This is a genomic window from Jiangella sp. DSM 45060, assembly GCF_900105175.1.
In the GTDB taxonomy this organism is placed as follows: domain Bacteria; phylum Actinomycetota; class Actinomycetes; order Jiangellales; family Jiangellaceae; genus Jiangella.
Genome location: NZ_LT629771.1, coordinates 452,938 through 510,608 on the forward strand (window position 1 = coordinate 452,938; position 57,671 = coordinate 510,608).

At 71.8% G+C, this 57,671-nt stretch carries 35 protein-coding genes (2 of these 35 only partly in view); 20 read left to right on the plus strand and 15 right to left on the minus strand.

Annotated elements, in window-relative coordinates; genetic code table 11:
• A protein-coding gene (locus BLU82_RS02130; RefSeq protein ID WP_157740475.1) for an FG-GAP-like repeat-containing protein crosses the window boundary here: on the minus strand, nt 1–1,420 show its 5' portion. 725 nt of this gene lie to the left of the window's left edge; the window shows 1,420 of its 2,145 coding nt (coding positions 1–1,420); its start codon is at nt 1,418–1,420; its stop codon lies off the left edge, out of view.
• A 72-nt stretch (nt 1,421–1,492) separates the two neighbouring features.
• The gene (gene rfbB, locus BLU82_RS02140) at nt 1,493–2,467 is read right to left on the minus strand and encodes a dTDP-glucose 4,6-dehydratase (RefSeq protein WP_092614978.1); all 975 of its coding nucleotides are present in this window, start codon (nt 2,465–2,467) and stop codon (nt 1,493–1,495) included.
• Nucleotides 2,468–2,515: 48 nt separating this feature from the next.
• Between rfbB and rfbA the strand changes: the two genes are divergently transcribed.
• From rfbA to BLU82_RS02160, 4 genes are read left to right on the plus strand one after another with little or no spacing between them, the layout of a single operon-like run.
• A complete protein-coding gene (gene rfbA, locus BLU82_RS02145) occupies nt 2,516–3,388 on the plus strand; it encodes a glucose-1-phosphate thymidylyltransferase RfbA (RefSeq protein ID WP_092614981.1) in 873 nt (290 codons plus the stop codon).
• The gene (gene rfbC / locus BLU82_RS02150) at nt 3,385–4,014 is read left to right on the plus strand and encodes a dTDP-4-dehydrorhamnose 3,5-epimerase (protein WP_231947685.1); all 630 of its coding nucleotides are present in this window, start codon (nt 3,385–3,387) and stop codon (nt 4,012–4,014) included. The genes rfbA and rfbC overlap by 4 nt, the downstream gene beginning before the upstream one ends.
• Nucleotides 4,015–4,048: 34 nt before the next feature.
• A complete protein-coding gene (locus BLU82_RS02155; protein WP_092614984.1) occupies nt 4,049–6,334 on the plus strand; it encodes a CehA/McbA family metallohydrolase in 2,286 nt (761 codons plus the stop codon).
• The gene (locus BLU82_RS02160) at nt 6,334–6,711 is read left to right on the plus strand and encodes a hypothetical protein (protein WP_092614987.1); all 378 of its coding nucleotides are present in this window, start codon (nt 6,334–6,336) and stop codon (nt 6,709–6,711) included. The genes BLU82_RS02155 and BLU82_RS02160 overlap by 1 nt, the downstream gene beginning before the upstream one ends.
• 222 nt (nt 6,712–6,933) lie before the next feature.
• Here BLU82_RS02160 and rfbD read toward each other — a convergent pair whose 3' ends face one another.
• Entirely contained in the window at nt 6,934–7,752 is an 819-nt protein-coding gene (gene rfbD / locus BLU82_RS02165; RefSeq protein WP_370246360.1) for a dTDP-4-dehydrorhamnose reductase, read from the minus strand.
• A gap of 150 nt (nt 7,753–7,902) precedes the next feature.
• On the opposite strand from rfbD, the gene BLU82_RS02170 reads away from it, so the two are divergent.
• A complete protein-coding gene (locus BLU82_RS02170; RefSeq protein WP_172885507.1) occupies nt 7,903–11,046 on the plus strand; it encodes a glycosyltransferase in 3,144 nt (1,047 codons plus the stop codon).
• Nucleotides 11,047–11,324: 278 nt separating this feature from the next.
• On the opposite strand, the gene BLU82_RS02175 is transcribed toward BLU82_RS02170, so the two are convergent.
• Nucleotides 11,325–12,494, minus strand: a complete 1,170-nt coding sequence (locus tag BLU82_RS02175; protein WP_157740476.1) for a hypothetical protein — start codon at nt 12,492–12,494, stop codon at nt 11,325–11,327.
• A 79-nt stretch (nt 12,495–12,573) separates the two neighbouring features.
• Between BLU82_RS02175 and BLU82_RS02180 the strand changes: the two genes are divergently transcribed.
• Nucleotides 12,574–13,989, plus strand: coding sequence for a glycosyltransferase family 2 protein (locus BLU82_RS02180; RefSeq protein WP_157740477.1), 1,416 nt, complete (start codon nt 12,574–12,576; stop codon nt 13,987–13,989).
• A gap of 27 nt (nt 13,990–14,016) precedes the next feature.
• On the opposite strand, the gene BLU82_RS02185 is transcribed toward BLU82_RS02180, so the two are convergent.
• The 5 genes from BLU82_RS02185 to BLU82_RS02205 all read right to left on the minus strand — a co-directional run bounded on the left by BLU82_RS02185 (nt 14,017) and on the right by BLU82_RS02205 (nt 28,535).
• Nucleotides 14,017–15,063, minus strand: coding sequence for a class I SAM-dependent methyltransferase (locus BLU82_RS02185; RefSeq protein WP_092615000.1), 1,047 nt, complete (start codon nt 15,061–15,063; stop codon nt 14,017–14,019).
• Nucleotides 15,064–15,117: 54 nt separating this feature from the next.
• Nucleotides 15,118–16,203: a glycosyltransferase gene (locus BLU82_RS02190; RefSeq protein WP_092615004.1), complete on the minus strand. Its 1,086-nt coding sequence runs from the start codon at nt 16,201–16,203 to the stop codon at nt 15,118–15,120.
• A gap of 492 nt (nt 16,204–16,695) precedes the next feature.
• A complete protein-coding gene (locus BLU82_RS02195) occupies nt 16,696–17,172 on the minus strand; it encodes a DUF4265 domain-containing protein (protein ID WP_092615007.1) in 477 nt (158 codons plus the stop codon).
• Between the two features lie 4 nt (nt 17,173–17,176).
• Complete coding sequence (locus BLU82_RS02200; protein ID WP_092615011.1) at nt 17,177–26,434, minus strand: LamG-like jellyroll fold domain-containing protein; 9,258 nt, start codon at nt 26,432–26,434, stop codon at nt 17,177–17,179.
• Between the two features lie 316 nt (nt 26,435–26,750).
• Nucleotides 26,751–28,535 carry a glycosyltransferase family 4 protein gene (locus BLU82_RS02205; protein WP_092615014.1) on the minus strand — a complete coding sequence of 595 codons (1,785 nt, stop codon included), beginning with the start codon at nt 28,533–28,535 and terminating at the stop codon, nt 26,751–26,753.
• Between the two features lie 164 nt (nt 28,536–28,699).
• Between BLU82_RS02205 and wecB the strand changes: the two genes are divergently transcribed.
• From wecB to BLU82_RS02250, 9 genes are all read left to right on the plus strand, one after another.
• Nucleotides 28,700–29,788 carry a non-hydrolyzing UDP-N-acetylglucosamine 2-epimerase gene (wecB, locus tag BLU82_RS02210; protein WP_092615017.1) on the plus strand — a complete coding sequence of 363 codons (1,089 nt, stop codon included), beginning with the start codon at nt 28,700–28,702 and terminating at the stop codon, nt 29,786–29,788.
• Nucleotides 29,785–30,471, plus strand: a complete 687-nt coding sequence (locus tag BLU82_RS02215) for a bifunctional 2-polyprenyl-6-hydroxyphenol methylase/3-demethylubiquinol 3-O-methyltransferase UbiG (RefSeq protein WP_092615020.1) — start codon at nt 29,785–29,787, stop codon at nt 30,469–30,471. Before wecB ends, BLU82_RS02215 begins: the two co-directional genes overlap by 4 nt.
• Nucleotides 30,449–32,791 (plus strand): hypothetical protein, encoded by a 2,343-nt coding sequence (locus BLU82_RS02220; RefSeq protein ID WP_157740478.1) that lies wholly within the window; start codon nt 30,449–30,451, stop codon nt 32,789–32,791. The genes BLU82_RS02215 and BLU82_RS02220 overlap by 23 nt, the downstream gene beginning before the upstream one ends.
• Nucleotides 32,791–35,004, plus strand: coding sequence for a glycosyltransferase family 4 protein (locus tag BLU82_RS02225; RefSeq protein WP_157740479.1), 2,214 nt, complete (start codon nt 32,791–32,793; stop codon nt 35,002–35,004). Before BLU82_RS02220 ends, BLU82_RS02225 begins: the two co-directional genes overlap by 1 nt.
• The gene (locus BLU82_RS02230) at nt 35,001–36,773 is read left to right on the plus strand and encodes a glycosyltransferase (RefSeq protein WP_092615029.1); all 1,773 of its coding nucleotides are present in this window, start codon (nt 35,001–35,003) and stop codon (nt 36,771–36,773) included. Before BLU82_RS02225 ends, BLU82_RS02230 begins: the two co-directional genes overlap by 4 nt.
• 158 nt (nt 36,774–36,931) lie before the next feature.
• A complete protein-coding gene (locus BLU82_RS02235) occupies nt 36,932–39,010 on the plus strand; it encodes an acyltransferase family protein (protein ID WP_092615032.1) in 2,079 nt (692 codons plus the stop codon).
• Nucleotides 39,011–39,108: 98 nt separating this feature from the next.
• A complete protein-coding gene (locus tag BLU82_RS02240; protein ID WP_157740481.1) occupies nt 39,109–40,839 on the plus strand; it encodes a glycosyltransferase in 1,731 nt (576 codons plus the stop codon).
• A 13-nt stretch (nt 40,840–40,852) separates the two neighbouring features.
• A complete protein-coding gene (locus tag BLU82_RS02245) occupies nt 40,853–43,489 on the plus strand; it encodes a heparinase II/III family protein (RefSeq protein ID WP_172885508.1) in 2,637 nt (878 codons plus the stop codon).
• Nucleotides 43,490–43,541: 52 nt separating this feature from the next.
• Entirely contained in the window at nt 43,542–45,056 is a 1,515-nt protein-coding gene (locus BLU82_RS02250; RefSeq protein ID WP_092615041.1) for an alginate lyase family protein, read from the plus strand.
• Nucleotides 45,057–45,170: 114 nt separating this feature from the next.
• On the opposite strand, the gene BLU82_RS34625 is transcribed toward BLU82_RS02250, so the two are convergent.
• Nucleotides 45,171–45,671 carry a hypothetical protein gene (locus BLU82_RS34625; protein WP_172885509.1) on the minus strand — a complete coding sequence of 167 codons (501 nt, stop codon included), beginning with the start codon at nt 45,669–45,671 and terminating at the stop codon, nt 45,171–45,173.
• On the opposite strand from BLU82_RS34625, the gene BLU82_RS02255 reads away from it, so the two are divergent.
• From BLU82_RS02255 to BLU82_RS02265, 3 genes are all read left to right on the plus strand, one after another.
• Entirely contained in the window at nt 45,660–47,318 is a 1,659-nt protein-coding gene (locus tag BLU82_RS02255; RefSeq protein WP_172885510.1) for a glycosyltransferase family 4 protein, read from the plus strand. The two genes, BLU82_RS34625 and BLU82_RS02255, sit on opposite strands and share 12 nt — an antisense overlap.
• Nucleotides 47,319–47,392: 74 nt before the next feature.
• Nucleotides 47,393–48,163, plus strand: coding sequence for an aquaporin (locus BLU82_RS02260; RefSeq protein WP_092615047.1), 771 nt, complete (start codon nt 47,393–47,395; stop codon nt 48,161–48,163).
• A 33-nt stretch (nt 48,164–48,196) separates the two neighbouring features.
• Complete coding sequence (locus BLU82_RS02265; RefSeq protein ID WP_172885511.1) at nt 48,197–50,284, plus strand: acyltransferase family protein; 2,088 nt, start codon at nt 48,197–48,199, stop codon at nt 50,282–50,284.
• A gap of 10 nt (nt 50,285–50,294) precedes the next feature.
• Here BLU82_RS02265 and BLU82_RS02270 read toward each other — a convergent pair whose 3' ends face one another.
• Together BLU82_RS02270 and BLU82_RS36100 are read right to left on the minus strand one after the other, a co-directional pair.
• Nucleotides 50,295–50,846 carry a hypothetical protein gene (locus tag BLU82_RS02270; protein ID WP_092615053.1) on the minus strand — a complete coding sequence of 184 codons (552 nt, stop codon included), beginning with the start codon at nt 50,844–50,846 and terminating at the stop codon, nt 50,295–50,297.
• A 2-nt stretch (nt 50,847–50,848) separates the two neighbouring features.
• Nucleotides 50,849–53,035: a glycosyltransferase gene (locus BLU82_RS36100; RefSeq protein WP_197682683.1), complete on the minus strand. Its 2,187-nt coding sequence runs from the start codon at nt 53,033–53,035 to the stop codon at nt 50,849–50,851.
• 140 nt (nt 53,036–53,175) lie between these two features.
• On the opposite strand from BLU82_RS36100, the gene BLU82_RS02280 reads away from it, so the two are divergent.
• Nucleotides 53,176–53,784, plus strand: a complete 609-nt coding sequence (locus BLU82_RS02280; RefSeq protein ID WP_092615056.1) for a hypothetical protein — start codon at nt 53,176–53,178, stop codon at nt 53,782–53,784.
• 243 nt (nt 53,785–54,027) lie between these two features.
• Here BLU82_RS02280 and BLU82_RS02285 read toward each other — a convergent pair whose 3' ends face one another.
• On the minus strand, nt 54,028–54,780 hold the full coding sequence (locus BLU82_RS02285) for a TIGR03089 family protein (protein ID WP_092615059.1): 753 nt from the start codon (nt 54,778–54,780) through the stop codon (nt 54,028–54,030).
• A 103-nt stretch (nt 54,781–54,883) separates the two neighbouring features.
• Between BLU82_RS02285 and BLU82_RS02290 the strand changes: the two genes are divergently transcribed.
• Nucleotides 54,884–55,786: a DNA-3-methyladenine glycosylase gene (locus BLU82_RS02290; RefSeq protein ID WP_370246361.1), complete on the plus strand. Its 903-nt coding sequence runs from the start codon at nt 54,884–54,886 to the stop codon at nt 55,784–55,786.
• A gap of 1 nt (nt 55,787) precedes the next feature.
• On the opposite strand, the gene BLU82_RS02295 is transcribed toward BLU82_RS02290, so the two are convergent.
• Nucleotides 55,788–57,008 carry a coenzyme F420-0:L-glutamate ligase gene (locus BLU82_RS02295; protein WP_197682684.1) on the minus strand — a complete coding sequence of 407 codons (1,221 nt, stop codon included), beginning with the start codon at nt 57,006–57,008 and terminating at the stop codon, nt 55,788–55,790.
• A protein-coding gene (gene cofD, locus BLU82_RS02300) for a 2-phospho-L-lactate transferase (protein ID WP_092625322.1) crosses the window boundary here: on the minus strand, nt 57,005–57,671 show its 3' portion. Its footprint extends 293 nt past the window's final position; the window shows 667 of its 960 coding nt (coding positions 294–960); the start codon falls outside the window, past its right edge; its stop codon occupies nt 57,005–57,007. Before cofD ends, BLU82_RS02295 begins: the two co-directional genes overlap by 4 nt.

The window sequence follows — 57,671 nt, forward strand, 5'->3', positions numbered from 1 at the left end:
CCTGGATCTCGACGCCGTTGCCGGCGCTCAGGTGCGCCCGCCAGTACGGGTCCGCGCCGTCGTCGCGGACGAGCTGGACGAAGTCCTCGCGGTCGTCGCCGTCGAAGTCGCCGCGCAGCACCCCGGCGAACGGTTCCTCCCACTCGGGCGCGGCCCCGCACTCGCTGGTGCGGACGTCGCCGAGGTGCGAGATCAGCGCCGCCTGGCTGTTGCCCTGGACGCAGAACTCGGCGGCGCGGTCGGTGGAGACGGAGATCAGCCCACCGTCGACGAACGCGTTGCCGCCGATGAACACGTCGCTCTCGGGCGCGCCCTGCTGGCCGAGGATCTCCGCGTCGCGCCAGTACGTGACACCGCAGTAGTGCCGGCAGCCGGTCGCGCCGCGCATGTCGATGGTGTTGTCGCGCAGCGACACCCGGCGGAACACCTCGGGCATGTTCGAGCTGGCGTAGACGTAGCTGAGGATGCCCGACGAGCGCAGCCGGTTGCCGACGACGAAGGTGTCGGTCTGGTTGCGCAGTTTCATCGAGCCGCCGGCGGGCGACGCGTCCCAGCCGTCTGCGCGGTTGCCGACGATCGACAGCCGCCGGCTGCCCCACGCGTACAGGCCGTGGTCCTGGCAGAACTTGCAGCCGGCCGGCGCGCCGATGCCGGGGGTGCGCCGCCACACGTTGCCGTCGACGACGACCTCGTCATTGCCCTGGCCGTTGGCGAGGTCGTGGCCCCAGAAGTTGATCGCGGTGCGGAACCAGCCGTCCGGCACCGACGGGTCGAGGTCGGCGGTGGTGCCGAACCAGGAGTCCTTGACGACGGTGAGCCGGGTGCTGTCGGAGACGACGCCGCGGCCGGGGTGGGCGCTGTCGCGGAGGAACTCGCAGCCCTCGACGGTGACCCCGACGGTGTGCCGCAGCAGCACGTACGCGACGCCCCACTCGCTGCCCACGGCCCCGTTGCGGAACGTGCAGTCGCGCAGGGTGACGTCGGTGACGGAGGTGTGGTCGTCGGATCCGTCCAGCTCGAGGCGGACGTTGTCGAACTCCAGCCCGCTGATGGTGACGTCGCTCAGGTCGTCGTGGGCGAGCGTGACGCCGTCCTCGCCGGAGCCGCGCAGCACCACGCGGGCGCCGTCGGCGGCGGTGTAGTCGCGTCCGGACCGGAATCGGATGGGCCGCTCCAACTGGTAGACGCCGGCGGGGAAGACGACGGTCTGGCCGGGGTCGGCGGCGTCGATGGCGGCCTGGACGGCCTCGGCGTCACCCTGCGCGGAGGCGAAGAAGACGCCGACATCGACGGTCTTGGACGGCGGCTGGCGGGCGTCACGTGGCGCGGACGGGTCGCCGCCGGGCCAGCCGGGCGCCCAGCCGGTGAGGAGGGTCGCCGCCAGCACCGCCGCCAGGATGACGCCGAGCGCACGCCGCAAGTCCTCGCTACCTCCCGATCGACCACAGGTCGTCTTCGAGTATGCCCCGGGCCGCCGCGGACGAACCCCCGATCAGCGGTTCTTCAGCGGCTCCCACCACGACCGCTGGTCGCGGTACCAGCCGACCGTGCCGGCCAGCCCGGCGGCGAAGTCCTGCCGCGGCACGTAGCCCAGCTCGGCGCGGATCTTGCCGTCGTCGACGGAGTAGCGGCGGTCGTGCGCGAGGCGGTCCTCGACGTGGTCGACGCGGTCCCAGCCGGCGCCGCAGGCGTCCAGCAGCAGGCCGGTGAGCTCCTTGTTCGTCAGTTCGCGGCCGCCGCCGATGTTGTAGATCTCGCCAGACCGGCCGCCCGAGCGGACCAGCTCGATGCCCTGGCAGTGGTCGTCGACGTGCAGCCAGTCGCGCACGTTGAGGCCGTCGCCGTACAACGGCACGTTGAGGCCGTCGAGCAGGTTGGTCACGAACAGCGGGATGACCTTCTCGGGGTACTGGTACGGACCGTAGTTGTTCGAGCAGCGGGTGACCGACACCGGGACGCCGTGGGTGCGGTGGTAGGCGAGCGCGACGAGGTCGCTGCTCGCCTTGCTGGCGCTGTACGGCGAGTTCGGCTCCAGGATGTGGTCCTCGGTCCACGAGCCGGACTCGATGGAGCCGTACACCTCGTCGGTGGAGACGTGCACGAAGCGGTCGACGCCGTGGCGCCGGGCGGCGTCGAGCAGCGTCTGGGTGCCGACGACGTTGGTCTCGACGAACGCGGCCGCGCCCTGGATGGAGCGGTCGACGTGGCTCTCGGCGGCGAAGTGGACCACCTGGTCGGCGGCGGCGACCAGCTCGTCGACCAGCCCGGTGTCGAGGATGTCGCCCTTGACGAAGGAGAACCGCGGGTGGTCGGCGACGGGCTCGAGGTTGGCGGGGTTGCCGGCGTAGGTGAGCTTGTCGAGCACGACGACGTCGGCGCCGTCGAGGCCGGGGTACGCGCCGGACAGCGCCTGGCGGACGTAGTGCGAGCCGATGAAGCCGGCCCCGCCCGTGATCAACAGCCGCATGTCGTCCCCTCCTGGAGCGGTGCCTGTCGCGGGCTATCGTAGGCGCTCATGCGAGGAATCATCCTGGCGGGCGGCTCGGGAACCCGGCTTCATCCGCTCACCATGGCCGTGAGCAAGCAGATGCTGCCGGTCTTCGACAAACCGATGATCTACTACCCGCTGACCACGCTCATGCTGGCCGGCATCCGCGACATCCTCGTCATCACCACGCCGCACGACGCGCGGCAGTTCACGTCGCTGCTGGGCGACGGCTCCGACCTGGGGTTGTCCATCACCTACGCGCAGCAGCCGAGCCCCGACGGGCTGGCCCAGGCATTCGTCATCGGCGCCGAGTTCGTCGGCTCCGAGCACGTCGCGCTGGTCCTCGGCGACAACATCTTCTACGGCGCCGGCCTCGGCACCCAGCTGCGCAAGTACACCGAGATCGACGGGGGGCTCGTTTTCGCTCACCACGTCGCCGACCCCACCGCCTACGGCGTCGTCGAGTTCGACGACGACGGCCGGGCCATCAGCCTGGAGGAGAAGCCGGCGCGGCCGCGCAGCAACTTCGCCGTCCCCGGTCTGTACTTCTACGACAGCGACGTCGTCGAGATCGCCCGCGGCCTGACCCCGTCGGCGCGCGGCGAGCTGGAGATCACCGACGTCAACCGCACCTACCTCGACCGCGGCGCCCTGCACGTCGAGGTGCTGCCGCGCGGCACCGCCTGGCTCGACACCGGCACGTTCGACAACCTCATGGCCGCCGGCGAGTACGTCCGCGTCATCGAGGCGCGGCAGGGCCAGAAGATCGGCTGCCCCGAAGAGGTGGCCTGGCGCATGGGCTTCATCGACGACGACCAGCTGCGGGCCCGCGGCGAGGCGCTGGCGAAGTCGGGCTACGGCGACTACCTCGTCGGGCTGCTCGACGGAGCGCCGGCGTGAGCGGGCCGGCCATCGAGCCGCTGTCCGTGCCCGGCTCGTGGGTCGTCACGCCGCCGCAGTTCGGCGACGACCGCGGCGTGTTCCTCGAGTCGTTCCGCGGCGACCTGCTGGCGCCGCACGTCGGCCACCGCCCCGACATCGTCCAGACCAACCTGTCGGTCTCGGCCGCCGGGGTGCTGCGCGGCCTGCACTTCGCCGACGTCCCGCCCAGCCAGGCCAAGTACGTCACGTGCGTGGCCGGCGCCGTGCTGGACGTGGTCGTCGACCTCCGGGTCGGGTCGCCGACGTTCGGCGCCTGGGACTCCGTGCTGCTCGACGACGCCGACCGGCGGGCCGTGTACGTCGCGGAGGGGCTCGGCCACGCGTTCCTGTCGCTGGCCGACGCCTCGGCCGTCATGTACCTGTGCACGGCGCCGTACGCGCCCGGCCGCGAGCACGGCGTCGACCCGCTCGACCCCGAGCTGGGCATCGACTGGCCCACGACGGACCGCGCGGGCCGGCCGATCACCCCGATCCTGTCCGAGAAGGACCGTTCCGCGCCGTCGCTGGCCGAGGCGCGGGAGTCCGGGCTGCTGCCGGACTACGCGGCCGTAAAGGAGTTCTACGCGGGGCTCGCCGCACAGTAACGTCGGCGGGAATCCCCCGTCGACAGGAGTACCGGTGCCCGAGCCCGCTGCCCAGCCCCTGCTCGCCTCCGCGATCCGCGCCGTGCACCAGCTGCGCGACCTCGGCGACCCGCTGCCGGCGGAGGTCACCGCCCGGCTGGCCGGGCTGACCTCGGCCGCCGAGATCGACGCGCTGCTGCGTCCGCACGTGCTGGTCGAGGTGAGCGTCGACGAGCACGCCGGCACGCTCACCCGGCCCGGCGCCGCGCCGCCGCGACTGGTGCAGCACGGCTGGACCAGCTTCCTGATCCGGGTCGCGAACCCGCACCGCATCGAGGGCCGGCTGAACGGCAGCACGCCTGGGGTCTACGGCGTCATCGACCACCACAGCCACTCCGCCCGCATCGCGCTGCCCGACACCGTCGACAGCGTGCCGCGCATCGAGAAGGCCTGGCTGCAGACGCGGCTGGCGACGTCCGGTGAGCTGTCCGGGCTGGAGGCCGAGTACCACGTCATCAGTGCCTACAGCCGCGACGCGGGCGCCCGCTCCGCCCGGCTGGCGTTCACGCTGGCGGTCGAGGACCGGCCGCCGAGCCTGACGCGCCCGGCCGGGAACCAGGCCGGCGTCCACATGATGATGAGCGCCACGGAGTACGGCGCGACGCTCGAGTTCGACAGCCGGCCGGCGCGAGAGATCCGCCTCGACGTCCGCGAGCCCGACGGCGCCAGCAGCATGGCCGCTGTCACCGTGCGCGACGCCCACGGCCGGTCGTACCCGTCGACGGCGATGCGGCTGGCGCCGGACATGTTCTTCCACGAGCACGTGTACCGCGCCACCGGCGAGGTCGTCGTCCTGCCCGACGGCGAGTACGAGATCTCCGTGCGGCGCGGCCCGGAGTACCGCGAGGCCACCCGCGACGTCCGCGTCGAGCCCGGCACCGACGCCGTCGAGCTGCGGCTGGACCGCTGGGTCGACCCCGCCGCGCGCGGCTACTACTCCGGCGACCCGCACATCCACGCCGGCGGCTGCTCGCACTACAACGTGCCGAGCGAGGGCGTCACGCCCGAGACGATGATCCGCCACGTCCGCGGCGAGGGCCTGTGGCTGGGCAGCGTCCTGACCTGGGGCCCCTGCTACTACCACCAGAAGCAGTTCTTCAGCGGCGAGTCGATCAGCCCGCCGGCGCTGCTGGAGAACGAGGCCATGCAGCAGGCGCAGGGCATGACGTGGTCGCCGCGGCCCACCGACCGCGACGACGAGAGCGCGCTGCGCTACGACGTCGAGGTGTCCGGCTTCCCGTCCAGCCACTCCGGGCACGTCATCCTGCTCGGGCTGACCGACCAGGACTACCCGGGCACGCGGCTGATCGAGGACTGGCCGTCGTGGAACCTGCCGATCATGCGGTGGGGGCAGGCCCAGGGCGCGCTGACGGGGTACGCGCACTGCGGGCTCGGGCTCGACGCCGGCACCGACGAGCTGCCGAACCACGTCGTGCCCCGGTTCCAGTCCATCGGGTCCAACGAGATCATCGTCGACGTCCCGCTCGGCTCGGCCGATTTCCAGGCCGGCGCAGAGGTCGCGCCCGCGGCCGAGCTGAACGTCTGGTACCACCTGCTCAACGTCGGCTACCGCACGCTCATGCTGGGCGAGACCGACTACCCGTGCATCTACGACGACGGCCCGGGCGTCGGGCGCACGTACGTCCGGCTGCCGTCGCCGCCGCGGGGGCCGAAGGCGCTGGAGGCGTGGCTGGACGGCCTTCGGGGCGGCGCCTCCTACTTCGGCGACGGCCGCAGCCACGTCTTCGACCTCGCCATAGACCGCGACGACGCGCGGGAGCAGCGGCGGGCGTCGCCGGGACCGGTGCGAGTGACGGCGACCGTCGCCGCCTGGTTGCCCGAGACCCCGCCGCCGCCGCCCGAGCCGGGACGGCCCGCGTACAGCGCGCCGGTCGGCTGGCACCTGGAGCGGGCCCGCGTCGGCGGCGGCCGCGAGGTGCTGCTCGAGCTGGTGGTGAACGGCTACGCCGTGGCGTCGCAGCGGGTGCTCGCCGACGGCGCCGAGCGGGAGGTCGCGTTCGACGTGACGCTGGAGCGCTCGTCGTGGGTGGCGCTGCGCATCCTGCCCAGCGTGCACACCCAGCCGATCTTCGTCGAGGCCGGCGGCCGCCCGATCCGCGCCTCGAAGCGCAGCGCCCAGTGGCTGCACGACTCCGTCGATGCCCTGTGGACGGCGAAGTCCGGGTTCATCCGGCCGGACGAGCGGGACGAGGCGCGGGCGGCGTACGACCAGGCGCAGGCGATCTACCTGGAGCGTCTCGACGAATGCGAGGTGGACTGATGCAGCACTGCTGCGGCCCGGTCGACACCACGGCGCCGATCGCCGTCACCGTCAACCCGGAGGCGCGGGTGAACGTCGCCCGCACCGCCACGCGCCTCGGCGAGCTGGCGCCCGGCCACTGGCACCCGATCGACGTCACCATCGTCAACGACGGCTACGTCACCGGCCCGCTGACCATCGAGAGCGCCCCGGTGCCCGGCGTCGAGCTGGACCTCCCCGTGCACGTGCTCACCGGCGAGCCGCGTCAGGAGGGCGGCATCCGGGTCCGCTTCGACGCCCCCGCCACCGTCGACGTCACGCTGACGTTCCGGGCGCTGGCCGCGCTCGGCGGACTGGCGCAGCACAGCACGATCAGCCTGCTGCTGCGCTCGTCCTGACGCTCGGCTGCTGTCGCCGCCGTTCTTCGCAGGTCAGCGGCAGTCTCCGGTCCCCTTTGCAATGAGCACCCATACGCAACACCCGCGGGTCGGCGCTGGTCGGGCGCGTCCTCCCGCACGGGTGCGCCGGCACGCGCGGCGGCAGACCAATTCAGTGATGCGTATGGGTGCTCATTGCAGGCGTGCTGCACCCCTACCTGGGCAGCGGGCGACCCGCCCGGGTCAGCCGCGGGGGATAACGACGGCGGCGGCTTCCGCCAGCGCCTCGTCCCACGGGCGTGGCGGCGCCAACCCGGCCCTGGCCCAGCCGTCGTGGCCGAGCACGGAGTAGGCCGGCCGCGGCGCCGGGCGCGGGAACTTGTCGGTGGTCGTCGGCCGCACGCGTGACGGGTCGAGGCCGAGGTGCGCGAACACCGCCCTGGCCAGCCCGAACCACGTCGTCTCGCCGCTGTTCGTCGCGTGGTAGACACCGGCCGGCGCGTCGGCGCGGACGAGGCCGGCGATGCTGCGGGCGACGTCCATGGACCACGTGGGCTGCCCGCGCTGGTCGTCGACGACGTCGAGGGTGTCGCGGTCGGCGGCGAGCCGGGCCATCGTCTTGACGAAGTTGCCGCCGTGCTCGCCGTACAGCCACGCGGTGCGCACGACGTACCCGGCGCCGGGCAGCGCCGACAGCACCGCCCGCTCGCCGGCCAGCTTGCTGCGTCCGTACGCCGACCGGGGCGCGGTGGGCGCGTCCTCGGGGTACGGCGACGTGGCGGCGCCGTCGAACACGTAGTCGGTGGAGACGTGCACCAGCCGGGCGCCGTGCCGGGCGCACGCCGCGGCGAGGTTCGCCGGGCCGGCCCCGTTGACCGCCGTGGCCGCCGCCTCGGCCGTCTCGGCGCCGTCGACGTCGGTCCAGGCCGCGGCGTTGACCACGACGTCATGGCCGCGGACGGCGTCGTCGGCCGCGTCGGCGTCGGTGATGTCGAGCTGCGCCCGGCCCAGCGCCGTGACCTCGGCGTCGTCGAGCACCGTCGCGACGTCGCGGCCCAGCATGCCCGCCGCGCCCGTGATCAACCACCGCACTTGGGCACCTCCCGGCCTCGTCGAGCGTCTAAGATACCGAGCGTCTGAACGCGTCCGATGCACTTGGGTCCGAACGGCCTGGGGCACCAGGGTCATGATCGTTCCCGAGGAGTTCTTCGCATGAGACTGCCGGTCGGCAGGGTCCGTCGATTGGTCAAGAAGGTACTGCCGCAGGCGTACCTCGACGACATCGCCCGGCGCCGCCGCATCGCCGCCGCCATCCGCGCCAGCGGGCTGTTCGACGCCGCCTGGTACCGCGAGCAGCTGACCGAGCCGATCCCGTCCGGGGTCGACCCCATCGACCACTACGTCACGGCCGGCTCGTCCACCGACATCTCGCCGAACCCGTGCTTCGTCAGCGAGTGGTACCGCGACCACCCCAAGAGCCCGAAGAAGCTCGACGTCGCGCCGTTCATCCACTACATCAACCGCGGCATCGGCCGCGGGCTGTCGCCGCACCCGCTGTTCGACCCCGAGTTCTACACCGAGCGCCACCCCGGCGCCGCCGCCCACCGCGGCGGCCCGCTCGGCCACTACCTCGAGACCGGCTGGAAGACGGGCGCCCAGCCCAGCGCCGCGTTCGACGTCGAGGTCTACACCGCGAACTTCGGCGACGTGCAGGGCCCGCCGCTGGCCGACTTCGCCCGCCGCACCCGCCGGCTCATGCAGGACACCCACGGCTGGGAGCACCTGCCGCGCACCGCCGACAGCTTCGACCACGAGGCCGCCGAGGCGTTCAAGCGCCGCGTCGTCGCCGACTACGCCGGGCGCGGCGAGGAGCCGCCGCTGGTCACCGTCGTCATCCCGACGAAGGACCGGCGCGCGGGTGTGCTCACCGCCATCGAGTCCGTCGTCGCGCAGACGTACCGGCACTGGCAGCTGATCGTCGTCGACGACGGCAGCACCGACGGCACCGCCGAGGCCATCGAGCCGCTGCTGGCCGACGAACGCATCGAGCTGGTCCGCCGCGAGCGCGCCGGCGGCGTCTCCGTGGCCCGCAACGCCGGCCTGGCGCAGGCCCGCGGCGAGTACGTCGCCTACCTCGACAGCGACAACGTGTGGACGCCCGACTTCCTCGAGGTCATGGTCGCGTTCGTGCGCACCCGGTCGCTGCGGTTCGGCTACGCCGTCTCCGAGCTGGTCGAGGAGAAGAAGAACGGCCGCGTCGGCTACCGGTCGCTGCCGTACAACCGCGCGGCGCTGCTGGAGCGCAACTTCATCGACTGCATCGTCGTCCTGCACGAGCGGTCGCTGCTCGACGAGGTCGGCGCGTTCGACGAGAACCTGCGCCGCAACGTCGACTGGGACCTGTTCATCCGCATGTCCGCGGTCACCGACTTCGAGCTGGCGCCATTCGTCGCCACCGTCTACGACGCGTGGGAGCAGCGCAGCGACCGCATCACCATCAACGAGCTCTTCGGCTACCGCTTCGTCATCCGGGCCAAGCACCTGGTCGACTGGTCCGCCGTCGACGCCGGGCTGCCCGCGCGCCGTCCGGGGTCGGTGTCGGTCGTCATCCACGCCGGCGATGACGCGCAGGCCGTCACCGCCACCGTCGAGCGGCTGCTCGACGGCGCCGGCGACGACCTCGAGGTGGTCATCGTCGACGCGAAGGCGTCCGAGGCCGAGGCCATGCGGCTGCAGTTCCTGCCCATCCGGTTCCCGAACGTGCGGGTGCTGCGGCAGACCCAGCGGCTGTCGACTGAGCTGTCGCGCACCATCGGCGCCGCCGAGTCCACCGGCGAGACCGTCGTCTTCCTCACCCCGTCGACGTGGGTCGAGCCGGGCTGGCTCGAGCCGCTGACCACCGCGCTCGCCGACGGCGCCGCGGCCGCGCAGCCGCTGGTGCTGCTGCGCGACGGCACGGTGTGGTCGGCCGGCGTGGCGTTCGCCCGCGGCGCGCACCCGCACAACCTCTACCGGCGCTTCGCCGGCGACGCGCCCGAGGTGGTGGCGCCGTCCACGCCGGCCGCGCTGACACCCGTCGCGCTCGCCGTCCGGGCCGCCGACTTCGCCGCCGTCCGCGGCTTCGACCCGCTGTTCGTCAACGACATCGACAACCCCGACCTCAGCCTGCGGCTGGCCCGCGAGACCGGCCGCCCGCTGCGCTTCGTGCCCGACGCGCTGGTCGCACTGGCCGAGACGCCGGAGCGGCGCACTACGGCGTCGGCGATCACCACCGCCACCGACAACCAGGAGCTGTTCACCGGCCGCTGGAAAGAGACCGTCGCGCAGGACGACGTCGCGGTGTGGGGTGAGCGCGGCTACGCCATCGTCGGCTACGACGGCGCGGCGCCCACCCACTGGGGCTTCGACCCGATCGTCGTGCACGACCGCCCGGAGCGGCCGCTGCGCTGGGCCATCAAGATCGGCGCGCCCGACGTCGCCCGCCGCACCAACTGGGGCGACTGGCACTACGCCATCGGCCTCAAGGAGGCGCTGGAGCGGCTCGGCCACGAGGCCGTCATCGACTCCAAGCGGGCGTGGTACCGGCCCACCAGCCGCTTCGACGACGTCGCGCTGGTGCTGCGCGGGGTCAGCGTCTACACGGTGAACCCGCAGCAGACGAACCTGTCGTGGGTCATCAGCCACCCCGAGCGGGTCACCCGGCGCGAGCTGGCCTCCTACGACGCCGTCTTCGCCGCGTCCACCGGCCTGGCCCGGCGGATGTCCACCGACCTCGGCGCGCCGGTGCGGCCGCTGCTGCAGGCCACCGACCAGTACCGCTTCCACCCCGTCCCCGCCGATCCTCGCCGCCGCCACGACGTCCTGTTCGTCGGCAACGCGCGCGGCATGCGGGCCTCGGTGGGCGCCGCGCTGTCGGCGGGCATCGTGCCGTCCGTCTACGGCGTGCGCTGGCGCGGTCTGCTGCCCGAGGGTGCCTGGCTGGGCCAGTACATCCCCAACGAGGACCTCCCCGCCGTCTACGCCGGCGCCGGCGTCGTGCTCAACGACCACTGGGACGACATGAAGGCCGAGGGCCTGATCTCCAACCGGCTGTTCGACCTCGCCGCCTGCGGCGCCCGCGTCGTCACCGACGACGTCCCCGGCCTCCACGACGTCTTCGGCGACGTCGTCCTCACCTACTCGACGCCGCAGGAGCTGGCCGCGGCGGTGAACCTGCAGCTCGCCGAGACGCCTGAGCGGGCGGCGGCGCGGGAGAAGCTGTCCGAGCTGGTGCGGCGGGAGCACTCGTTCGACGCCCGGGCCGAGGAGCTGGTCGAGACGGTGCGCAAGCTGCAGGCCGAGCGCGAGTTGGCCTGACGGGTTCGCCGTTGTGCTCCAGTTGGCCGATCACTTTGGTCGTGGCGGGGTGCCACGGCGGACCAGGCGACGGCAGCGTGGGCCCGGGCGTGCCCAGTCCTTCCCCGTCCCCCTGATAGGTGCCCGTTCTTAGGCCGGGCGTGCGCGGGTCAAGCGGTCACCCATCGCGCGAAGCGCCCTTCGGAGTCCGCTTGAGGCGCGTGCGCACGGATAAGAGAATGGGCGCCAGGGGGACGGCCCACTAGCGCCAAACGGCCAACTGCCGCAAAGCGGCGAACTCAAGCCGTCCGGGCGAAGTACGAGGCGTACCCGGCGTCGACCCGGCCGGTGCCGTTGACCTGCCGCCCACCCGCCCGCAGCGCCGCGTCGGTCCCGGCGGCGTCGCGGACCACCCGGCGCACACCGAGGTCGTGGACGGCGTATCCGTCGTCGCCCACCTCGACCGTGGCCAGCGGGTCGTCGAGCTCCGTCAGGTCCAGCGCGAGCACGTCGGCGGGTGAGCCGAGCACCGTCGCCGCCGTCAGCGCGGAGGCCGGCTGCTCCGACCGCGAGCCCGGCGCCCGCACCGTGGTGTCGAGCGCCGGCAGGAACGTGCGCCGTACCCGGACCCCGCTGACCGGACGCTGGCCGTAGCCGCGTCCCAGCACGAGGTCCTCGACGTGTTCGGGGGCGTAGCTCAGCCCCGGCGCCGGCAACGTGACGAGGTCGGTCTCGCAGCTCTCCACCGCCCGCCGCCGCGCCTCGGCGCCGTCCGCGACCACCACCGTCAGCGTCGCCCAGGTCTGCCGCCGCAGGTCGCGCAGCAGCGCCGGCGCGCCGGGCGGCACGACGGCCGTCACCGACGGCAGGGACGACGCGACGCCCGCGGCGGCCGTGGCGGCGCGCAGGGCGGCCCTCCGTGCCGCGACCGACCAGCTCTCGCGGCGCCCGGCGTCGGCCAGCGTCGACGGGGTCAGGGTGGCCACCAGCTCGCCCAGCACCGGGCCGAGCAGCCGGCGGACCACCAGCGGGAGATCGGGTGCGTACACCGGGACGCCGCCGACCAGCAGCTGGCGCAGGAATCCGGCCAGCTCGACCGGACCCGTCGCCGCGCCGAACGGCACCTGGACGCCCGCGTACGGGCGCAGCAGCTCCAGCGCGGCCGCGCCGAGGACCGCGGGCCGGCCGAGGTCGGCCAGCCGGGCGCGCCCCGCGTAGAGCCGCAGCGCGCCGGACGACGTGGTGCGCAGCGCCGCCAGCGGCCGCGGTGGCGCGCCGGGGCCGTCGTCGTCGAACGGGTCGAACCCGGCGGGGGAGACCAGCATGGTGTTGACCGCGGGCAGCGGCGCCGCGACGACGGCGTCGGCGGCCGCGCGCAGGGCGATCGGGTCGAGAGTGGCCAGGCCGGCCCAGTTCGGGACAAACGGCTCGACGATCGGTGCTGGTGGGAGGTCGGTTTTGGTCGGCATCACAGGGCCCGGTAGGTTCTCAGCGTGGCGCCGCCCGGAGGGCGGCGACCCCACACTACCCGGCTCCAGCGGAGGAACGATGTCGCCCACGGCCCGGACACCGGTCGCCGTACCCCGGCAGGATTGGACCACCGTCCAGGCACCCGATCTGGGCGCCTGGACGCCGTCCCTGACGGTGACGGTGGTGCTCCCGGCGAAGGACTGTCAGGACGAGCTCGACCTCACCCTCGCCGCGCTCTCGGCCCAGTCCTACCCGGCCGAGCTGATGGACGTCGTGGTCGTCGACGACGCGTCCGCGGAGCCGCTGCGGCTGCCGGCCGTCCACCCTGAGCGGACCCGCGTGCTGCGGCTGCCGCCCGGCGACGGGCACGGGTCCGGACGGGCGCGGCACGCCGGCGCCGAGGCCGCCACCGGCGACGTCGTGCTGTTCCTCGACGCCGACATCGTCGCCACCCGCACGCACGTCGAGGCGCACGCCCGATGGCACCACGTCCTCGCCGACGCCGTCGTGCTCGGGCACAAGCTGTTCGTCGACTTCGACGACATCACCGCCGCCGACGTCCTCGCCGCCACCCGCGACGACACGTTCGACCAGCTGCTCGACGGCCGCAAGCAGAAGAAGCACACCTGGCACGAGGACTTCATCCGCGAGGCCGCCCGGCTCACCACGTACACCGACGACACCTTCATCGCCGTCGTCGGCGCCAGCGTGTCGGCGCCGCGCGCGCTGTACGCCGAGAGCGGCGGCTTCTCGACGTTCGGGCTGCGCGGCATCGTCGACACCGAGTTCGGCTACCGCATCTTCACCGCCGGCGCCGTGCTCGTCCCGGAGCCCGACGCCCGCAGCTACCACCAGGGCGCGCGCAACTTCGCCACCCGCGGCGACGAGATCAAGCGCGAGCGGTCCGGCCTCGCGGCCAACCACCTGCCCATCCCGCTGTTCCGCCCCTCCGACGTCGGCCGCATGTGGCAGGTGCCGGTCGTGCACGCCATCGTCGACGCCACCAGCGGGACGCCCGAGGAGGTGCAGGTCACCGTCGACTCCATCCTGGCCTCGGCCTACACCGACCTCGTCGTCACGGTGTCGCCGAGCAAGGAACTGCCGCGCTGGATCGAGGACTACTTCGCCGCCGACGCCCGGGTCCGGTTCGCGCCCGAGCCCGTCCGCACCGGCTTCCCGGCGCCGTTCTCGCTGGTCGTGCCCGCCGGGGTGGCCATCGGCCGGTCGGCGGTGGGTTCGCTGCTGGCGCTGTCGTCGTCCGAGCAGGCCGGTCTGGTCCGCGCCACCGTGTCCGACGAGCCCGGCCCGCCGGTCGAGCTGTGGGCCACCCGGGCGCTGCACCGCGCGCGGCGCCACGCCGGCGCCGACGGCCTCGACGAGACCGCGCGGCGGCTGTTCGGGATGCACTGGGTCAGCGGCGCCGAGATCGGCGTCCGTCCCGCCGTCGTCGGGGTGACGAAGCAGGGCATGCTGCACGAGGCCTCGGCCGGCTGATCGGGCGGGCCGCCGCCGCGTCGGGTCCTAGCGCGACGCGGTGAAGAAGCGGGTGCGGCCGACGGTGTCGCCGTCGGCGAGGCGAACGCCGTCGACGGGCTCGGCCAGCCAGTCGGCGGCGATGTCGGCCTCGTCCTGCCGTTGCGCGTCGTCGAGGGCGACCACGGCGCCGTCGTCGAGCGCCGTCGCCAGCAGCGGGAACGCCGGGTAGCGCGACCGCGGCCCGGCGCTGCCGGGCGGGCCGTCGACGAACAGGAGGTCGATGCCGCGCAGGTCGGTCCACTGCGGCGCCGCGTACCAGTCGTGCTTCTCGCCGCCGACGGTGACCGGCTCGAGCGGCGCCTCGCGCACCTCCGCCACGTCGCCCAGGCCGTGCCGGGCCAGCGCCTCGCGGGTGAGCGCGGCGTAGCGTTCGTGGTGCTCCAGCGCGACGACGCGGCCCTTGCCGGCGTGCCGGCAGGCCAGCGCCAGCCAGACCGTCGAGCTGCCGCTGCCGCACTCGACGATCAGCGCGTCGGACGGCAGCCGGCGCACCAGCGACGCCAGCCGGAGCACCGTCCGCGGCGACGCCGCGAAGCCGCCGAACGCGGGGACCTCGTCGTCGGCGCCGAGCATGGCGTACAGGTTGGCCAGCGCGGACAGCTCGGCCAGCTGCCGCTCGGTCAGCGTGGCGTGGAGGTCGGCGCGCAGCTCCTCGTGCAGCGCGACCAGCTCGTCGTGGCGCACCGCGGCGTCGAGGCGCTGCGCCCCGATGATGGCCGCCAGCGGCCCGCCGGTGGGGTCGGCCTGCCGCTCCGCGACCGACTGGACGGACGTCGCGACGGCCTCGACCGCGCTGGTGAGCGCCTTGAGCTGCTTCTCCGTCCTGCGGGCGCGCTGTTCGGCCTCGCGGGCGGAGGCCCCGACCGCGACCAGCCCGACCAGCGTCAGGCCGGCCAGCAGGGTGAGCGCCGCCACGGCGAGGCTGCCGCCCGTCGCGACCACGATGATCGCCACGACGACGGCGGCGAGGGCGCCGGCCATGCCCAGCAGGGGCCAGCGGGAGCCGAGGAGAGCGCGTACCGCCCGTTGCATCGAATCTCCGTCGTAGGTCTGGTCGGGAAGCAGAAACTGTACCGGCGCCCGGCGTCAGTGGGCCGTGGCGTGTGCCAGCTTTTCCAACGAGTGAACGAACAGGTCGGCGTCGGCGTCCCAGCTGTAGTGCGCGATGACGGCGGCGCGCCCGGCCTCGGCCATGCGGGCCCGCTCCGCGGGGTCGGCCCGCAGCGCACGCACCGCCGCCTCCGCCGCGTCGACGTCGCCGAACGGGACGATCGTGCCGCACCGGTGCCGCCTGATCAGCTCCGCCGACGCCGGGTTCGGCGTGCTGATGACGGGCAGGCCGTGCGCCATGTACTCGACGATCTTCGTGGGCCGGGAGTGCGCGTAGTTGGGCTGCTCGTGCAGCAGGCTGAGCCCCGCCAGCGCACCCGGCAGCATCGTCAGCGCCTCGTCGTTGGGGACGAAGCCGTGCCACGTCACCGCGCCCTCGGCCTGCGCGGCCTCGATGGCCGCCTGACAGTCGGCGTCGGCCGGGCCGACCAGGTGCACCTGGATCTCCGGAGCCAGCCGCCGCCCCAGCTCCACCAGGTCGAGGCCGCCGCGCGCCGCCGTCAACCGGCCCAGGTAGATCACGCGGTCGTCGACCCGCGTGCTGACGTCGTCGGGGATCGCCACGCTGTTCCGGACGATGGTGTGCTGCTTGCGGAAGCGGCCGGCGTACGACTCCTCGGCCAGCAGCAGCGGCATGCGGCGCTCGGCGTGCCGTTCGATGGCCCGGATCAGCGCCGCCCCCGCCGGGCGGCCGGCCCTCGGCAGCCAGGCCTTCATCCGCAGCGCCGCGGCGGTGTCCTCGTGGACGTCCCACACCAGGCCCGGGATGGTCAGGCCGATGCTGGCCAGCACCAGCTCCGGGTCGTGCATCAGGACGATGTCGAAGTCGCGGCCGCGCCGCTTCAGCAGCCGCCGCGCCGTCCGCATGGCCGTCAGCCGGTGCCGTCCGTGCGACCGCGGGATGTCGATGACGCTGAGGTCGCCCGGGATCGGCCGCCCGGTGGCGCTGAACGGCGCCGCCAGCGTCACCTCGTGCCCGGCCTCCCGCAACGCGACGATCTGCCGGTGCCTGATACGTGCGTCTTCCGGGTCGTGGACGACGGTCAGGACGAGGACGCGCATGGCGCTAGCTAGCCCGCCCGTTGACCGTGAGTCGTACTCGCACGTTCGTCCCCGACTTCCCATCGACACAGCCACACCCTGGAGAACGCTCATGCCCACCCGCACGGTTGCACGGTGAACGTTCCGGTTTCGCTGCGCCCCCACCTTGCCGTTCGGCCGCACTGAGGCGGCGCATCACCCGGTGGATCCTACAGCAGCGCCCGGGCTCACCCCAGGCCCGGTTGGATTGTGCTGATACAGCCGCCCGGCCGGACTGCCCAGCGCGCACGTCGTGCGGCGTCCTGTCAGCGCGGTACCGGGATGCGCCCGCGCTCCCGAGGCGTCGCCTCCTTCGGTGTGGTGCGAAGCCCAGCCGATCCTGATCGACCGGTGCGGGGGCCAGGATCGCGGATCCCCATTGCTCGCCCGGTCGCTGGAACGACGGCCAGGTGTTGCTGTGGACCGTGTCTGTGGAACGCTGCGCTGTGGTTGCCGCGTTATCGCCCGACATAGTCAGGTCAGCGGCTCTGAGAACCCTTTCTCGTAGACGAGCTGTCCATGACTGGCGCGTTCGCCCAAGAACTCGGCGATGAAAATGGCATGAGCGGCGTCGGCACTGTCGATTGCGAGGAGCGACGGCGACGACCATTCGAGCAGAGCGCCCGCTTCGGTGAGTTGCTCGTAGATCGCTTGTGCAGGATGGTCGGTATCGCCGAAGTAGGCGCGAAACGTGTACCGGCCCGAATGCCGTGTCGTGCGCAATACTGTGTAGTGATCGGATGGTGATGCCTCGACGATGTCGCCGAGCGCCATGTCATAGACAACGAACGGTATACAGCAGATCTCGAAAAGGGACTCTTCAAGCTGCCGTGCCCACATCTGTTCGAACTTGAATGGCGCATCGGCTGCTGGTAGTCGGACGCGAACAATGAAATCCGCGCGATCCCGCCACGCGGGAGACTGATGAACCACAAATTCTTGGTCACTCATTTCACTAATTCCAATGCGCGGGTGGCCAGGGACCGCTGTATCCGGCCGGTGGGTTGACAGGATGGTCGCGATCCCTCTTCGAGGCGTTGCAATGACTGCAGGCTACCTGCCCGTTGTCCGTGGTGGCGTTCCCTCCTCGCGAGCGCGGCACAGCGTGGTCAGCCTGCGGACGGTCTGTCGACATACGACAGTAGACGCACGTATAGGAGCCGTCGCTGGAATAGCTCCTGTTGTCAGCGAGAATCCTGTCGCGGATGCTACGTGGGAACGGCTCGCCGGCCGTGGCATCGCCCGCGGAACCGGGCTTGATCGGCGGAAATGCTTCACCTGCGGCGCCGCAGCCGTCATTGGTGTTGTGGACGAGGATGTCGTTTTCGCCGACATGGTAGGTGTGGATGTCGGCGATCGTGAGGTTGTAGGCGAGCCCGGCGTAGGCCGACGCCTCGTCGATGCCGCCGACGGTCAGGAGACGGCCGTCGGCGGTGAGAACGGAGTCGCCGGTGTCGATGGCGGCGGCGTCCTGGAACTCCTGCTCGCTGGCGTTCCAGAACGGGTGGTCCTCAGTTGTCGTGATGGTGGTGCCGTTGACCTCGAGGTCGACGAGGCTGTCCTCGTGCATCCACACGTGGGTGACGGCCTTGGCGGCCTGTTCGCCGGTCTCGGGGTCAGTGGCGACGACCTCGTCGCCGACTTCGACGTCTTGGATGGCTTTTCGGGTGCCGTCACCCATGAGTACCAAGGTCGTGCCGGCGAACGACTTCATGCCGCAAGCTCTTGCGGCTGTCGCAAGTTCCTCCGCGACATTGTCGGCAGCGCGCACACCGTCAATCACATGGTTCGTCGTCCGGATTGCGGTGCGCGCGACAGCAGCGCCTGGAATGAAGTTGGAACCGGCCCACAGGCATGCAACCGCATCGCCCTGGAAGCAGTTGACGAAGTCGTCAGCACCGATCAACCATCCGATCGGCCCCAGTGAGTCGAGGAAACCTCCTGTCGGCCTGTGTCTGGCCTGCGCGATTGCTTGCTCAAGCGGTACATACGAGGTTGCGGGAGTGCTTGGTCCGCTATAGACGTGCTTGACTGGCGCGATCCCGTAGCCGCTGGCGGCCGGACCATAGTTCGTGTGTCCGCTTTGCAGGCCTTGCCCAGGCGGTTGTTTGTTGCCGAGGGGGCCTCCGACGGCCGGCGGGTGTTTGGGGATGACGCCGCCGATGGTGGCCGCGCGCGTTCCCATCTGGTTGGACGGGAAGAGGCCGGTGGGGTCGCTGCCCGTGATCGGGCTGTTGTTCGCGTACGCGTACCCGTGCATCTGCTGCGGCATCATGTGGTCGATGACCGGGTCCACCGACAGGAAGCGGCCGATCACGGGGTCGTAGGCGCGGGCGCCCATCTGGATTAGCCCGGTGGCGTCGTCCTCGATGCCGGTGTGGAAGCCGCGGTCCGTCGGGAAGGTGCCGACCGAGCCCGTGGAGCCGCGGTAGTTGCCGAACGGGTCGCGGTCCTTGTTCTTGACCGAGCTGCTGTCGGCGTCGATGGCGGTGTCCGCGCTGCCGTTGTGGTCGGCGTACAGGTCCTGCAGGCCGCCGGAGGGACTGCGGACGGAGATGGTCTGGCCGCCGAAGGAGTAGTACCGCCGGGCCGAGACCGCGTTGGTGGCGCGGTTCAGCTCGAGGTCGTGCCCGGGCAGGTAGATCGTCACCGTGTCGGGGTCGCGGCGGACGAGACGGTCGCCGTCGGCGGTGTAGATGAAGGAGGAGGCGCCGGCGGAGGTGCTGGCGGTCTTGACGCGGCCTTCGACGTCCCAGGTGTAGGACTTACTGCCGGCAGTCAGCGTGTTGCCGGTGTTGTCGTAGGTGTAGGAGGTCGTGGTGGAACCGGCGGTGGACGACGTGAGCGTGTGCGGCTGCGGCGAGCCCGCTGCCGGGTAGGCGTACGTCGTCGTCGCGAGGTTCTCGGTGCCGGCCGACGACAGGCGGGTGCGGACCAGTGAGGTCCGGTTGCCGGTCAGGTCGTAGGTGTACTCGTGGTGATAGTTGTCCGTCCCTCCGCTGGTCGGCGGCAGGTCCGGTGTGTCGCAGCCGGTGTCGGTCGCCGTGAAGGCCTTGGTCAGCCGCCGCAGGTAGTCGTACGAGAAGCACTGGACGTCCGCCGTGCCGCCGGAGGGGAGGTCCGCGATCCTGGTGACGTTGCCGGCCGGGTCGTAGGCGTAGCGCAGGTCGGAATAGACGGACTGATCCTCGCGGTCGATCCGCGACCGGAGCAGTCTCCGGGTGCCGGCCTCGTACTGGTTCGTCTGCCACGACGCGGTGCCGTACTGGCCCTGGCCACGACGCAGGATCTCACCGTAGGGCGACCAGATCGTGTCGACGGCGTACGTGTTGTAGCCGTACATCCAGTCCTCGACGCCCGTTGCCTCGTACCGGTGTTGCAGCGTCTCCTCCGGCAGCCCGCCGATCGCCGGCATCGTCGTCGTCGCGACGGAGCCGTCCGGGTTGTAGGTGTTGGAGAAGACGTACTGGCCGGCCAGCGCGCCCTCGGTCGCCGAGATGCTGACGCGGCTGCCGAGCGGCCGGTAGGCGTCGTCGTACCCGGTGATCGCCGTCGTGTACGTCGACGTGCCCTCGCGCCGGAACGACAGCGTCGGCTGGCCCAGCTCCAGCGTGTCGTACCGCCACTCGGCGATGGCGGTCGTGGTGACCGCGCCCTGGTGCGTCGACGTCTTCCGGCCGAGCGCGTCGTAGGTGTAGGAGAGCGTCCGGTTCTCGGAATCCGTAGTCGACGTCAGCTGACCGGCGGCGTCGTAGGTCAGCTGCGTCGTCCCGGTGTCGGGGTCGGTCTTCTGGACCTGCCGGCCGCGCAGATCGTACTCGTACGACCAGACGTTGCCGGCGACGTCGGTGACCGTCGCCAGTTGGCCGGCCGGTGTGTACGTGTATCGGGTCGCGTCGTTGGCGCCCGCCGGGGAGCTGCCGTGGTACTGCAGCAGCCGCTGCGCGCGGCCGCGGGCGTCATGGAAGACGGCGGTCGGCGTGTCGCCGGTCGGCGGGTCGACACGGGTGTGGTCGCCGCGATAGTCGGTCGTCGTCCGCCACTTCTCCGTGTTGCTCTCGTAGAAGGCCGAGACGATCTCGCGACCGGCGCCGTCGTACGACGTGCGCGTGCTGGCCGGCACCACGTCGCTCGGCAGGAATCGCGTCGCCGAAGCCGCCTGCGAGTTGTAGTAGGGCCCGTTGACCTCGACCGCGAGCCCGCGCGAGTCGTACGCGGTGTCAACGACGAGGCGGCCGGGCTCGGCCTCGCTCGCCGAGGGAGTCTGTGTCTGCAGGATGCGCCCGAAGCCGTCGAACAGCTCGTAGCCGATCGCCTGGGCTCCCGACGGCAGCAGCGTCTTGGTCGCGACGGTGCTGGCCGCGTCGTTGTCGACGGTGTAGACGTACTCGGTCGTCGGGGTCTGGCTGGTCGTGCGGTCGGTGCCCCACACCTTGAGCAGCCGGCCGAGCGCGTCGTAGCGCAGCGTGGTCGTGCGGTTGTTGGCGTCGACGACGCTGACCGGATTGCCGTGGTAGGTGGTCATCGTCGTGGTCGCGACGTGTCCGGCCGCATTGGTGGTGGCGATCTTCTGGGTCAGCCCGGTGGAGACATTGGTGTAGGCCAGCGTCGTCGTCCGGTTCAGCGCGTCGGTCGACGACGTCGGTCGCCCGTAGCCGTCGTAGGTGGACGTGCCCGCCGTGACGTACACCGGTCCGGAGGCCCACGAGTCCAGTTCCTCGGTCAGCGTCACGTTGCCCCGGCTGGGCGCCGCCCCCACCACGCCACCGTCGTAGCCGAACCGCTGGTCGGTCACCACGTGGCCGGGCCGGGTCGGCGTGGTCGCACACTCGACGGACACCGTCTCGACCCGCGACGGCCGGTCGACGATGTGCGCGGTGGTGTTGCGTGCATAGGTCGTCCGGATACACAGATCGTCCGAGGTGGTCGACGTGTCGCCGCGGTCGTCGGTCTGGGTGCGCATGCCGTACGAGTCGTAGGTGTGGACGACGTCGGTCGTGCGCCAGCCCGCGTTGGGCAGCTTGGCGGTGAACGTACGGGTCCGCCGCAGATCGACGATGTGGGCGGTGTCGGTGCCGTCGGACGCGGTGGCGGCCGAGATCCACGGGTCGTTGATGGCCTTCGAGACGATCTGGTCGCCGTCGTAGGCGATCGTCTCGCGGACGAACCCGGCCAGCCGCTCGTGGTCCGCGATGGCGGCGCCTTCGGAGTCCACGACGTCGACGTTGCGGGTGCCGCTGGGCAGGTGGTCGCCGTCCATGCCGCGCATGTAGAGCGTCGACGTCTTGATCGGCTCCCGGCCCAGCTCGCCGAGGCCGGCGGTGGTGACGACCGTGCCGTAGCCGCGCCACTCGCCCCAGGTGCGCTGGTCCTCCGGGACCAGTTCGCTGTCCTGGTACGCCCACGCCGGTTCGCCCTCGTAGGTGTAGTGCGTCTCCTGGGCGAGACCGCTCTGGAACATGTCGTCGGTCACGACGGAGCTGACCAGGTACTTGTGGAACCAGTGCCGTTCCGGTTCCGCCGCTCCCTCCGGCGTGTAGAAGACCGGGAAGCAGTTCATCGTGTTCGACTGGGGTGCACTCGGCACGTTCGACGAAGTGCACTCGCGGGAGGCGTAGTTGACCGCGATCCGGCCGCCGGTCTCGTTCCGGATGGTCCGCACCCGCCATTTGTTCAGCGGCGGCGCGTTGTCGATGCCGTCGACGCGGTTGGGCAGGTTCTCGCCGTGGAACACCACGCCGGGCAGTTCAAGGCTGCCGCCGGCCAGGCCGGTGTGGGTGATGCGGCCGAGCCAGAGGGCGCGGGCCGACCCGTCGCCGGTGCTGGGGAACTGGTGCCCCAGTGTCCACTGGTCCGCCGCGACGTGGCGGTCGCCGGACAGCACCTGCGTGGTGACGGTGGTCAGCCGCTTGCGGCTGAAGAAGGTCGGCGAGACCCGGGTGGTGCAGGTCGAGGTGGACGTGCAGATCTGGTCGAACGGCACGTCTGGCCAGGCGTGCGCCGTCGACGCCGTCGGGTTCCCGGTGCAGTCGATCGACGACGTCGGATGGCAGCGTTCGGTGACGCCGAAGACGACCTTGGCCGGTGCCTCCGTGGTGTGCGAGGTGCCCACGCGCTCGCCGTACTCGATCATCGAGAGGTAGCCGCCGCGGGTGTAGGCCACCGAGACGTCGTTCAGGTTCTGGCCGTACCGGTTGCTCTCCTTGACGTACGAGTAGGTGATGGCGTTGCCGTCGGTGTCCACGACGTAGTCGAGGTTCCAGCGCCAGGCCTGCTGGCAGAACGAGTCAGCGAACGCGGTCGCCCGACACGGCTCGCCGGCGTGATTGCCGGCCACCGGCACCGTGAACGCCGAGTTGGTCGGTGCCGTGTCGGCGGCGTCGCGTTTGTGCAGGCCGAAGTAGTACTGGGTGCCGTCGGTCGTGGTGACCCGCCAGTGCTCGCCGTCGTTGTCGCCGTTCGCCGCGCCGGTCAGGTGCTCGATGCGTGATCCGTCGTCGTTGAGCGGGCGCCAGGTCTGCCCGTCCGCGTCGAGGATCATCTCGGTCGCCGTGCCGTTGAGCGACAGGAAGACCGAACTGCTCTTCCAGCACAGGTCGCCGGTCTTGCGGGTGTTGTTCGCGCCCGAGCCCATGTCGTCGGCGCAGGCGGCGAAGCGACGTTCGATGTACCCGGGATCGAGGGAGTGCCCCTCACCGATCCAGGACGTCTGGTTGTTCGTGGAGCTCACCCGGCCGTCGACCGAGGCCGAGGAGTAGTCGATGCTCAATGACGGGTTCAGCCCACCGGCGGTCGGCGGGACCCGCAGCGGATAGCTCCAGGTGAAGGCGCCTGACGAGCCGCCGCCGGACCAGTTCGACGACGGTGCGAGCGACGTCGCCTTGTAGTCGCCCTGTGGGCCGGACGGCGCCGACGCCACGGCGAACCAGCCTCCGCCGTCGGTGGCGACGTCGGCGGCGACGGTCCTCGCCGCGAGATCGTTGTCTGACACGAGGGGCGTCAGCTCGCAGATCGTGATCGGGTCGGCCGCGGAATCGCATGGCGTGATCTGGTAGAGCACCAGTCGTGAGCCGTAGGCCGCGCCATAGGTCGTGAACTGCGAGTAGTTCACCGAGATCCGGACGTCGCCGGTGAGCGTGGTGCCGGCGGTCGCGGGCGCGACCTGCAGCATCATGCCGGGTAGCTCGGCGGCCTCGACCACGGTCTGGTCCACCTTGCGCACCTGCAGGTCGGTGCCCGGTGCCACCGCGCCGGGAGCCTGGGAGGCCGCGAGGGTCACGGGCAGCCCGGCCGCGGTGGCCGGCTCCGTCGCCAGCCGGACGGTGGACTGCGTGGCGGCCGGCCACGCGGCAGCGGCCGGATACGGGAACACCGGCTCGCTCGGTGGGTTGACGACGACCGGCGGGAGGGCACCGGCGATGGAGGCCGTCCTCTGGAAGGCCGGTGCGGTCACGTCCTCCGGGACGTCGGGGACCGACTGGGAGTCGTTCATGACCCGCTGGACGCTCTGCGCGTCGAGCGGTGCGGGATAGATGCGGACGTCGTCGATGCTGCCCCGCCAGCCCTCGACGCCGGAGCCGCCCACCTGGCCTCCGCCGATCCGCATCGGAGCGGAGAATGGGTGGGTCTGAGTGACGTTCGTGGCCTGGGCGGCCTGGTCGCCGTTGACGAACAGGGTGAACGTCTTGGCGGTGGCGTCGTAAACGGCTGCGAGATGGGTCCAGGTATTCGTGGCGACGGCCGGCGAGCTCGCCGACACGATGGTGAGCGGCGGTGACGACGCCGTGTCGGAGCGAGCGGCGATCGCGGCCCACTTGCCGCCCGAGTAGCCGAGCCGGAACCCGGAGACGTACTGACCGTCCTGGCTCACCGCGGTCCGGTTCGAGGCGGTGTCCGTGAGCTTGACCCACGCGGTCGCGGTGTAGCCGACGAGATCGTCGTTGAGCACTGGAGCCGCGGTGACGCCGACGCCTGCGGTCGCGGTGAAGTCGAGTGAACCGCTAGCCGGGTTCGCGGCGCCGCGCCAGTCAGCGCCCCAGTCCGGGGTCGCTCGGGTCAGCGTGTGTCCGCTGCCGGTCTGGTCGGCCACCGTGGCGCCGCTACCCTCGTTCATCAGCCAGACGGCGATCGGGTCGCTGCCGCCGACCATGAACACGTAGGTGGCGTGATCGCTGACATTGCCGGCGCGGTCGACGCTCTGGACGTAGAGGGTGTTGACGCCGAACTGAGTCGGTGCGAGGTTGACGCTCGCCGGACCGCCCAGCGTGGCGTTGTCCACCGACTTGTTCAGGGCGTCGCTGTTGAGCGAGTAGTTGTACCGGTCGACGTCGGACACCCCATTGGCGCCGAACGTGAACGTCCCGGACTGGCCGATGCCGCCGGCCCACTGCTCCTCCGGGTACTGCGACGACGTGATGGTCGGCGGCTGGCTCGGCCTGACAGTGTCGACCGTGAGCTCGCAGCTCTGGCTCCACCCGCTCCAGGCGCTGTCGTCGGTCGCCTTCACCCGCCACTGATAGGTGCCGTCGCCCAGCGTGGGGAGTTGGATGCTCATCCGGCCCTGTGCCCGCAGCGATGTGGAGAGCGCCCACCACGCACTCGTCGTGGGTGCGGTGCGGCGATACTCCAGCCACATCCGGACGTTCTGCGGATCCGGGTCGGTCACGTTCGCCCAGGCGATCGGGGTGTTGTCCGGGACGAAGGGCCGCGCGGAACCAGCGACGCAGTCGGTCTCGGGGGAGCTGGTCTCGAGGCCGGTGGGCAGTCTGGGGTAGGTGTTGTACTCCACCGTGAGGACGGGGTACATGGTGCGCGCGGGGTCGGTGACGTTCTCGAACCGGCGCCAACCGTCCCGGTCGCCCTCGTCAGCCGAGCGCAGCCCCAGGGTGAACGCGGCCCAGCCCTCTGCGGCGGCCGTCGTGGCGATGGACGTGGCGTTCCACTCGGTGCGGACCGGGTTGCTGCAGACGTCCTCGTGACCGTGCGCGCGAGTCGCGGTCGCTACGTGCGTGCGCATCATCGGACCCGGCCAGCCGTTCTCAGGACGGATGCCGTCGGTGAACCACAGTTGGACGCCCGGACCGTACGAGGGGAGGTCGCAGTCCCAGTTCGGCGAATGGACCTGCCGGTGGGCGAAGGTCGCGGAGAGAATCTGCTTGCCGGCCAGGCCGCGGTAGTCGACGGCGTAGAAGACCCGGGACACCTTGTTCTGCGAGGTCCAGCCGTCGTAGCCGACGCGGGCTTCCTCGGTCGCGCTGTTGTAGAACTTGTAGCCGTTGGACCAGACCATGTGCCAGTACTGGTGGTAGCGCGACGCCGAGGGGTCGATGACCACCGGGAACACCGTCTCGGGGTCGGTGAGCAGGGTCTGGTCCGGCGTGATGGTCAGCGTGTCGCCCTGGACCTCGATCGGCATGACGGCGGAGTCCTCGCCCTCGCCGCGCCCGACCACGTCGGCCGACGGCGGCTCGGGGGCCGGCACCGCGTCGACGGAACCGTCCGTCGACCGCATCAGCTGACCTGCCATCGCCGCCGGCTCGGGAGCGGACTCCCACATCCGCGGCACCGGAACGGTGAACGCCGGCTTGCCGTCACCGCGGTTGATCATCAGCCCGCCTGCGTCGTCCGGCGTGGGCTGCAGGCCCGTGCTGGTCTGCATCGGGAAGCTGAGCTCGGCCAGCTCCGGGTTGGCCGCCGCCTCCGGGGTCTTGACGACGAGGTACTGGCTGAAGCCGCTCAATCCGGCTTCGACCACCAGGTCCACGCCAGGGAGCACTTCGGGATAGGTGGCCGTGGCGCCGTCGAGCACCGGCTCAGGCAGCGGCCCCGTCCAGCCCAGCGACATCCACTCGCTGCCCTCGGCGATGCGGACCAGCGGGGCGCCCGCGCCACCGCCGGAGAGCACGACCTCGGTCGGGGTCGCGACGGTGGCGACGGTGCCGTCGGGCTGCTCGACCAGCGTGGGGTCGACGCCCTGCCAGTCGCCGGCGGCGTCGCGGACTCGGACCGGAACCGGCGACAGCTCGGCCGTCTGCGTCCCGTCCGGATTGACGAAGTAGGTGTTCCGGTCGGTACGGGCCTCCTCGACCTCGACCCGCTCACCCGACTCGGCGGCCTCCGCCAGCGCGATCTCGGTCGCCGCGCCGATCCGCAGCCCCAGATTCGGCCCGGTCTTCGGCCCCGGATCGGCCGGTTCGGCCTCTGGTCCGAGCACCGGTTCCGGTGGCGCGGAGGCTTCCACCGCGGCGGCCGGGTCCGGCCCCGGGAAACCACCGACAACCAGTGCGCTCAGCGCCGCGACTACGGCTGCATTGACACCAAGGACCCGAGCAGACAGCAACGAACGCCCCACCCTGCGCACCCCGCCCCATACATAACGACGATCCGCCCAAAACGCCGGTTATGGAGGCAAATCGTGTCTGGCGGGGGTGCTCGGCGTCAAGAGTTCTACGTAGGCAACAGGTGCAAAAGCGGGAAATTCTCATGGAACCGAGACCCGCCGTCCGCATCGAGGAGCGGGCGAGTGCCGATCAGCGACCCGCGAGAATCGTGGCGTAGATGGCTTCGTAGCGGGCGGCGTTCGCCGACCACTGGTGCTCCGCCACGACCCAGTCGCGCCCTCGCTTCGCGAGGTCACGTCGCGTGTCGGGGTCGTCGTTCAGCTCGGTGAGGACGTCGGCCAGCGCGCTGGAGTCGCCGGGCGGGAACGACCGGCCGCGCTCGCCGCCCCCGATGATCTCGAGGAGCGGATCCAGCGCGGAGACCACAAGTGGAACGCCGGCCGCCATTGCCTCGAACGGCTTCAGCGGCGTGACGAGTCGCGCCGCTCGCTCGTCGGCCCGCGGCACGACGAACACGTCGAGCAGCCGGTAGTAGTCCAGCACCTCGTCGTGCGGAACCCGCCCGGTGAACAGCACGGAGTTCCCGGCCTGCTCGTCGGCCGCCAGCTTCTCCAGCTCAGCGCGCCGGTCGCCGTCGCCCACGATGAGCGCGACGGCCGGTACACCCCGGGCGCGCAGCTCGGCGGCTGCGCGGATCAGTGTCTCGTGCCCTTCGCGTCGGTGGTCGAGGTTGCTGACGTAGCCGAACACCAGCTTGCCCTCCAGTCCCAGGCGCTCGATCAGCCGGGTCGGACGAGGGCCGGGGGAGAACGCCTTCGCATCGACCCCGTTGGGCGCCACGTGAACCTTCTCGGGTGCGATGCCGCGGGCGATGATCTGGGCCCGCATCGACTCGCTCAGTGTGACGACGGCGTCGGCGGCGGCCATGCAGCGTGCCTCCGTCGCCATTCGCCGCTGGTACAGCTCACCGGTTTCGTTCCATGGTCGTTCCCGGCTCCACAGCGACTCGAAGAAGCCGCGGACCTCGTAGACCAGCGGCAGCTGGAAGGCCTTCGCGAGGGCGACCCCGACCAGGGCCGCCTCGTAGCCCCGGTGGCCGGAGTGGACGTGGATGAGTGACGGCGCGATCTCCGGGACCCGCCGGGCGGCAGCCGAGGCATAGGCGTCGAGGTAGCGATCCACCGGTCCTTTGAGCACGGACGCCGGCGGCTGCTCGAGGTAGTGGTGGACGACGCCGTTGATCACCTCGGTGGCGGGCGGGTGCTCGAGTCCCGCCTCGCGCGGGAACCCGGCGGCCGTGATCACGACCGGGTCGAGTCCGGCCGCGCGCTGGGCGTCGATGATGTAGCGACTGCGCATCGTGTAGCCGGTCTGCCGGTAGGGCATCGCGGATTTCAGCAGGTGCAGGACGCGCAGATCCGTCCGTTCCACGCGGGCGGCCGGCGGGACGTGGGGCAGCCACCCCGGCTCGGTCTCGCGGATGCGGCCGAGGACCCTGCGTTCCTGCGACTCGCGTGACGGGGTGTTCTCCAGCTCCCGCAGCGCGGACGTCGCCCGGAGTTGCAGGCTCAGCGCTCCCGCGCGGGCGAAGGCGTTACGCGCGAGGTCGAGGAACTCCGTGTCGGCGGTCTTCGCCGGGAGGAGCGCGGCGGCCAGCGCGATGGCTTCGTCGTGCCGCGCGGCGTCCATCAGCGCGCGTACGGCGTCGACGTCGGACTGGGGGCTCGGCGGACTGTCGGGGACGCGCATCCCGCGCCGGAAGTCGCTCGGGTAGCGGTGCAGCCGCCAGCCGTTGCGGCGTGCACGCCGCAGCCCGAGCATCAGACGGCTGGGTCGCGGCCGGGGCGCCTGCTCCGCTGCCAGTTCCACGATGCGCAGGTGCTGTGCCAGCAGGTGTGCCAGAGCGCCGTCGGCGATCTGCAACTTCGCCGCTTCATGGATGGCTCCGTCGACGGAGTCCCGGTCCGAGACCATGGTGCCGGAGGATACCTTGTGTCACTCTGTCCAGCGGAAGCAGTGGCAGCGGGATTGTCGATCTTGGTCGTCCGTCGCGGTCGTGTGGCGGGCGTCGAGGCGTCTGGCATGATGTCCCGGTGCCGCGCCGTGGCGGCGGTTCATTTCATGAACAGAAGGTTCGAATGTCTGAGTTGATCATCCATATCACTGGTGCGCGGCCGAATTTCCCCAAGGCGGCTCCGGTGATCGCCGCATTGCGTGAGCATGACGTCGCCCAGGAATTGGTACACACCGGTCAGCACTATGACGACAAGATGTCGGCGGTGTTCTTCCGGCAGTTGGGTCTCCCCGAGCCGGACGTGAACCTGGGCGTGGGTTCGGGATCCCATGCTGCGCAGACGGCGGCCACCATGGTCAGCCTGGAGCAGCTGTTCCTGGACCGTGATCCTGCCCTTGTCGTCGTGTACGGGGACGTCAACTCGACGCTCGCGGCCACCCTCGTAGCGGCGAAACTCCAGATCCGAATCGCTCACGTTGAAGCCGGCTTGCGCAGTTTCGACCCGACGATGCCTGAAGAGGTCAACCGTGTCGTGACAGACCGGCTCGCCGATCTCCTCTTCGCCACGAGCCCGGACGCCGTCGCACACCTCGGCAATGAGGGCGTGGACCCGAATCGGATCCATCTGGTCGGAAATCCGATGATCGACACGTTGCTGGCGAACCTCGACCGTTTCGACGCCGGTGTGGCCCGCCGTGAATTCGGTATGGAGGGCGATTACGCCGTCGCCACCTTGCACCGTCCCGCCAACGTCGATGATCCCTCCGACGCTGCGGCGCTCGTGCGTGCGATGCATGGCATGGCCGACCACGTCGCGGTCGTACTGCCGCTGCATCCGCGTGGGCGCGGCTCGCTGGAGGCCGCGGGTCTGTTCACGCACCCGAACATCTCGGTCGTCGACCCGCTCGGATACGTCGAGTTCCTCGGGCTGGTGCGCGGCGCCCGCCTGGTCGTGACCGACTCCGGTGGCGTCCAGGAGGAGACGACGATGCTCGGCGTCCCCTGCCTGACGCTGCGACCGAACACCGAGCGGCCCGTCACCATCACCCACGGCACGAATCAACTGGTGGTCCGCGACGACCTGCCCGGGCGGGTGAAGGCGATCCTCTCGTCCCCACGTGCTGAGACCTGGCCGACACCGCCCCTGTGGGACGGCCGGGCCGGTGAACGGATCGCGGACGTCATCGTGCGGGACGTCCGCCGGCAGCCATGATGGCGGGGCAACGTCCGATCTCCGCGCCGGTGCCGGCCGGTGGGGGACTGCTGGGGCAGCAGGAGGCCCGTCGGTTCTGGGATCGTCGGCACGCGGCGGAGTCGCTGCTGCGCTCGGGCGGCGACATCGGCCTGACGGAGGCCGACAACGTCATCTTCTACCAGATCCGCCTGGGCCTGGTGCTGAGCGCGATCGCCGGCCGCTCTCCGCTGCCTCCGCAGTATCGGGTGCTCGACGCCGGATGCGGGAAGGGCTGGTTCAGTCGCCAGCTCGCCGCCTGCGGCATCACCGTGCACGGCATCGACACCTCACCATCGGCCATCGAACAGGCCGAGGCCGCCGGTGGCGGGCCGACGTATGAGGTCGCCGCACTCGCCGAGGTCCGGCCACGCCGCGCCTTCGACGCCGTCATCTGTGTGGACGTGTTCTTCCACATCCTCGATGACGACGAGTGGCGCGAGTCCGTCCTCAACCTCGCCAGCGTGGTGCAGCGCGGCGGCCGGCTCGTCGTGGCTGACACCACGGCCGGCGAGCGCAAGCGACTGGGTTCGTACATCGTGCACCGGTCCGGCTCCGAGTATCAGGAGTTACTGAGCGATCGCGGGTTCGAGGACCGGGGCGTGCTCCCCTACCATTTTCGGAACAATCCCCTGGGACTGCATGTCTACGAACGAATACGGTGATCTTGCTATGCGGCTTGCCGATCTCGCACACCCGCTGGTGACGACGCCAGTCGAGCACATCGTCGAGTTCGACGCGATGGGCCTGCGGCTCAGCAGGTACCTCGGCATCGATGCCGCCGTGCACGACGGTCGCGGCGAGGTCCCGGCGATCGGCCCGTCGACGCTCGTCCTGGCCACGGTCCGTGGCGGCCGACGGCTCGACGGCGACCTGCGCGTGCTCGGTGACGCGTTGGCCGGTGCGGCCGGCAACGTGCTCGTGCTGGTCTGCTTCGAGGACGACTACGAGAACCTCCCGCTGCCGCGGATCGCCCGCTTCCTCGACGAGAACGGGCTCGAGGCGGCGAATCTGTCGCACACCCCGTATTCGCGGGTGCGGATCGCGATCGCGGGTCTCGTGCGCCGGGTGGAGGACGACGAGCGCGCGGAGTTCGCGGCCGTGCTCCGGATGCGCAATGACCTCGTCCTCGGCGACTTCGAGTTGCGCCGGCTGAACGCTCGCATCGATGAGCTCGTCGCCCGGACTCCGGCGACGGTCACGCTCACGACACCGGCTGAGCCGCGCCAGCAGGGCGTCGACGAAGAGCTCCTGCGGCTCCAGGCTCGGGTCCAGGAGCTCACCGAGCAGGTGCACCGGCTACGCGAGCAGCGTGATCACGCGGTCGCGCGCAACCGCGCCACCAACGCGAAGCTCCGCGGTGTCCGCGAGTCGGCGACCTTCCGCGTCGGCAAGTCGATCGTCCAGGCGCCACGGCACCCCGGCCAGCTCGCGAAACTGCCCGCTGATCTCCTGCGGTCCTACCGCAACCGGCGCAATGCGCCTCGGCCGGAGCCGAAGGTCACGCCGCCCGCCGCTGTGCCGCGCGGGCTGCCAGGACGGCGCACCAGCGAGCCGCCGCCGGTGCGGCCGGCGGCCACCGCCACACCCGTCGTCCTGCCTCCTGGCGTCGGCGCATCGGTCTCGATGGCCGGCCTGCGTCTGCGGGCCGCCGTCATCGGCCGCCCGGCGCTGATCCACCGGGTCAGTGGCGGAGCCGATGTCGTCGCCGTCCAAGGCGGGTCCTGGCGGCCGTCCGGATCGGCGCTGCCGCCGGTCGACGTCCTGCTGGTCGACGTGAACGCCGGCCGGGCGCAGGGCACGTGGGCCGGGCTGGGGGAGCCCGGCGAGGTCGATCGGCTGCGTGATCTCGCTCGACTGCTCGATGAGGCGGCGGGGCGCAACGTCCCGTCCGTCCTGCTCGTCGACGGCTTGGGCATCCCGGCAGGGCTGCGCGGCATCGAGTCCAAGGCGTCGACGGTCGTCGCCTGGACCTGCGACCCCACCTCCGGCTGGGACCCGGGCGTGGCGCTCGGACAGGTGCCGTGGCCATCGGCGCGGCCGCGGACGGCACCCGTCCTGCGAGTAGCGGCACACCCGGCGGCGCCGAGCCACGGCGCGGAGCAGCGCTGGTTGTCGGCCCTGCCGCTGCGTGACGTCGAGCACTGGCTGGTCGGGCTGCGCTCCAGGCGGCTTGTCGACCCGCTGCTCGGCATCGATGCCACGGGCCACGCCGCGCTGCCGCTGCCGGCCCTGGCGACGCGACCCACCGTCCTCGTCAGCAGCGCGCTGGATGCGTGGATCGCGCACGCGGCCGTTGCCTCGGGCTGCCACGTGCTCTCGCGGGTGCCGCTCGACGGCATCGCACCCTCGCCGTCGTTCACCGTCGCCGACGATCCGCGCCGGGCTCGATCGCTGCTGGAGGCGGGGCTCGGCCAGCCGGCCGTCGAAGACGTGCTCGAGCTCCTCGTGGGCCTGTTGCGCCGCGGCGGTGCGCACGAGCGGATGGCCGCCCTGGCCGATCTCGCGGGGCTACCCGTGGCCGGCGCGCTCCACCGCCAGGTAGGCGTCAGCGCCGTCGCCGTGGTCACGACCGAGGATGAGGGCCGCCGGTTCGCCTCGGAGCTGGCCACACAGGTCAGGCTTCCCGAGGATCTGGTCGTCGTCGATCTCACCGAGCCCGCCGGAGCCGGATGGCTCAGCGAGGTCCGTGCGACGGGCGTCGTGACCACGGTCGTGCGCCATCCCATGGTGACCTGGAATGACCTCGCGGCCCAGACGATGCGCGATCGCGTCATCGTGTGGACGCCACAGCAGCCCTGGTCGGCGCGGACGGTGGCCGAGCTCGAGCTATTCGCGCATCGCGATGGCGAGGTGCTGCCCTCCGGCGGCCCGGCCGGCGCGGTGATCGACCGTCGCGAGCTGCTGACTCGGATCGAGCCGGTGACCCACCGGCTGCCCCAGACGAACGCCGCGGCCGCCGCCGTGGGCAACGGAGCCGCGTGATGACCGCACGACATGTCCTGCTCTACGCCGACGTCGACCTCAACGTCATCGACGGGTCGTCGATCTGGGTCGCCTCGGTCGCCGACGCGCTGCATCGCGCCGGCGCCCGAGTGGACGTGCTCGCGCGGTCCGCCGTCACCGACTTCCGGGTTACCGCACCGCTGGTGGGCCGCGATGGCATCACCATCGTCGACCCAGGGCAGGAATCGTTGGTCGTCCGCGGGCGGCGGATGGATCCTGCTGCCGCCGCTGCCGCCGTCGACCGGCTGGATCAGGCTGCCCGCTACGACGCGGTCATCGTTCGCGGCCGTGAGGTGTGCCGCACCATCGCGGCGGAGCAGGTGGCGTCGGGAAAGCTCTGGTCGTACCTGACGGACATCCCGCAGTCGGCGCTCGGACTCGGTGCGAAGGACGCCGCAGACCTCACCGCCATCGCGGAGTGGTCGGTGCGGATTCTGTGCCAGACCGAGCAGCTCAAAGGCTTCCTCGAGCGCATCGTGCCCGCGGTGGCGGGGAAGACCGTGCTGCTGCCGCCGATCGTGCCCGCCGAGGCGTTCACGACGAACCGCCCGAGCACACGTGGCGATACGCTCCAACTCGTCTACAGCGGGAAGTACGCGCCGCGCTGGCGGACCCTGGAGATGTGCTCGATTCCCGGCGACCTCCAGGCCGCTGGACTCGATGCACGGCTGACGATGATCGGCGACAAGATCCATTCCAGCCCGACCGATCCCGAATACAAGGACCGCATGCGCAAGGCGCTCGAGAGTTCACCGGGCGTGGTCTGGGCGGGCGGGGTGGCGCGGTCGGAGGCACTGGCCGCCATGGGCGCGGCGGACATCGCGCTCGCCTGGCGTGACCCTGACCTCGACAGCAGCCTCGAGCTCTCGACGAAGCTGCTCGAGTTCGGCGCGCTCGGGGTGCCCACCGTCCTCAACCGCACACCGATGCACGAGGAGCTCGTCGGCACTGACTACCCGTTGTTCGTGGACACCTACGAGTCCGTACTCGAGGCGCTCACGATCGGCGGACGCGACGACGAGTCTCTGCAGACGGCGTCGAAGCGGCTGTCACAGGTGGCCGCGAACTTCTCCGCCGACGAGGCGGCGAAGCGGCTGGCGGCCGTGCTCGACGAGATCGGGCTGCGACGATCCAGGACCCTCGGCCGGACGGAGAGCCCGGAGACGACCGTGCTGGTCGCCGGGCACGACCTGAAGTTCTTCAAGTCGATCATGAGTGTCCTCGGTGATCTCGGCGACGTGACCCTCACCGTCGACCGGTGGAAGGGCGTCGACCGCCACGACGCGGCGCTCAGCGCGGAACGGCTGCGCGACGCGGATGTCGTCGTGTGCGAGTGGACGCTCGGCAACGCCGTCTGGTACAGCCACAACAAGCGGCCCGGCCAGCGGCTGGTGGCCCGGCTGCACCGAATCGAGATCGAGACCACGTACCCGAGCGACATCGACGCCGATGCCGTCGACGCGATCGTCTGCGTCGGCCCGCACATGGCAGGTCTTGTGTCCGAGCGGTTCGGGTTGCCCGCCGAGAAGATCGTCGTCGTGCCGAACGCCATCGATCACGCCTCCTTCGTGCGCCCCAAACGACCCGGCGCCGAGTTCGTCCTCGGCATGGTGGGTGTGTTGCCCGCGCTCAAGCGCCTCGACCTCGCGTTCGATCTGGTCAAGGCTCTGCGTACGTACGACAGCCGGTTCATGCTGCGGGTCAAGAGCACCCCGCCGTGGGGCGTTCCGTGGGTGTGGAAGCGGGAATCGGAGCGCGACTACTTCGCCGCCACGATGCGGCGGTTGAGCGCAGACTCCGACCTCGCCGAAGCCGTCGTGTTCGACCCGCCGGGTGCCGATGTCGCCGAGTGGTTCCGAGGGGTCGGCTGGATCACGTCGATGAGTGACTTCGAGAGCTTCCACCTAGCGGCCGCGGAAGGGATGGCCTCCGGTGCCGTCCCGCTCATCCGCACCTGGCCGGGAGCGGACAGCATCTACGGCGGCAGGTGGTTGCACGAGGACGTGGACGCGATGGCCGCTCAGGTCCTGGCCACACTCGAGGACGGGTCGTGGCAACGCCGTGGCGCCGAGGCGTCGGCCGACGTGGCTCGGTTCGACCTCAACGCGGTTGCGGCCGCCTGGACCGACGTCCTGGCCGGCCGTGACGTCGCAACCGGGCCGTTCTGGCCGGAGCTGGAGGGGAACGCATGACCAGTGACGACCGGGTGCGGGCTCTCGAGGCCGCCATCAGGGCTCTGCGCGAGCGCAACGAGGTGCTCGAACTCGACCGCGAATTGCTGGGCACCCGCGTGGGCGACCTCGAGAAGCGCGTCGTGATGCTGAAGCGTGAGTTGGACAAGACCGCCAAGCAGGCGGCCAAGCAGGTGAAGGCCGCGCAGGCGGCGTCGGTGTCGCCGGTGCGCAAGGCGGCGCGGCGGTTGCGGCGCGGTGCGGCCAAGGGCAGACGGGCCCCGTCCGCCGAGGCATCGCCTCCGGCGCCGTCACGGTCAGAGCTCCAGCTTCGCCGTCCCTCCGACGCGGCACGGTCCCGGCTGCGGGTGGTGGGCGTACTCGACACCATGAGCGCGGAGTGCTTCGCCGAGAGCGTGGACCTGATCCTGCCGACGCCGACAAAGATCGACCAGGCCTTTGCCGAGAACGAGGTGGACCTCGTGCTCATCGAGTCCGCGTGGCAGGGCAACGGCGGCACGTGGCAGTACAAGGTGGGCACGTACAGCAAGCCCGAGTCGCAGACGCTGCCGCACGTCCGGCGTCTCGTCGACGCGGCGCGCCGCCGCGGCATCCCGACGGTCTTCTGGAACAAGGAGGACCCGGTCCACTTCGTGAAGTTCGCCGAAGCGGCCCGTTTGTGCGACTACATCTTCACGACCGATGCCGACCGCATCGGCGCCTACCGCGCGCTCCGTGGCGGAGTGAAGCTGGTCGACGCCTTCTCGTTCTCGGCACAGCCGTCGCTGCACAACCCGATCGGCGGCGCCGAACGGTTGTCGTCGCCGGTGTTCGCCGGCACGTTCTACCAGCGCCGCCACGTCTCGCGGCAGGGCTCGCTGCGAATGCTGCTGGAGGCGGCGGCGCCGTTCGGCCTGGTCATCTACGACCGGCAGCACGGCAAGGGCCAGGACGGCTATGACTTCCCCGATACCGTGGCGGGCCACGTCAAGGGTGGTCTGCCGTACGCCGAGCTCTTGGCGGAGTACAAGCGGCACAAGGTCTTCCTCAACACCAACTCGGTCACGGCATCGCCGACGATGTTCTCGCGGCGGGTCTTCGAACTGCTCGCATGCGGGACGCCCGTCGTCAGCACGCCGAGCCGCGGCATGGAGCTGATCTTCGGCGACCTGGTCGACTCCGTGACGTCCTCCGAGGAGGCGACGGTCGCGATCAAGCGGCTGGTCGAGGACCAGGACCACTGGCTCAGGCGTAGTCGCCTGGGGATGCGCGAGGTCCTGCTCAACCACACGTACGCGCACCGCCTGCAGCAGATCGCGACGACCATCGGCCTCGGCTCCCTCGACGCGGGGCCGTCGGTGGCACTGGTGCTGTCCGAGCACGATGACTTGCGCGACGCGGGCCGGCTGCTCGCGTCCGCTCGCGGGATCCGTGAGGTCGCGGTCCCACGGTCGGTATCCGCGGAGGCCGTCGACGCGCTGGTCAGGACGGCGCAGCCCGGCCGGGTGGTCACGTACGAGCCTGGCCGCGGCCCGGGCGCGGCCACGGTGGTCAGCTCCGAATGGATCGTCGGCACAAGTGGGCTGGGGGGCAACGCGGAGGTGCTCACCGATCTCGCGGTCGCGACGTCGTACGCGCCCGGTGACGCGGTCGTGGTACGGCCGGGGACGCCCTACGCGGAGAGCTTCCGCGAGGTGAGCGTCACAGCGTCCGACGGCGTGGCGCGCCGGACCGCGGGCGTCCGGGAGGCGCGGCCGTCGGACGACGCGTTGCTGGTCTGGGCGGGCTGAGCGTTCGCCGAGGCCGGCGGTGTCGTGGCGGCTATCCTGAGCGGCGACGATCGGGCACGGAACGACCGCGAAGCCTCTAGTGAAAGGTATGAAACGTCCTGCGACCCCCTGCGACCTCTCCTGCCATCGTGTCCGGTCCGGTGCCCGTGACTGACACGATGCCGGGACGGCGCGCGCGGCAGAAGGTGCCGGACCGGCCGCCTCCGCCGCATTTCCGGCCGGACGTCGAAGGCCTGCGTGCGGTGGCCGTGGTGTTGGTCATGCTGTACCACGCGGGATTGCCGTTCCTGCCCGGCGGGTTCGTCGGTGTCGACATCTTCTTCGTCATCTCCGGCTACCTCATCACCGGCCTGCTCGTGCGTGAGGCCGAACAGACCGGCACCATCTCATTGGGCCGGTTCTACGCTCGCCGTGCCAAGCGACTGCTGCCCGCGGCCACTCTGGTTCTCGTCGTGACGGCGCTGTTGTGCTGGTGGCTCGCTCCGGTGACGGAGCGGCGCGCGTTCGGCGGCGACATCGCATCGGCGGCCTTCTACGTGGTCAACTGGCGGCTGGCCGACCGGTCCGTCGACTACCTCGCCGAGGACATCGGCGCGTCGCCGGTGCAGCATTTCTGGTCATTGGCGGTGGAGGAGCAGTTCTACATCGTCTGGCCACTGCTCTTCCTTCTCGTGGCCTGGTGGGTCCGGCGGGCACGCGAACCAGTGCGGCCGTGGCTCGCCGTCGCGCTCAGCGCGGTCGTGCTCCCCTCATTTGTCTGGTCCGTGGTCGCTTCGATGGATGGCGGCACCGCGGCGTTCTTCACGACGACGACGCGGCTCTGGGAACTGGGCGTCGGGGCGGCGCTGGCGATCGGCGCTCCCTTGTTGCGTCGGATGCCGCAGGCGGCCGGTGCCTCGCTGGCCTGGCTCGGCCTGGTTGCGATCTTGCTGGCGGCGCTGTTCGTCGACAGCGGCGCGTCGTGGCCCGGTTACCTCGCGGCGTTGCCGGTCCTCGGTGCGGCGGCGGTGATCGCCGGTGGTCTCGTCGCATCGCGGGGGGCCGCGAGTCTGCTGAGTGCCCGGCCGATGGTGTGGATCGGCGGCCTGTCCTACTCCCTCTACCTGTGGCACTGGCCCGCGGTCGTTTTCGCGACGATGCGATGGGGCGAGCTCAGCCCTTCCTCCGGGCTAGCCGCCGTGGCGTTGTCGATCATCCCCGCATGGCTCTCGTACCGGCTGGTCGAGAATCCCGCGCGGCACGCGAAGGTGTTCGTCCGCTCGTCCGGATTCACGCTGAGCATCGGGGCCAATCTCTCACTGGCCGCGGTCGTCGCCGGTGGTGTGCTCGGCCTGTCAGCGGGGGCGGCGACGGTTGCGGCTCCCACCGACCGTGGCCCGGCCGGCGCCGCGATCCTCGGCGACGATCCCCGCTCCGACCCCGACGGCGTCCCCGTCGACGAGGTCGAGTGGATCGTCCCCGACCCGGTCGCCGCCACCGAGGACGTCCCGCCGGGGTATCGGAACGGCTGCCAGCTCAACGCCCCGACCACCGAGGTGAAGGTCTGTGAGTACGGCGCCGCCGAGTCCGACGTGACGATCGCGCTGGTCGGCGACTCCAAGGCGATGCAGTGGATCACGGCTCTGGACGCGATCGCGGACGTCCATGGGTGGCGTGTGGTCACGTACACCAAGTCGGCGTGCGCCTACGCCGACGCCACCCAGATGTACCAGGACGACGTCTACGAGGAGTGCGACGTGTGGAACCGGGCTGTGGGCGACATGCTCGCCGAAGACCCGCCCGACTACGTCATCACCTCGCAGTCGCGGAGCTCCGCGCTGGAGGACCGCGACGACCCCGACTCCGCCCGCACGGAGGAGGCCTTCATCGAGGGCCTGCTGCGCAGCTGGCAACGGTTGTCCGACGCCGGGACGCGGATCATCTCGCTGGCCGACAACCCGCACCCGGGCCAGGAGGTCTACGAGTGTGTGGCCGCCAATCGCGACCGGCTCACCGCGTGCGCATTCGACCGTGAGGACGGTGTGCGGTCCAGCTCCGCCGACACCATGCGCGTGGCGGTCGAGGAGTTCGGCGACGCCGACATCATCGACCTCAACGACTGGATCTGCCCGGCCGACCGTTGCGCGCCGGTCATCGGCAACGTCCTGATCTTCCGCCAGGGCTCCCACCTGACGGTGACCTACGTCGATTCCCTGATACCGAGGCTCGAGGCCGCGCTGGTGGAGATCATCGGATGACGAGGCTCAGCCTGCCGCGATCCTGGCGGCCGGGGCGATCCGGCCGCGGCGATCGCCCGGCTGCGGACACGACCACGGTGCCTGCGCCGGACGCACGGGTGGAGCGCTACCAGCGGGTGAGCGCCGCGGTCCGCGCGGCCCAGCCGCCGTCGCCCCGCACCCGGCAGCGGCTCGCCGTCCGCGCGGCCGTCGCGGCCTCGCCGAGAGTGCTGCGCGGGCTCGCGGCCGAATGGTGGCAGCTCTCGCTCCAGCCCGCTGGATGGCGTGAGCAGTGGCCCGGCCGCAAGCTGGACCTCCTGCTGGTCGAGCTCGGTCCCAGCGGCGTGCCGGGCTGGGACGAGGCGGACCACGCGAACGACCTGGTCGCCGAGGCAGAAGCCAGCGACGTGCCGGTGGCGCTCTGGGTCACTGGCCGGCACGTCGATCCTGGCTACCTCGCGGACCGGATGTCGGCAGTAGCGGCGGTGTTCGTCCTCGTCCCGGAGGCTGCCGACGCATGGCGGCTGCGATGGCCAGACGCTCGGGTGGCGGTACTGCCCGCTGCCACGGCGCCGGCGCAGCACTCGCCGGCATTGGGCGGACCCAGCGCTCTGCGGCCCGGCGATGTCGCGTTCGTGGCCGGCGACGGCCCGTTGGATGCGCCCGCGGCGACCGCCAGGATGGAGTTGATCGCACCGATCCTCGGCATGGACGCCGCTCCGGACCTGCACTTGTGGCGAAACCCGGACGGCGCGCCGTACGAGTCGGAGCTGTCCCGTGCGGCCCGGCTCCGGCTGGTGACCGCGAAGCTGCCTGATCTCTCCCGGCCGATCGTCGACCAGTACCGCGTCGTCGTGGACGCTTGCCGCGACGGACTCGCATCGTCGTGGACGCTGCTCGACGCCGGCGCGGCGCAGACCTGCGTCGTCACTCTTCCGGAGTATCGCGAGGCGCTGCCGGACGATCTGCGCGAGCCCGTCACAGCAGTGGAGAACGCCGTCCAGTTGCGGCAGGAGCTGTCGGCCCGCATTCGGCAACGCGAACTGCGCGATCGTGAGGCGTTGCTGCTCCATCGCGCCATCTTGGCCGGTCACACGTTCGGGCACCGCGCCCGGACGGTGCTCGCGGAACTCGGCCGGCCGGTGCCGGAGCGCGATCGGTCCGTGTCCGTCGTGCTGCCGACCAACCGCGTCGGTCAGCTGGGCAACGCCTTGGCGAACGTCGGCAGGCAGGCGCACGGAGACACTGAACTGATCCTGGTGCTGCACGGCGTCGCGACACCGGAGGCGGAGGTCCGGGCCCTGGCGGCCGATCACGGCGTCGAACGTCTGGTGGTCCTCCGGGCCGACTCCTCACTGCCGCTCGGCGCCGTGCTCAACGTCGGTGTCGAGGCTGCCCAAGGGCGGTACCTGGCCAAGATGGATGACGACAACTTCTATGCAGAGCACTACTTGTCCGACCTGGTCAACGCGTTCGACTCCACCGACGCCGGGGTGGTCGGCAAGTGGGCGCACTACGTGTGGCTGCGCGCCGCCGACGCCGTCGTGCTGCGGTATCCGGCGCTCGAGCACAGCTATTACCGCCTGGTACAGGGCGGAACCATCGTCGCGAAGCGCGAGGTGATCGAGGAGTTCCGGTTCAGTGACCTGCCCCGCGCCGTTGACACGGACTTCCTCAACCGCGTCTGGGCGGGCGGGGTGCGAACCTACGTCGCCGACCGCTACAACTTCGTGAGCATCCGTGGTTCCGACCACGACCAGCACACCTGGAAGGTCCGCGACATCGAGCTCCTGGCGGGCGAAGGCCAGGTGGCGTTCTACGGCGATCCACGTCCGCACGTGAGTGTCTGAGGAGGAGCAGGTCGTGAGCGTGGTTTTCTGCGATCACCGTAACGCGCTGGCCAGGCAGAACGACGTGGCTGCCCTGCGCGACGGATGGCTGCGCATCGTTCCGGCCGAGCCCGTGCGGATCTGGACGCCCGACACCGTCGACTGGACCACCGGACCCCAGAGCTCCCGCGCGTGGCACATGTTCTTGCACAGCCTGTCGTGGCTGGAAGCGCTGATCGCGTCCAGCGCCGAGGACGGTGAGCCCGGCGACCTCGAGCTCGCACGCCGCCTTGCCGGCGACTGGGTGGCCACCCATCCGCTGCGGCCGAAGAACGAGGGACCTTGGCACGACCACGCTACGTCCATCCGGGCGCTGACGCTGGTGTGCCTCCACGCGCAGGGCACGGACGACGGCTGGTTGAAGGAGAGCTTGACGACCCACGGTGAGGTGTTGCGCGATGAAAAGCGCTACGCCGGCCCGTACAACCACGGCATCAACCAGGACCTCTCACTGATCGCCGTCGGCTGGACGCTCGGCAACGACGAGTGGATCGACTTCGCTGTCCGGCGGCTGGGCTCGGTCGCGGCGACGTCGGTGAGCACGAACGGGGTGCTGGACGAGCAGGCGCCCGAGTACTCGAACTACTTGTGGGGCCTCTGGAGCCGGGCCATCCGATACATCGAGGCGGTCGGCCGCGAGGTTCCGAACGGGCTGGACGAGCGGCTGGCCCGGATGCCCGAGTTCATGGCGCACGCCAGCATGCCGGACGGCCGGTACGCGCAATTCGGGGACAGCTTTCACCGTGCGCCGGTGAAGATCCCTGGCACCGACACCGAGTACGTCCACACCCGGGGCGGGTCCGGGCGCCGTCCGGAGCAGACGCACCGCGTCTACGAAGAGGGCTACGCGTTCGGACGGTCCGGCTGGGGCGACGAGCGGCCGTTCGATCAGGAGAGCTACTACGCGGTGCGGTTCGGCCCCAAGCGCGCCCGGCACGGGCACCACGACCACACGTCATTCGTCTACGTCGCTGCCGGGCGAGAGGTGGTCGTCGACTCCGGCCACTCCAACTACCAGCGCGACGCCTACCGAGACCACCTTGTCTCGGCTGCCGCGCACAACGTCGTCGAGTGCGTCGACCCCGCGCGGGAACGGAACACGTCCACGCGGCTGGTGTCGTCGTCGGTCGAGGGCCAGGTCGCCACCCTCGAGCTGACCGATGAGCCGTACGACGGCATCACCCGGATCCGGCGGCTGACGTTCATGACCGACTGGGACGTGGTGGTTGTGAACGATCTCGTCACGGCTGGGGAGCCGGCGTTCTTCCGGCAGTTGACGCACCTGGCGCCCGACCTGGACGTGCGTCGCGAGGGTGCCCGTGTGGCAGTCGGCGTCCGTGCCGGCGAGGGCGATCCCGCGGTTCGGATCGTCGAGCTGGCCAACCCCGCGTCACCGCACCCGGTCGACGTGCGGCGCGGCGCCGAGAACCCGTTGCTCGGCTGGATCTCGCGGGACGTCGACCGGCGTGAGGCTGCGCCCGTGGTGGTGCACGAAGCATTGGGCCGCACCGTCGAATTCCTGACCGTGATCCACTGCCGGCCGGGAACGACGGCGACCGTCCGCGAGGACGGCGTGGCGCGATGGCTCGAGGTGGCCGGCGACGACCGCGGCCGCCGCGTCGACCTGCTGGAGCGGCCGCCTGCGACCGGACCCCACGCGGTCTCGGACGACAGCTCCGGCTCCGATGGCCGCCTGCTGACGTGGCCGGACCTCGCGGCCCTCGACTTCACCGCGAGCGGCGACCAGCCGGCCCGGCATCGCGTCGACGGCGAGGGACTCCCGCTCGATGCCTACTACCGGCCGGGACGCGGGCCGTTGCTCACCGTGACGTTCCACGGCCGGTTGGACCGCCGCGAGGTCACCCTCCCGCACTTCGAGTGGCAGCGCCGGAGTGAGGCGATGCCCGGCAGCGTGCTCCTGCTGGCCGACCCCACCATGCACGTCCACGAGAAGGTGCGGCTCGGGTGGTACCTCGGGACCGAGGACTACGACCCGGAGCGGGCTCTGTGCCGGATCATCCAGCGGGCCGCCGAAGCAGCGGGCGCTCGGCAGGTGCTCTTCACCGGCCGGTCCGGGGGAGGCTTCGCCGCGCTCCGGTTCGGCGCGCTGTTCCCCGGCTCGCTCGTCCTGCCGCTCGACCCGCAGGTGGACCTGTTCGCCTACTACCGCAGCTGGCTGGCCGAGCTCATGGGGTTCGCGTTCCCGTCGTACGACCGTGAGTCGGCCCGCCGGATGCTCCGCGATCGCTGGAGCGTCACGCGGCTCTATCGCGAGGGCGCCGTGACCGGCCGGGTCCGTTACGTGCAGAGCGCCGGAGACGCCCACCACATGGCCAACCATCTGGCTTTGTTCAGCGACGTCGCCGGCGTACGCGACGGCACCACGGCGGACGGTGCGATCAGCGTCGTCACCGAGGCGTCGACCGAAGCCACGGGCGCGGCCGCGCGCGACGCCTATTGGGCGCACTACCGCGAGCTCCTCGCCGTGGGGGTGCCGGAGGTCGCAGAGCTGGCCGGCCGCGTCGGGCGGACCGCGGAACGGCAGGGTCTGCTCGCCGCCGCACGGGACCGGGTCGGGCGCGGCCGAGGTTCTGTCCACCCCTCTCGCTAGTGTCGCTCCAGGACGGCCGGAGCGACCGGCCACCTATCGGGGGGATACGACGATGGCCGAGCTCGGCCTCGCCGAGATCTATTGGTCCGGCCGGCGCGACTACGACGCGCTCATGTCCAAGGGCTTCCAGGCGCGAGAGGACGTGCCGCCGTGGCCGCTGCACTATCCACTCGACTGGGCCGCCGATCCGTTCGGCGACAACAACTGGCGCTTCCAGCTGCACGCCTGGCGGATGACCGATCCGATGCTCGCCCGGTACGAGGCGACCGGTGATCCGGCGTACCTGCGTCAGGTGTTCGCCGTCGCCGCGGACTGGTGGGAGTTCCACCGCACCGCTACGGCGGACATGTCCTGGAACGACATGGCCAGCGGTATCAGGGCCCTGCGCATCGCCTATCTCATCGAGCATCACGGTGCGGGCCGACTCGACCTCGGTGCGGACGAGGCGGCCGTGCTCACGGGCCTGGCCACCGCGCACATCGCCTTCCTGAGCGACCGGTCGAATCTCCGCCCGCGGAGCAACCACGCGATCTTCCAGATCTTCGGGCTCAAGCGGCTCGGCGAGGCGGTTACCGAGGCCGGCCCTGACACGGCGAGGTTTGCCGACGAGTTCTTCCGCGAGTCGCTCGAGTACCAATTCACCGACGAGGGCGTACACAAGGAGCACTCGCCCGACTACCACTACTTCGCGCTCAAGGTCCTCGACGATCTCGGCGCGGATCGGCTGTTCACGTCGCCGGAGCTCGAGGCGACACTCGACCGGGCCCGCGACGTGACCACGTTCCTCGTCGGCCCCGACGATCGCACGGTCGCCGTCGGTGACTCCGCGCCGGTGGTCCGCAAGACGCCGGTACCGGACGGGACCTTGGTGTCCGACTGCGCGCGGTCCGGCTATGCCGTGGTGCGATCGGGGTCGTCCATGCTGTTCATGACCGGTGCCCGGTACTCGGCCACGCACAAGCACGCCGACGAGCTCAGCTTCGTGCTCTACGAGGGTGGCCGCCCGATTCTCATCGACAGTGGCAAGTACGGCTACCAGATCGACGAGTGGCGTCAGTACTTCCTCGACGCGGCCGCGCACAACACCGTCACCGTGGACCGTGTCCCGATCTCGCCGACGACGATGCTCGCGGCCCTGCGCCTCGACCCGGTGCGCCAGGAGGGCGAGACCTATCTGCTGGGCGGGGTCGTCGAGCGGACCGGCCTGTTCCGGCACGAGCGCACGATCCGGTACCGTCCCGGCGCCGAGCTGGTCGTCGAGGACCGGCTCACCGCCGACCGCGAGCTGCCGTTCGTCAGTAGCCTGCACCTCGCGCCCGACCTCGTTCCCGAACTGGACGGCGCTCGGTTTCGCGCCCAGGTGCCCGGTGGCGGTGCCCTGCGGGCGACCGTCTCGGGCGCCGCGCTCGAGGCTGTCCGCGGCGGCACCGACCCGATCCTCGGCTGGGAGAGCACGAGCTATCTCGAGAAGCACCCCACCACCGTCGTGCGGGCCCGGACCACGGGCACGGACGTCACGATCCGGTGGGACGTCACCGTCGGCGGCGGAGCGGACACCCCCTCCTAGGCCGGTAGCATGAACGGCGTTGTCCACGTACTGGAGGCACTGCCGGTGACGTCGCCGCGGAAGCGAGCAACTGTCGCGCTCCAGAGCCTCACCTCCGAGCTGGCCAAACGTGCCTCACCGAGCATCGGCCCGCGGCGTTGGTCCGGGTTCGTCGCCGGGACCAGGCTGGCGGAGGCTCAGCGTCTGCTCCGTGCTCAGCCCGGCGCGACCATCGAGCTGGCCCGTCCGGTGGCCCGAGTCCCGAGGTTCGCGGCGGCCGCATGGCGGCTGATTGCCGCAGCCGAGGAACGGACCGGCAACCCCGCGGCGGCGCTTGAGGCGGTCAGCCACGCCGTCGACGCCGGGGGAGGCAGCGTCGCGAATCTCGTCATGCGCTGGCGCCTCGCGGACCGGCTCGGCGAGGTTGAGGAGGCGGACTCCGCCGTGCGCCGCCTTGCCGCGACTGCGCCCGAGGGTCCGCGAGATCTCGAACGGATCGTCGAGGCACTTCGAGGCGCCGATCCAGACCTCGTGCGTGCCTTCGCAGCGGTGGTGGCGGCCGATCCGCGTGCGGCTGCACTGAATCGCGATGGGCTGACGGAGCTGCTCGACGAGATCGCGCTCGTGGAATCGCACGAGGCGGGCGAGGATGCGTACGCGGCCGAACTGACCCGGATCCTGCGGACCAGCACCGCACCGCTGAAAGTCGTCACCCGGGCGCTCACCCGCTGCCGGGCCTGGCAGCCGCTGGCCGAGTTCATCGCCGTCACCCCGACGACCAGCCCGTCGCTGGGCCCGCGGGGGCAGCAGGCGCCGTATCCCGCGGCCGACATCGCGATCGCGGCGAAATCGGCGCTGTCGGCCGGCGCCGCCACGGCGGCGTCGATCATGGCCGCGCGCACTCTGGCGCGTCGCCCCGCGGACGAATCGCTCCGCGCGACCTTCGCCAGCGCACACGACCAGATCGTCGTCGCGCGGCGGCCGTGGCCGTTCCCGAAGCGAGCGGCACGGCCAGCATACGATCCGGATCCGCGGTCGGTGCTCGCGGTGCTGTCACAGTCGCTCCCGGCACGCTCCGGCGGGTACGCGACGCGCTCCCACGGCGTCCTGACCGCCATGGCGGCACGCGGATACCGCATGAACGCGGTCACGCGGCTGGGGTTCCCGTACGACCGCTGGTCGGCCGCCGACACCCGCACGGTGCCCGCTCAGGACGTGGTCGACGGCATCGCCTACGACCGCCTGCTCGAGGACGGGAAACGCGCCTATCCCCAATACCCGCTGGCGTCCTATGTCGATCGATTCGAACGCGGCGTTCAGGAGGTCGCACGGTCGCACCGTGCGGGCCTGATCCACGCGTCCAGCTTCTATGTGACGGGCATGGCGGGGCTGACGGCGGCCCGGCGGCTCGGGGTGCCCTTCGTCTACGAGCTGCGCGGGCTCGAGGAGCTGATGAAGGTGTCGCGTGACCCCGCGTTCGAGGGATCGGACCGGCATCGCTTCCTCGATCGGCTGGAAACCGGCGTGGCGGCAGGGGCGGACGCCGTCTTCGTCATCACCGAGGCGCTCGGTCGCGAGATGGAGCAGCGCGGGGTGAGCGCCGACCGCATCGTCGTGGTGCCGAACGGCGTGCACACCAGCGCGTTCGCGCCGATGCCACGGGACGCCGCCCTCGAGGCCGAGCTCGGACTCCGCGGCAGGACCGTCATCGGCTATGTCGGCGGCCTGGTCGACTACGAGGGGCTCGACGTGCTGCTCCGGGCGGTCGCCGGGCTCAAGGCGACCCGCGACGACGTGCACCTGCTCATCGTCGGTGACGGTCCCGCGGAGCGGTCGCTCCACGCCGATGCGGCGCGGCTCCGCCTCGGCGACGTCGTCACCTTCGCCGGCCGGGTGCCGCACAGCGAGGTCGCCAGGTACCTGTCGCTGATCGACATCGCGCCGTTCCCACGGCTGCCGCTGCCGGTCTGCGAGTTGATCTCGCCGATCAAGCCGTTCGAGTCGATGGCGATGGGCAAGGCGGTCGTCGTGTCCGATGTCGCCGCTCTGGCCGAGTTCGTCGAGGACGGCGTCACCGGCCGGACCGTTCGCAAGGGCGACGCCGACGACCTGCGCGGCGTTCTCGAGGAGCTGCTCGGTTCCCCGGATCAGCGGCGGCGCCTGGGCGAAGCGGCTCGCGAGTGGGTGGTGCGCGAGCGCGACTGGCGCTCGATCACCGCCACCGTCGACGAGACGTACGAGGCGCTGCTGACCGGCCACCTGTCGGGGCCGGGAGGCGGGTGAAGTACGCGCCCCGCGCAGGGTAGAGTCCTGCAGCGTTGGGTGGGTCATCTGACTGACAGGCGAGCCGGTCTCGATTGCCGGAGCGGCGCGCCGCTGGACGGGAGTGGTGGGGTGTGGCTGACGCGTGGATCCGTAACGCGATAGCTGAAGCGGTCGGCGCGTTCCTGCTGGTCTGCGCGATCCTTCTCGCTGTCGAAGCCGGTGTCACTCCGCGCGGACTCATCTACGGCTTCGTCGTCGCCGGTCTGGTCGCCTCGCTCGGGCACGTCTCCGGAGGCCACTTCAACCCGGCGATCACCCTGGCGGTGCTGCTGGCGCGGAAGATCGACGTCCTGGCGGCAGCGGCTTACATGATCGCCCAGTTCGTCGGTGCCACGCTCGGGGCTCTCGTGGTCATGCTCACCACCGACAAGGCCGTGGTCGAGGCCGGCACACCGGTAATCGCCGAAGACCTCATCAACGTCGGCCAGGGGATCGCGCTCGAAGCGATCTTCACCTTCGCCGTCGTCCTCGTGTTCTTCGGCGTGGTGGTCGACGAGCGTGCGCCCGTGTCGGCCTACCCGTTCGCGATCGGCCTGACCATCGCTGTGGGCGTCTACGCCACGGACACCTGGACAGGCGGGTCGCTCAACCCCGTCCGCGGCTTCGGCCCGGCGGTGATCAGCGGTGAGTGGGACGGTCTGGCGGCCTGGCTGATCGGACCGCTGATCGGTGGCGTCCTGGCCTGGGCGTTGTACACGTACGTGATCGCGCCGACCGGCAACGGCCGGGGTGGCGGCGGTCCCCGTCGCCGCGACCGCTACCCCGAGCCGGTTCCGCCGCCGGGGCCGTCGCTGCTGCCCTGATTCGCGTTTCGCTTCGTGGTGTCCGCTGTCGTCGTGACGACCGACCCTGGCCCGGACCTTGTCCGGAGCCAGCGGCCGGCCACGCGTGACGGGCGGTTCCGGGGCGACATCCAGGGGCTGCGCGCCGTCGCCGTCCTCGCGGTCCTCGGCTTCCATGCCGGGCTGCCGTTCATGCCGGGCGGCTTCGTCGGCGTCGACGTCTTCTTCGTGATCTCCGGGTTCCTCATCACCGGGCTCATCCATCGCGAGGTGCTGCGGACCGGGCGACTGAGCCTCGGCCGGTTCTGGGCCCGGCGGATCCGGCGGCTGCTGCCGGCGACCGCCGTCGTGCTCGGGGCTGTGGCGGTCATGACGATCGTCGTGCTGCCGGTGACCCGGTGGGCCTCGGTCGCGTGGGACATCGGCGCGAGCGCCTTCTACGTCGTGAACTGGCGGCTGGCCGGCCAGTCCGTCGACTACCTGGCCTCGGACGCCGCGCCGAGTCCCGTGCAGCATTTCTGGTCGCTGGCGGTCGAGGAGCAGTTCTACGTGCTCTGGCCGATCCTGCTGCTGGCCCTGCTCTGGGTGCAGCGGCGCACTGGCGCCCGCCTCGGTGTCGTCATGATGACGGGCATCGCGATCATCGGGGTGCCGTCGCTGGTCTGGTCGGTGTACCTGACGCAGGCCGACCCGGGCCCCGCGTATTTCGTGTCCACGACGCGGCTCTGGGAGTTGGCCGTCGGCGCCGCGCTGGCGGTGGCCGGGCCGCGGCTGGCCCGGCTGCCGTCGGCCTGGGCGCACCCGCTCGGGGTGCTCGGCCTGGCCGCCATCGTCGTCGCGGTGGTCGGGTTCGACGGGTCGACGCCGTTCCCCGGCACCGCCGCCCTGCTCCCCACGCTCGGCACGGCCGCGGTGATCGCCGCCGGGATGTCCGGCCGGCGCACGGCCGCCGGGCTGCTGCTCGACGCCGGGGTGATGCGCGACATCGGGACCCTGTCGTACTCGCTCTACCTGTGGCACTGGCCACTGCTGGTGGCCGCCGGGGTCCTCTGGGGCGGCCCCGACGGAACCCCGCAGGCGGCGGTCTCCGTCCTGGTCGTGGGGTTCTCCGTGGTGCCCGCCTGGCTGACCTACCGGGTGGTCGAGGCGCCGTTCCACCACGCCCAGATGTTCGTCCGGGTGCCGTGGCGGGCGGCCGCGCTCGGCGTCGCCTGCACCGCCGCGGGCGTGGCCGCCGCCGTCGTCGTCGCGCAGGCTGTGCCGAAGCCGGTGTACGCCGAGAACGCCGACGCCCCCGGTGCGGCGGTGCTCGGCGACGACCCCGGCAGCGACCCCGACGGCGAGCCGGTCGACACCGTCGACGCGATGGTCCCGGACGTGCTGAGCGCGCCCGACGACGTCGCCTCGCTCGACGGCGAGCTGTGCATCAGCGACGTCCGCGGCAACGACCTCGAGACCTGCACGTCCGGCCCCGCCGACGCCGACATCACCGTCGCCGTCGTCGGCGACTCGAAGGCGCACCAGTGGCTGACCGCGCTGGAGCAGATCGCGCAGGCCCGCGACTGGCGGCTCGTCACCTACCTGAAGAGCGCCTGCCCGCTGACCACGCTCGAGGTCGGTCTGGAGAGCGAGCCCAACACGTCGTGCGCCTCCTACAACGATGCCCGGTTCGAGGCCCTGATGGAGGACGATTCCATCGACTACGTCGTGACGTCCCAGGTGTCCGGCTATGCGTTCGGCGACGAGCCGCGCGACGAGCGGGCCGCGATGATGACCGACGATCTCGAGGGCGTCTGGCAGGACCTCGAGTCGGCCGGCCGCGAGGTGGTGGTCATCGTCGACAACCCGAACCCGCGTATCGACGTCATGGAGTGCGTCGCCATGAACGAGGACTCGCTCGGCGAGTGCACGTTCAACCGGGCCGAGGGCGAGAGGGAGGGCGGCACGCTGGTCCAGGTCGCCGCTGCCGAGGCGCTCGACACCGTCGGGGTGGTGGACCTGCGCGACTACGTCTGCCCCGGCGACGAGTGTCCCGCGGTCATCGGCGACACCTTGCTCTACCGGCAGGGGTCGCATCTCACCGCCACCTACGTGGAGTCGCTGACGCCGCGGCTGGACGAGGCGTTGCTGGCCGCGATGTGAGGCCCGCGCGTCAGCGGCGCGGGGCGAGGGAAGCCAGCAGGAGGCGCTCGGTGCGGCCCAGCCCGTCCGGGCCGACGACGACCGAGGCGGTGCTGCGGTAGGTCGCGAAGACGGTGCCGAGCGTCGTCCGGACGTAGTCGTCCCAGGACTGGCCCGCGTACGGCCAGTCGTCGGCGGGCAGCAGCAGCTCCGCCGGGTAGCCGTAGGCGCGGGCCGCGGCCAGCTCGGGCACGTCCATGACGACGACCGGGCGGAAGCCGGCGCTCAGGACCTGCAGCTCGGCGAGCTCGTCGACGACCTCGCGGACGCGTTCTGGCGGGAGGCCGAGCAGCAGCACGACGACCACGGGCAGGCGCTCCGTCCCGACCCCGGCCAGCAGCCGGCCGGCGGTGACGTCGAGCGGGGTGTGCTGCTTGGCGTCGACGGCGAACAGCCGGTGCACGACGGCGCGGGCGGTGGCGGAGTCGCGCAGCCGGGGCACGACGGTGCGGCGGGCGTAGCGGTAGCCGGGGATGCGGCGCATGTGGCGCATGACGCGGCGCGGCTTGCGGCGGTCGGCCATGGTCAGTCCTGCCCTTCGACGACGAGGCCGGTGAGGATGCGGGCGGCCTCGGCGGCGCCGTTGCCGGGGTCGGCGTCGGCGACGTGCTTCACCATCGGCTCGCCCCGCTCCAGCAGGTCCGACAGCAGCGGCGTCGCCTGGTCGACGGTGACGACCTCGAGCGCGTGCGCCCAGCCCTGCGCGGCGGCGTAGCGCGACCGCGCCTCCTGGTCGTCCAGCGCGGTGGACCGGTTCGGCACGAACAGCGTGGGGACGCCGAAGCGCAGCAGCTCGTGGAAGCTGTTGTAGCCGGTGGCGCTGACGGCGAGGTCGAACGCGCGGTACCGGCGCGACAGCGGGAAGTCGCGCACCACGTGGACGTCGTCGAGGCGGCCCTGGCCGGACGCGATCTCCGGCTGAGTCACGCACACCTCGACGCCGAGGTCGCGCAGCGCCGCCACGACCGCGCCGAGGTCGCCGCTGGTGTCGTTGATGTTGCCGGCGCCGAGCGAGACCAGCGCGAGCGGCGCCGACGGGTCCAGCCCGAGGAACGCGCGGGCCTCGGCGCGGGTGTCGAGGTCGTCGCGGTCGAGCAATGTGACGGGGCCGACGCGGGCCGCCTGAGCCTGCGCGGTGACGCCCTGGTCGGCCGGGCCGGCGAACTCGCCCGGCTCGATGACGAGGTCGAACCAGCTCGACTTCGCCAATTGGTCGCGGTTCATGCCGGCCCGCCACATGCCGCGTCGCGACCACACCCAGCGGATGCCCGGGTAGGCGCGGCGGACCAGGCCGAGGCCCTCGTACGGCCAGGTGCCGTCGAAGACGACGACCGACGGGTGGATGCGCTCGATGGTCGCCGAAAGTCGCGCGGCGAAGAACGCGTGCCACCGGGCCGGCTCGAGGCCGGTCGCGGACGCCGACGGCACGTACTCGTACGGGTGCCCGAACCGCCCGACGACCGGCGCGGCCTGCGACAGCGAGAAGAAGTGCGGCTCCAGCTCCGGTGCGCAGCGTTCGGCGTACGCGAGCAGGCGGGTCAGGTGGCCCATGCCGGCGCCGTTGCTGCTGACGAACAGCGCGCGCGGCGCGGTGCTGGCCGCCTCGCTGGCGGCCGGTGGCGGTGCGGACGGCGCCGGCGGCAGGGCGGGCGCTCCGATCAGCCGCTCCAGCCGGGCGACGTGCGCCTCGTGGCCGTACCGCTCCCGCGCCGTGCGCTGCGCCCGCTCGACCTGCGCCTCGTAGGCGGCGGGGTCGGCGTGCAGGGACTCGACGACGCGGCGGACGTCGTGCGGCTCGGCGTAGACGGCGGCGTCGCCGAAGACCGGCTCGAAGTGCGGCGGCAGCACGGCCGGGACGCCGGTGGCCAGCGCCTCGAGGATGGTCCGGCCGAACGCCTCGACCCAGCGCGGGTTGTGGAAGTAGACGAAGAAGTCGAGCGAGGCGAGGAAGTCGCGCGGCGGCATGGCGCCGAACTCGAACACCTCCCAGCTCTCCGGGAGGTCGCCGAGCAGGTGCTCGACCGGCCCGGCGCCACCCAGCACGCGCACCGTCCACGACCCGTCGACGGGGTAGACGGCGCGCAGGGTGGCGGTGTCGGCGGGCCACTTCTGCGGCGACGACCGGCTGTGCCGCCCGACGACGGGGCGCGCGCCGGCGGTGTGGCCGGACCGCGGCACGGCCCAGGCGTCGACGTCGATGATGTTGACCCAGTCGGTCTCGGCCAGCGTGTGCGCCGGGACCCGCCCGGCGATGGCCTGGCGCACCAGCGGGCCGATCGGCGCCCAGAGCGGCTCGCGGCCGAACCGGTGCTTCGCGATCTCGTGCACCGCCTCGGGCCGGTAGTGCTCGTGGCCGTCGATGTCGTACGGGGCGGCGTTGGCGACGATGACGACGTGGTCGGCCTCGACCGGCGGCAGCTGCTCCGCGGCGTGCTGCAGCACCGCCGGGTGACGGACCACGACGACCTTCGCGCGCACCGGCGCCCGGCCGACCAGCAGCCGTGCCCGGCCGGCCTCGACGGCCCGGCGGATCAGCGGGTTCACCGGCGACACCTTGGCCACCAGCGGCCCGTTCAGGCTGATCAGCCCGGTGGAGTAGCCGGCCCTGGCCTGCGCCGTGATCTCCTCGGCGATGCTGTGCGAGGTGCCGCCGGGGAAGCGGAGGTCCGAGACGTCGAGGACGTCGACAGTGCGGGTGCCAGGAGCGGGCATGGTTCCAGATCGTGCCACACCGGCGGGCCGTCGCCGATTCCGGCCGAAGATCGCGGGCAACCGGCCGGACGCGCCGGGCGTCTACCGGTCAGACACGGCCGTGTTCGTCCCGATTCATCCAGCCCGACCTTGGAGCATCCATGATGGAACCCGAGAACCCGGCCACGCCCGACGACACCTCCACCCGCCGGCGCCTGCTCCGCGGCGCCGGTGTGCTGGCCGGCGGCGCCGTCGCGACCGCGGCCGGAGTCGCCGCCGCCTCGTCCGCGCAGGCCGCCCCCGGCGGACCGGTCCGTCTCGGCCGCGTCAACACGTCCGGCGCCAGCACCACGACGGTCCGCTCGTCCGCCCCGGCGACCCTCGACGTGCAGAACCGCGGCCCGGGCGACGCCCTCGTGGCGTCGACGGACAACGTGAGCCTCGCCGCCATCCGGGCCACCAACCACAACACCGAGAACGTGCTGGGCATCGGCGGCGCCGTCGTCGCGACCGGGCACGAGTGCGCCGCCGTCATCGCCACGGCGCACGCGAGCCACGACTACGCGATCTACGCCTACGGCTTCACCGACGAGACCGAGACCGAACGTGGCAACGCGATCCACGCGATCGGCAACGTCGTCGTGGGCGGGCAGGTGTACATCGAGGGCGACCTGATCGTGACGGGCACGATCTACTGCGACAACGTCAAGCCGCTGAGCGACCGGCAGCGGGCCGAGCTGCGCGCCCAGGCGCGGCCGTCAGCGGACTGACGTCCGGTCGCCGACGACCGTGCGGAGGGCGGCGACGAGGCGCTCCGCACGGTCGTCGGCGTGGCCGAAGGAGGACTCGGCCAGCTTCGGCGCGATGGGCGAGCGCAGCGAACACCAGTCACATGACTGGCAAGCCGGTCGCAAGACTGGTGCGACGGTCGAGTGGCGATGTCGGCCCTGGAGCGCCGCGGGCGTCGCCGGGCTTCGGCGCCGGCCGCCGCCTCCTCTGGCGTGTGCCGTGGCTCAGGCGGCGGTGGCGGTGACCCGCTCGGCGTCGATGCGGGCGGGGCGACCGGCGGGGTCCTCGTGGCGCACCAGCACCGCCGAGCCGCCGACCACCAGTGGCACCAGCAGCGCGTCGACCAGGGCGGTGCCGAGGTCGTCGGTCGCCACCAGGAGCCGGCCGCCCGGACCGGCGCCGAGCTGCTCGGCCCGCTGCCGGGCGTGGTCGGCCAGTCCTCCGAGCGTGTGCACGGCCCCGCCGCGGTCGAGCGCAGGCTCGGTGTCGTCGGGCGGGAAGATCGGCGCGAAGTGGTCGGGATAGCCGGGCACCTCGACGGCGTAGTCGGTGACGCCGGGCGGCAGCGGCTCGGTGAACCGCCCGCCGAGCGGCCGCAGCGCCAGCCCGACCACCTCCGGCGCGCTGCCCGCCGCCGCGGCGAGGTCGTCCGGGCCGGCGACCGCCACCTGCACGTCCCCGGACCCGCCGCCGGACCCGGAGCCGGCGCCGAGCACGACGCACACCCCCGCCGACCAGCAGGCGGCCGCCCACGCCAGCGCCTGCCAGTGCGCCGGCAGCCGCAACGCGACCCGTTCGCCGGTCTCGGCGCCGAGCCCGCCGGTGAGGAACCCGGCGGTCTTCGCGACCCAGTTGTCGAACGTGATGGTGGACAGCTCGACGCGCTCGCCGGTGGCGTCGTCGTAGAACGTGAGGAACGGCCGCGCGCCGTCGTGCCGGACGGCGGTGCGCAGCAGCTCTGCCGGGGTCTCACTCATGCGCCCACCCTACGGCCACCGCCCCTTCCCCGTCTGAGTACCCGAACCGCCGCCGACCTGCGTCGTTGGGCTTGTCGGCGCCGCATGCTTCACTGGGTGCGTGATGGAACGGACGTGGCGCCCGCGGCGTCCGGTCGACGTCGTGGCGACGCTCGCCGCCCACCAGCGCGGCCCGTACGACCCCGCCTTCCAGCTCGACGCCCGCGGGCGGGTCTGGCGCACCTGCCGGCCTGGCGGCGAACCCGCGACGGTGTGCGTGGCGGCCGCACGCGGCGAGGTCACGGCCAGGGCGTGGGGCCCGGGCGCCGAGGGCGCGCTCGACGCCGTCCCGCAGTGGCTCGGCGACGCCGACGACCCCGCCGGCTTCCGGCCGCGGCACCCCGTCCTGGCCGACGCGTTCCGCCGGTTCCCTGGCACGGTCGTCGGGCGCACCGGGCTGGCCATGGAGGCGCTGGTGCCGGCCGTCCTCGAGCAGAAGGTCACCGGCACCGAGGCGTACCGCGGCTGGATGCGGCTGCTCCGCACGTTCGGCGAGCCCGCGCCCGGCCCCGCGCCCGCCCGCATGCGCGTCGTCCCGTCGTCCGACGTCTGGGCCCGCATTCCGTCATGGGAGTACCACCGCGCCGGCGTCGGGCCGCAGCGCTCGCGCACCATCGTCACCGCCGGGCGGCACGTCGCGCGGCTCGAGGAGATCTCCGGCCTCGCCACCGCCGACGCCGACCGGCGGCTGCGCGCCGTCCCCGGCATCGGCGTCTGGACGTCGGCCGAGGTCCGCCAGCGCGTCCTCGGCGACGCCGACGCGGTCTCCGTCGGCGACTACGGGCTCCCGCACGTCGTCGCGTACGCGCTGACGGGGGAGCGGCGCGGGTCCGACGAGCTCATGCTCGAGCTGCTCGAGCCGTACCGCGGCCACCGTCACCGGGCCTGCCTGCTGCTCCTGCGGGCCGGCCCGATGCCGCCGCGCCGCGGCCCGCGGGCGCCCGTGCGCGACTACCGCTCGATGTAGCTCAGAGCGTGACGGTGACCGTGGCGACGTCGACGGGCGGGTGGTCGGCGGACGGTTCGGCGGCGTGGCCGATCGCGACCGCCCCGATGGGCGTCCAGCCGGGCGGGAGGTCCAGCGCCGATGTCGCCGCCGAGAGGGTGGGGTCGGGGAACAGCCAGGCGGACGCGAGGCCCTCGGCGCCGAGTGCGATCAGCAGGTTCTCGACCGCCGCGCCCAGGCCGAGCAGCGCGTCCGACCCGTTCACCAGGCACGGGACGACGACGTAGGGCGCGGCGCCGAGCAGGCCGGCTCCGTCCAGCGCCGACGCCAGCCGGCGGCGGGCCGCGTCCGACTCCAGCAGCACGAACCGCCACGGCGGGGTGTCGATCGGCCACGGCGCGGAGAACGCGGCGGCGACGGCCTGCCTGACGACGCCGGGGTCGACCGGCGCCGACGTGAACGACGACGCCGTCCGCCGGGCCGTGACGGCGGCGCGCATGGCCTCGGGGGTGCCGAGCCGGAAGCGGTCCTCGGCGCTCGGCCGGATCAGCGCCGCGATGCCGTGGTCGTCCTCGCCGGGCTCCAGCAGCAGGTGCGGCAGCCCGCGCACCACGGCGACGGGGACGCCGGACAGCTTCGCCCGGACCAGCTCCGACGCCGCCGCCAGCTCGTCGGCCAGCGCGACGACCGTGACGCCGAGGTCGTTGCCGTACGCGTCGGTGCTGCCGCGCAGGTCGTCGACGGCGCGGATGCCGGCCGAGCCGACCGCGAAGTCGGCGACGCCGTTACGCCAGACCCGGCCCGCGGTGTCCGTCACGACGACGCCGACGCTGACGCCGTAGCGCTTGGCCAGGCCGTCGCGGAGGGCGCGGGCGGAGGCGTCCGGGTCGACCGGCAGCAGCACGACCGAGCCCTGCTCGACGTTCGACGCGTCGACGCCGGCGGCGGCCATGACGAAGCCGTGCCTGGTCTCGACGATGCGCGTGCGCCCGCGCGGCGTCGTCCATTCCGAGACCGTCCGCACCGACTCGGCGTCGATGGCGTCGTCGCGGTCGAGGCCTGGGACGATGCGGCCCTCGGCCTTGCTGACGATCTTGCTCGTGACGACGACGATGTCGCCGTCGCGCAGGGCGTCGCCGGGCGGGGCCTGCTCGAGCGCCGTCGCCAGCACCTCGACGAGGTCGTCGCCGGGGCGGACCTCCGGGATGCCGGGCAGTCCGAAGGCCTGATAGCGAGCGCTCACCGCGTCCGCACCTCCTCGGCGAGGTCGAGCGCCGCGCGGGCCATGGCGGCGGTGGTGTCGGGGTCGGTCATCCAGAGCGGGACGGCCCTGGCGCTGATGCCGGCCGCCTCGATCTGCTCGGTCGCCGCCTCGTCGACGGTGTCGACCAGCCATCCGTCCAGCAGGTCCGCGAACAGCTCGGCGACGCCGGCCGCCGTCGTCGGCACGCCGATCGCCTTGAGCGCCGCGTCGGCCATCCCTCTCACCGGTGAACCCCCGATGATCGGTGAGAGGCCGATCTTGGGCGCGCTTGCTGCCTTGACCGCGTCGCGGAGGCCGGGGACGGCGAGGATCGGGCCGATGCTGACGACCGGGTTGGACGGCGGCAGCAGGATCACCTCGGCGGCGGCGATGGCGTCGAGGACGCCGGGCGCCGGCTTGGCCTGCTCCGCGCCGACGAGGACGATGCGGCGGGCCGGGACCTCGGCGTGCAGGCGGACCCACCACTCCTGGAAGTGGATGGCGCGCTCGGTCTCGTTCTCGGTCGCGACCACGACGTGGGTCTCGACCCGGTCGTCGGTCATGGGGAGGAGCCGGACGCCGGGCTGCCAGCGGTCGCAGAGCGCCTCGGTGACGGCGGACAGCGGGTAGCCGGCGGCGAGCATGCGGGTGCGGACGAGGTGG

Bases quoted from the DNA above. Each gene is read 5' to 3' on its own strand.
- wecB (WP_092615017.1), top strand. From the start codon at position 28,700: ATGTCTGAGTTGATCATCCATATCACTGGTGCGCGGCCGAATTTCCCC.
- BLU82_RS02235 (WP_092615032.1), top strand. From the start codon at position 36,932: ATGCCGGGACGGCGCGCGCGGCAGAAGGTGCCGGACCGGCCGCCTCCG.
- rfbB (WP_092614978.1), bottom strand. From the start codon at position 2,467: ATGCGGCTGTTGATCACGGGCGGGGCCGGCTTCATCGGCTCGCACTAC.
- BLU82_RS02205 (WP_092615014.1), bottom strand. From the start codon at position 28,535: ATGGTCTCGGACCGGGACTCCGTCGACGGAGCCATCCATGAAGCGGCG.
- BLU82_RS02195 (WP_092615007.1), bottom strand. From the start codon at position 17,172: ATGAGTGACCAAGAATTTGTGGTTCATCAGTCTCCCGCGTGGCGGGAT.
- rfbA (WP_092614981.1), top strand. From the start codon at position 2,516: ATGCGAGGAATCATCCTGGCGGGCGGCTCGGGAACCCGGCTTCATCCG.
- BLU82_RS02230 (WP_092615029.1), top strand. From the start codon at position 35,001: ATGACCAGTGACGACCGGGTGCGGGCTCTCGAGGCCGCCATCAGGGCT.
- BLU82_RS36100 (WP_197682683.1), bottom strand. From the start codon at position 53,035: ATGCCCGCTCCTGGCACCCGCACTGTCGACGTCCTCGACGTCTCGGAC.
- BLU82_RS02175 (WP_157740476.1), bottom strand. From the start codon at position 12,494: ATGCCGACCAAAACCGACCTCCCACCAGCACCGATCGTCGAGCCGTTT.
- BLU82_RS02290 (WP_370246361.1), top strand. From the start codon at position 54,884: ATGGAACGGACGTGGCGCCCGCGGCGTCCGGTCGACGTCGTGGCGACG.
- BLU82_RS02220 (WP_157740478.1), top strand. From the start codon at position 30,449: ATGTCTACGAACGAATACGGTGATCTTGCTATGCGGCTTGCCGATCTC.
- BLU82_RS02250 (WP_092615041.1), top strand. From the start codon at position 43,542: ATGGCCGAGCTCGGCCTCGCCGAGATCTATTGGTCCGGCCGGCGCGAC.
- BLU82_RS02280 (WP_092615056.1), top strand. From the start codon at position 53,176: ATGATGGAACCCGAGAACCCGGCCACGCCCGACGACACCTCCACCCGC.
- BLU82_RS02170 (WP_172885507.1), top strand. From the start codon at position 7,903: ATGAGACTGCCGGTCGGCAGGGTCCGTCGATTGGTCAAGAAGGTACTG.
- BLU82_RS02215 (WP_092615020.1), top strand. From the start codon at position 29,785: ATGATGGCGGGGCAACGTCCGATCTCCGCGCCGGTGCCGGCCGGTGGG.
- BLU82_RS02225 (WP_157740479.1), top strand. From the start codon at position 32,791: ATGACCGCACGACATGTCCTGCTCTACGCCGACGTCGACCTCAACGTC.
- rfbD (WP_370246360.1), bottom strand. From the start codon at position 7,752: ATGCTGGGCCGCGACGTCGCGACGGTGCTCGACGACGCCGAGGTCACG.
- BLU82_RS02160 (WP_092614987.1), top strand. From the start codon at position 6,334: ATGCAGCACTGCTGCGGCCCGGTCGACACCACGGCGCCGATCGCCGTC.
- BLU82_RS02185 (WP_092615000.1), bottom strand. From the start codon at position 15,063: ATGCAACGGGCGGTACGCGCTCTCCTCGGCTCCCGCTGGCCCCTGCTG.
- BLU82_RS02270 (WP_092615053.1), bottom strand. From the start codon at position 50,846: ATGGCCGACCGCCGCAAGCCGCGCCGCGTCATGCGCCACATGCGCCGC.
- BLU82_RS02190 (WP_092615004.1), bottom strand. From the start codon at position 16,203: ATGCGCGTCCTCGTCCTGACCGTCGTCCACGACCCGGAAGACGCACGT.
- BLU82_RS02285 (WP_092615059.1), bottom strand. From the start codon at position 54,780: ATGAGTGAGACCCCGGCAGAGCTGCTGCGCACCGCCGTCCGGCACGAC.
- BLU82_RS02180 (WP_157740477.1), top strand. From the start codon at position 12,574: ATGTCGCCCACGGCCCGGACACCGGTCGCCGTACCCCGGCAGGATTGG.